This window comes from Geothrix campi (assembly GCF_024609265.1).
GTDB lineage: Bacteria > Acidobacteriota > Holophagae > Holophagales > Holophagaceae > Geothrix > Geothrix campi.
In genome coordinates this window covers 392,468-449,171 of sequence record NZ_JANHMP010000003.1, presented here as the reverse complement: position 1 = coordinate 449,171, position 56,704 = coordinate 392,468, and the positions used below count along the sequence as shown (strand labels likewise).

At 68.2% G+C, this 56,704-nt stretch carries 46 protein-coding genes (1 of these 46 only partly in view); 29 read left to right on the top strand and 17 right to left on the bottom strand.

What is annotated here, in order from left to right:
* The 3 genes in view from accD to NOV65_RS13845 are tightly spaced (at most 58 nt apart) and all read left to right on the top strand, a layout consistent with a single transcriptional unit that may run on beyond the window.
* Positions 1 to 541: the 3' portion of an acetyl-CoA carboxylase, carboxyltransferase subunit beta gene (gene accD, locus NOV65_RS13855; protein ID WP_257307088.1), read on the top strand. It extends 314 nt beyond the left edge of the window; 541 of the gene's 855 nt are visible here — the last part of the coding sequence; the start codon falls outside the window, past its left edge; its stop codon occupies positions 539 to 541.
* Positions 541 to 1,770 (top strand): bifunctional folylpolyglutamate synthase/dihydrofolate synthase, encoded by a 1,230-nt coding sequence (locus NOV65_RS13850; RefSeq protein WP_257307086.1) that lies wholly within the window; start codon positions 541 to 543, stop codon positions 1,768 to 1,770. The genes accD and NOV65_RS13850 overlap by 1 nt, the downstream gene beginning before the upstream one ends.
* Before the next feature lie 58 nt (positions 1,771 to 1,828).
* Positions 1,829 to 2,731 (top strand): cation diffusion facilitator family transporter, encoded by a 903-nt coding sequence (locus tag NOV65_RS13845; protein WP_257307084.1) that lies wholly within the window; start codon positions 1,829 to 1,831, stop codon positions 2,729 to 2,731.
* Here the strand turns inward: NOV65_RS13845 and NOV65_RS13840 are convergent, their stop codons facing one another.
* From NOV65_RS13840 to NOV65_RS13830, 3 genes are read right to left on the bottom strand one after another with little or no spacing between them, the layout of a single operon-like run.
* On the bottom strand, positions 2,732 to 3,349 hold the full coding sequence (locus NOV65_RS13840) for a flavin reductase family protein (RefSeq protein ID WP_257307082.1): 618 nt from the start codon (positions 3,347 to 3,349) through the stop codon (positions 2,732 to 2,734). It abuts the gene before it with no gap.
* A gap of 2 nt (positions 3,350 to 3,351) precedes the next feature.
* Positions 3,352 to 3,786 carry a secondary thiamine-phosphate synthase enzyme YjbQ gene (locus NOV65_RS13835; protein WP_257307080.1) on the bottom strand — a complete coding sequence of 145 codons (435 nt, stop codon included), beginning with the start codon at positions 3,784 to 3,786 and terminating at the stop codon, positions 3,352 to 3,354.
* A 59-nt stretch (positions 3,787 to 3,845) separates the two neighbouring features.
* Positions 3,846 to 5,693: a PKD domain-containing protein gene (locus NOV65_RS13830; protein ID WP_257307078.1), complete on the bottom strand. Its 1,848-nt coding sequence runs from the start codon at positions 5,691 to 5,693 to the stop codon at positions 3,846 to 3,848.
* 142 nt (positions 5,694 to 5,835) lie between these two features.
* Between NOV65_RS13830 and NOV65_RS13825 the strand changes: the two genes are divergently transcribed.
* Positions 5,836 to 6,873, top strand: coding sequence for a hypothetical protein (locus tag NOV65_RS13825; RefSeq protein ID WP_257307076.1), 1,038 nt, complete (start codon positions 5,836 to 5,838; stop codon positions 6,871 to 6,873).
* A gap of 6 nt (positions 6,874 to 6,879) precedes the next feature.
* On the opposite strand, the gene NOV65_RS13820 is transcribed toward NOV65_RS13825, so the two are convergent.
* Positions 6,880 to 8,073, bottom strand: coding sequence for a S1C family serine protease (locus NOV65_RS13820; protein ID WP_257307075.1), 1,194 nt, complete (start codon positions 8,071 to 8,073; stop codon positions 6,880 to 6,882).
* Positions 8,074 to 8,201: 128 nt separating this feature from the next.
* Here NOV65_RS13820 and NOV65_RS13815 point away from each other — a divergent pair, with 128 nt between their 5' ends.
* The 3 genes from NOV65_RS13815 to NOV65_RS15515 all read left to right on the top strand — a co-directional run bounded on the left by NOV65_RS13815 (position 8,202) and on the right by NOV65_RS15515 (position 14,161).
* On the top strand, positions 8,202 to 9,719 hold the full coding sequence (locus NOV65_RS13815) for a tetratricopeptide repeat protein (protein WP_257307072.1): 1,518 nt from the start codon (positions 8,202 to 8,204) through the stop codon (positions 9,717 to 9,719).
* Between the two features lie 93 nt (positions 9,720 to 9,812).
* Positions 9,813 to 13,238 (top strand): methylmalonyl-CoA mutase family protein, encoded by a 3,426-nt coding sequence (locus NOV65_RS13810; RefSeq protein ID WP_257307070.1) that lies wholly within the window; start codon positions 9,813 to 9,815, stop codon positions 13,236 to 13,238.
* A gap of 74 nt (positions 13,239 to 13,312) precedes the next feature.
* A complete protein-coding gene (locus NOV65_RS15515) occupies positions 13,313 to 14,161 on the top strand; it encodes a transglycosylase SLT domain-containing protein (RefSeq protein WP_306672140.1) in 849 nt (282 codons plus the stop codon).
* A 6-nt stretch (positions 14,162 to 14,167) separates the two neighbouring features.
* On the opposite strand, the gene NOV65_RS13795 is transcribed toward NOV65_RS15515, so the two are convergent.
* Entirely contained in the window at positions 14,168 to 14,542 is a 375-nt protein-coding gene (locus tag NOV65_RS13795; RefSeq protein WP_257307068.1) for an Hpt domain-containing protein, read from the bottom strand.
* An 85-nt stretch (positions 14,543 to 14,627) separates the two neighbouring features.
* Between NOV65_RS13795 and NOV65_RS13790 the strand changes: the two genes are divergently transcribed.
* The 6 genes from NOV65_RS13790 (at position 14,628) to NOV65_RS13765 (ending at position 19,946) form a co-directional block, all read left to right on the top strand.
* Positions 14,628 to 15,101, top strand: coding sequence for a hypothetical protein (locus NOV65_RS13790; RefSeq protein WP_257307066.1), 474 nt, complete (start codon positions 14,628 to 14,630; stop codon positions 15,099 to 15,101).
* A 147-nt stretch (positions 15,102 to 15,248) separates the two neighbouring features.
* Positions 15,249 to 15,758: a Spy/CpxP family protein refolding chaperone gene (locus NOV65_RS13785; RefSeq protein ID WP_257307064.1), complete on the top strand. Its 510-nt coding sequence runs from the start codon at positions 15,249 to 15,251 to the stop codon at positions 15,756 to 15,758.
* A 21-nt stretch (positions 15,759 to 15,779) separates the two neighbouring features.
* A complete protein-coding gene (locus NOV65_RS13780; protein ID WP_257307062.1) occupies positions 15,780 to 16,892 on the top strand; it encodes a sensor histidine kinase in 1,113 nt (370 codons plus the stop codon).
* On the top strand, positions 16,889 to 17,620 hold the full coding sequence (locus NOV65_RS13775; RefSeq protein WP_257307060.1) for a LytR/AlgR family response regulator transcription factor: 732 nt from the start codon (positions 16,889 to 16,891) through the stop codon (positions 17,618 to 17,620). Before NOV65_RS13780 ends, NOV65_RS13775 begins: the two co-directional genes overlap by 4 nt.
* Before the next feature lie 147 nt (positions 17,621 to 17,767).
* Positions 17,768 to 18,751 carry a PstS family phosphate ABC transporter substrate-binding protein gene (locus NOV65_RS13770; protein WP_257307058.1) on the top strand — a complete coding sequence of 328 codons (984 nt, stop codon included), beginning with the start codon at positions 17,768 to 17,770 and terminating at the stop codon, positions 18,749 to 18,751.
* Between the two features lie 214 nt (positions 18,752 to 18,965).
* The gene (locus tag NOV65_RS13765) at positions 18,966 to 19,946 is read left to right on the top strand and encodes a PstS family phosphate ABC transporter substrate-binding protein (protein WP_257307056.1); all 981 of its coding nucleotides are present in this window, start codon (positions 18,966 to 18,968) and stop codon (positions 19,944 to 19,946) included.
* Between the two features lie 66 nt (positions 19,947 to 20,012).
* On the opposite strand, the gene NOV65_RS13760 is transcribed toward NOV65_RS13765, so the two are convergent.
* Genes NOV65_RS13760 through NOV65_RS13750 form a run of 3 tightly spaced genes read right to left on the bottom strand, consistent with a single transcriptional unit; the run spans position 20,013 to position 24,517 of the window.
* Positions 20,013 to 20,387 carry a RidA family protein gene (locus NOV65_RS13760; RefSeq protein ID WP_257307054.1) on the bottom strand — a complete coding sequence of 125 codons (375 nt, stop codon included), beginning with the start codon at positions 20,385 to 20,387 and terminating at the stop codon, positions 20,013 to 20,015.
* Between the two features lie 18 nt (positions 20,388 to 20,405).
* Positions 20,406 to 21,380: an SWIM zinc finger family protein gene (locus NOV65_RS13755; RefSeq protein WP_257307052.1), complete on the bottom strand. Its 975-nt coding sequence runs from the start codon at positions 21,378 to 21,380 to the stop codon at positions 20,406 to 20,408.
* Entirely contained in the window at positions 21,377 to 24,517 is a 3,141-nt protein-coding gene (locus NOV65_RS13750; protein ID WP_257307050.1) for a DEAD/DEAH box helicase, read from the bottom strand. The genes NOV65_RS13755 and NOV65_RS13750 overlap by 4 nt, the downstream gene beginning before the upstream one ends.
* An 86-nt stretch (positions 24,518 to 24,603) precedes the next feature.
* On the opposite strand from NOV65_RS13750, the gene rpiB reads away from it, so the two are divergent.
* The 5 genes from rpiB to gcvPB all read left to right on the top strand — a co-directional run bounded on the left by rpiB (position 24,604) and on the right by gcvPB (position 31,602).
* Complete coding sequence (rpiB, locus tag NOV65_RS13745) at positions 24,604 to 25,035, top strand: ribose 5-phosphate isomerase B (protein WP_257307048.1); 432 nt, start codon at positions 24,604 to 24,606, stop codon at positions 25,033 to 25,035.
* A complete protein-coding gene (gene rph / locus NOV65_RS13740) occupies positions 25,035 to 25,763 on the top strand; it encodes a ribonuclease PH (RefSeq protein WP_257307047.1) in 729 nt (242 codons plus the stop codon). The genes rpiB and rph overlap by 1 nt, the downstream gene beginning before the upstream one ends.
* Complete coding sequence (locus tag NOV65_RS15510) at positions 25,760 to 28,528, top strand: patatin-like phospholipase family protein (protein WP_306672139.1); 2,769 nt, start codon at positions 25,760 to 25,762, stop codon at positions 28,526 to 28,528. Before rph ends, NOV65_RS15510 begins: the two co-directional genes overlap by 4 nt.
* Before the next feature lie 181 nt (positions 28,529 to 28,709).
* Positions 28,710 to 30,062, top strand: a complete 1,353-nt coding sequence (gene gcvPA, locus NOV65_RS13725) for an aminomethyl-transferring glycine dehydrogenase subunit GcvPA (RefSeq protein WP_257307045.1) — start codon at positions 28,710 to 28,712, stop codon at positions 30,060 to 30,062.
* Between the two features lie 10 nt (positions 30,063 to 30,072).
* A complete protein-coding gene (gene gcvPB, locus NOV65_RS13720) occupies positions 30,073 to 31,602 on the top strand; it encodes an aminomethyl-transferring glycine dehydrogenase subunit GcvPB (RefSeq protein ID WP_257307043.1) in 1,530 nt (509 codons plus the stop codon).
* Between the two features lie 74 nt (positions 31,603 to 31,676).
* On the opposite strand, the gene NOV65_RS13715 is transcribed toward gcvPB, so the two are convergent.
* The 3 genes from NOV65_RS13715 to modA are packed head-to-tail and all read right to left on the bottom strand — an operon-like array spanning position 31,677 to position 34,269.
* Positions 31,677 to 32,804: an ABC transporter ATP-binding protein gene (locus NOV65_RS13715; RefSeq protein ID WP_257307042.1), complete on the bottom strand. Its 1,128-nt coding sequence runs from the start codon at positions 32,802 to 32,804 to the stop codon at positions 31,677 to 31,679.
* Positions 32,789 to 33,463, bottom strand: coding sequence for a molybdate ABC transporter permease subunit (gene modB / locus NOV65_RS13710; protein ID WP_425250862.1), 675 nt, complete (start codon positions 33,461 to 33,463; stop codon positions 32,789 to 32,791). The genes NOV65_RS13715 and modB overlap by 16 nt, the downstream gene beginning before the upstream one ends.
* Before the next feature lie 11 nt (positions 33,464 to 33,474).
* The gene (modA, locus tag NOV65_RS13705; RefSeq protein ID WP_257307038.1) at positions 33,475 to 34,269 is read right to left on the bottom strand and encodes a molybdate ABC transporter substrate-binding protein; all 795 of its coding nucleotides are present in this window, start codon (positions 34,267 to 34,269) and stop codon (positions 33,475 to 33,477) included.
* 175 nt (positions 34,270 to 34,444) lie between these two features.
* On the opposite strand from modA, the gene NOV65_RS13700 reads away from it, so the two are divergent.
* The 6 genes from NOV65_RS13700 to queC are packed head-to-tail and all read left to right on the top strand — an operon-like array spanning position 34,445 to position 42,266.
* On the top strand, positions 34,445 to 37,042 hold the full coding sequence (locus NOV65_RS13700) for an ATP-binding protein (RefSeq protein WP_257307037.1): 2,598 nt from the start codon (positions 34,445 to 34,447) through the stop codon (positions 37,040 to 37,042).
* A 14-nt stretch (positions 37,043 to 37,056) separates the two neighbouring features.
* Positions 37,057 to 38,190 carry a hybrid sensor histidine kinase/response regulator gene (locus tag NOV65_RS13695; RefSeq protein WP_257307036.1) on the top strand — a complete coding sequence of 378 codons (1,134 nt, stop codon included), beginning with the start codon at positions 37,057 to 37,059 and terminating at the stop codon, positions 38,188 to 38,190.
* Positions 38,191 to 38,239: 49 nt separating this feature from the next.
* Positions 38,240 to 40,015 carry a M2 family metallopeptidase gene (locus NOV65_RS13690; protein ID WP_257307035.1) on the top strand — a complete coding sequence of 592 codons (1,776 nt, stop codon included), beginning with the start codon at positions 38,240 to 38,242 and terminating at the stop codon, positions 40,013 to 40,015.
* Between the two features lie 4 nt (positions 40,016 to 40,019).
* Positions 40,020 to 40,856, top strand: coding sequence for an Hsp33 family molecular chaperone HslO (locus tag NOV65_RS13685; RefSeq protein ID WP_257307034.1), 837 nt, complete (start codon positions 40,020 to 40,022; stop codon positions 40,854 to 40,856).
* On the top strand, positions 40,856 to 41,575 hold the full coding sequence (locus NOV65_RS13680) for a lysophospholipid acyltransferase family protein (protein WP_257307033.1): 720 nt from the start codon (positions 40,856 to 40,858) through the stop codon (positions 41,573 to 41,575). Before NOV65_RS13685 ends, NOV65_RS13680 begins: the two co-directional genes overlap by 1 nt.
* Positions 41,568 to 42,266 carry a 7-cyano-7-deazaguanine synthase QueC gene (gene queC / locus NOV65_RS13675; protein WP_257307031.1) on the top strand — a complete coding sequence of 233 codons (699 nt, stop codon included), beginning with the start codon at positions 41,568 to 41,570 and terminating at the stop codon, positions 42,264 to 42,266. Before NOV65_RS13680 ends, queC begins: the two co-directional genes overlap by 8 nt.
* Before the next feature lie 7 nt (positions 42,267 to 42,273).
* Here the strand turns inward: queC and NOV65_RS13670 are convergent, their stop codons facing one another.
* The gene (locus NOV65_RS13670; protein ID WP_257307029.1) at positions 42,274 to 44,025 is read right to left on the bottom strand and encodes a carbamoyltransferase family protein; all 1,752 of its coding nucleotides are present in this window, start codon (positions 44,023 to 44,025) and stop codon (positions 42,274 to 42,276) included.
* Positions 44,026 to 44,127: 102 nt separating this feature from the next.
* Here NOV65_RS13670 and NOV65_RS13665 point away from each other — a divergent pair, with 102 nt between their 5' ends.
* From NOV65_RS13665 to NOV65_RS13650, 4 genes are all read left to right on the top strand, one after another.
* Positions 44,128 to 45,633, top strand: coding sequence for a B12-binding domain-containing radical SAM protein (locus tag NOV65_RS13665; protein WP_257307027.1), 1,506 nt, complete (start codon positions 44,128 to 44,130; stop codon positions 45,631 to 45,633).
* Between the two features lie 108 nt (positions 45,634 to 45,741).
* Positions 45,742 to 46,101 carry a preQ(1) synthase gene (queF, locus tag NOV65_RS13660; RefSeq protein ID WP_425250861.1) on the top strand — a complete coding sequence of 120 codons (360 nt, stop codon included), beginning with the start codon at positions 45,742 to 45,744 and terminating at the stop codon, positions 46,099 to 46,101.
* 73 nt (positions 46,102 to 46,174) lie between these two features.
* The gene (folK, locus tag NOV65_RS13655) at positions 46,175 to 46,645 is read left to right on the top strand and encodes a 2-amino-4-hydroxy-6-hydroxymethyldihydropteridine diphosphokinase (RefSeq protein WP_257307022.1); all 471 of its coding nucleotides are present in this window, start codon (positions 46,175 to 46,177) and stop codon (positions 46,643 to 46,645) included.
* Positions 46,646 to 46,785: 140 nt separating this feature from the next.
* Entirely contained in the window at positions 46,786 to 47,481 is a 696-nt protein-coding gene (locus NOV65_RS13650; protein WP_257307020.1) for a DUF4339 domain-containing protein, read from the top strand.
* Between the two features lie 75 nt (positions 47,482 to 47,556).
* Here NOV65_RS13650 and NOV65_RS13645 read toward each other — a convergent pair whose 3' ends face one another.
* The 4 genes from NOV65_RS13645 to gmk all read right to left on the bottom strand — a co-directional run bounded on the left by NOV65_RS13645 (position 47,557) and on the right by gmk (position 53,026).
* Positions 47,557 to 49,581, bottom strand: a complete 2,025-nt coding sequence (locus tag NOV65_RS13645) for a dipeptidyl-peptidase 5 (RefSeq protein ID WP_257307018.1) — start codon at positions 49,579 to 49,581, stop codon at positions 47,557 to 47,559.
* A 14-nt stretch (positions 49,582 to 49,595) separates the two neighbouring features.
* Positions 49,596 to 50,753 carry an acyl-CoA dehydrogenase family protein gene (locus tag NOV65_RS13640; RefSeq protein ID WP_257307016.1) on the bottom strand — a complete coding sequence of 386 codons (1,158 nt, stop codon included), beginning with the start codon at positions 50,751 to 50,753 and terminating at the stop codon, positions 49,596 to 49,598.
* 12 nt (positions 50,754 to 50,765) lie between these two features.
* Positions 50,766 to 52,346 carry a S41 family peptidase gene (locus tag NOV65_RS13635; RefSeq protein ID WP_257307015.1) on the bottom strand — a complete coding sequence of 527 codons (1,581 nt, stop codon included), beginning with the start codon at positions 52,344 to 52,346 and terminating at the stop codon, positions 50,766 to 50,768.
* A gap of 65 nt (positions 52,347 to 52,411) precedes the next feature.
* A complete protein-coding gene (gene gmk / locus NOV65_RS13630; RefSeq protein WP_257307014.1) occupies positions 52,412 to 53,026 on the bottom strand; it encodes a guanylate kinase in 615 nt (204 codons plus the stop codon).
* An 81-nt stretch (positions 53,027 to 53,107) separates the two neighbouring features.
* Here gmk and NOV65_RS13625 point away from each other — a divergent pair, with 81 nt between their 5' ends.
* Entirely contained in the window at positions 53,108 to 53,641 is a 534-nt protein-coding gene (locus NOV65_RS13625; RefSeq protein WP_257307013.1) for a DUF1579 domain-containing protein, read from the top strand.
* 19 nt (positions 53,642 to 53,660) lie between these two features.
* Here NOV65_RS13625 and NOV65_RS13620 read toward each other — a convergent pair whose 3' ends face one another.
* Positions 53,661 to 56,675, bottom strand: a complete 3,015-nt coding sequence (locus tag NOV65_RS13620) for a PEP/pyruvate-binding domain-containing protein (RefSeq protein ID WP_257307012.1) — start codon at positions 56,673 to 56,675, stop codon at positions 53,661 to 53,663.
* Positions 56,676 to 56,704 lie beyond the last annotated feature (29 nt).

The following is a 56,704-nucleotide window of genomic DNA, read 5'->3' as shown; positions in this document are numbered from 1 at the left end:
CGAGGATGCCGTCGTGGTGGTAGAGGGCACCCTGTCGGGCCAGCCGGTGGTGACGGCCATCATGAACTTCGACTTCCTGGCCGCCAGCATGGGTAGCGTGGTGGGCGAGAAGCTTCGCCTTGGGGCCGAGCGCGCCCTGGAGAAGCACTGCGCCTTCCTCATCGTCAGCTGCAGCGGCGGCGCCCGCATGCAGGAGGGCACCCTCTCTCTGATGCAGATGGCCAAGGTCAGCGCCGCCCTCGCCAAGTTGGACAAGGCGGGGCTGCCGTACCTGAGCATCCTGACCGACCCCACGACGGGTGGCGTGAGCGCCAGCTACGCCATGCTGGGCGATCTGAACATCGCCGAGCCCAAGGCCCTCATCGGCTTCGCCGGTCCCCGCGTCATCGAACAGACCATCAAACAGAGTCTGCCCGAGGGTTTCCAGCGCTCGGAGTTCCTGCAGACCCACGGCATGGTGGACAAGGTCGTCACCCGCGACCACCTGAAGGACTTCATCGCCGCCTGCCTGGTCTGGATGATGCCCTCGCCCAGGGACTGATGCGCGAGGGGCTTGAACTCGTCTTCATTCCGCGCCTCCAGGCGCGCGGCCACCTCGGGATCAAGTGCGGCCTGGAGAACATCCATGCGCTGCTCGAAGGCCTGGGGCGCCCCGACGCGAACTTCCCCGTCATCCTCATCGCGGGCACCAACGGCAAGGGCAGCACCGGGGCCTTCCTAGCCCACATGCTGAAGGCCGCGGGCTTCGTGGTGGGGTGGACCACCTCGCCGCACCTGGTGGACGTCACCGAGCGGATCTGGGTGGACGGCGAACCCATCGGCGAGGGAGCCCTGGAGCTGCTGCTGGGAGAGGCCTTCGATTCCGAGGCCCGGACCGGAGTGAACGCCACCTACTTCGAACTGATGATCACGGCGGCCCTCTCCGCTTTCCGCATGACCGGCGTCGAGGTGGCCCTCGTTGAGGTCGGCCTGGGCGGGCGCTGGGACGCCACCAACGCCACGGATCCGATCCTCACCGTGCTCACCAGCGTGGGCCTGGATCACCAGCAGTACCTGGGTGACACCCGCGAAGCCATCGCCCGGGAGAAGCTCTGCACGGCCCGGAGCGGCCGCCCCCTCGTGCTGGGACCCACCCTGGATCCCGAATGGGTCCGCCCGCTGTTGTCGAACGAGCCGGTGCTTTGCCCTGCGCCGCACCTGGGACCAGCCGACATCCGTTGGGACCATTCCCGCGTGCAGGGGCGGCGCGTGGGTCTGGCGGGGCTCCATCAGCTGGACAACCTGGCCACGGCCTTTGAAACCATCCGCCAGCTTCGGGGGCTCGGCTTCCCCATTCCCGAAGAACCCCTCTGGGAAGGCGTGGCCCACACCCGCTGGCCCGGTCGGCTCTGGGCTCCGCCCGGCCTCCAGGGTTTGTGGATGGATGGCGCCCACAATCCCGACGGCGCCCGCGCCCTGGCCGATCACGCCCTGGCCTGCGGCGTCCGCCCCCATCTGTATTTCGGCGCCATGGGCGACAAGGATCTGGCTGGCGTCGCCCGGGAACTGAAGCGCATGCGCCCCCTGTCGGTGACCTTCATCCAGGGGGATGCCCCCCGCTACGCCAAGGCTCCGGACCTCTGGGAGGCCTGGGGCATCGAGGCCCCCCTGCTGACTCTGCGGGAGGCGGCCGCCCATCTGAAGGCGCCCGCCGAGGCCCCCCGGCTCGTGACCGGTTCCCTCTACCTGCTGGGCGACCTGCTGCGGGAACTGGACATCCGGGTGACCTGATCAGCTCGGTTCTGCCCAGCCCTGCCCGGTCAGCGGAGGGAGCCGTTAACCTGGACCCATGTCCACCGGTTCCACCCGCGCCATTGCCCTTGCCCTTGCCGCGAACGGCGGCATCGCCGTCTCCAAGTTCGGGGTGTTCCTCCTGACGGGAAGCTCCAGCCTCCTGACGGAAGCCATCCATTCGACCGCCGACTGCGCGAACCAGGTGCTGCTCTTCCTTGGCATGCGCCAGGGCGCCAAGCCCGCAGGACCCAAACATCCCCTGGGCCACGGGCAGGCCGCCTTTGTGGCCAGCTTCCTCGTGGCCTTGCTGCTCTTCACCGTGGGCGGCCTCTACTCGCTGGTGGAGGGTCTCCACAAGATCCGTCATCCCGAACAGCCCCATCATCTGGGTTGGGCCGTGGCGCTGCTCCTCTTCGCCATCGCCCTGGAGGGCTGGTCCCTGCGCGGCGCCCTCCGCGCGGCCGAATCCGAGCGACGCGGCCGGTCCCTGCTGCGCTACCTGCGCCAGTCGAGCAGCACGGAGCTGGTGGTGGTGGTGGCCGAGGACATCGCGGCGCTTCTTGGCCTGGTGTTCGCCCTTCTGGCGGTGCTGCTCACCTTGTGGACCGGGAACCCGGTGTGGGATGGCATCGGCAGCGTGGCCATCGGTCTCCTGCTCATTGGCGTGGCGGCCTTTGTGGGCACGGAGGTGACGAGCCTGCTGCTGAACGAGGCCCCGCCCCTGGCCATGCGTGCCGCCATCCGCGCCGCCGTGGAGGAGGACCCCGCCGTGGATCAGGTGCTGAACCTGGTGGCCGTCATCGTCGGCAGCGATCGGCTCATGGTGGCCCTGCAGGTGAAGTTTCGGGACCAGCCCAGCGGGGCGGCCCTGGTGGCGGCCATCAACACCCTGGAACGGGATCTCCACCAGCGCTTCCCCCAGATCCAGCACCTCTTCGTGGAGCCGGACGAGGCCTGATCAGGGCAGCTCCGAAGGACCGAGTCTGAAGGTCTCCCCCAGGGCGCCATAGTTGGGCCCCACCACGGAGGCCAGCCGCACGACGGGCCTCCACTGGCTGGCGTCCGCGCAGTCATACTCGGCATTCCAGATGCGCTCCGCGGCGTGGGCCACCACCACGTCCAGCAGGACCAGGGTGGTGACAGGCCCCAGGTCCAGTTCCCGGTTCAGCCGGCACTCCAGGGCGACCGGGGCCTCCCTCAGGCGGGGCGGGGCCACCTGGAGGGATGGCTCCGTGGCCAGCCCCAGGCGCGCCACCTCGCTGATGTCGGGTTCCACCTCGGCCCCGCTGGCGTGGAGGGGTCCCAGCAGGGGCAGGTCCGCCAGGTGGACCACCGCCTGGCCGTTTGCCTTCAGGTTGCGCTGGGTGTCCTTCATGGAGCCATCCCGGCGGCGGCCCACGGTGAAAGCCAGCATGGGCGGCCCGAAGATGCCCATGAAGCTGCTGAAGGGAGCCAGGTTCACCCGGCCCGCCTCATCCACCGTCGTGATCCAGGCGATGGGGCGAGGGATCACCAGGCTGGAGAGGATGCGGTAGGCATCACGCCTGGGGAGGGAGGCGAGGTCGCGGCTGATCATGGTCACTCCCCGAGGATCTTGATAAGGATGCGCTTGTCCCGGCGGCCGTCGAATTCGCCGTAGAAGATCTGCTCCCAGGTGCCGAAGTCCAGCTGGCCCCCGGTGATGGCCACGACCACCTCGCGGCCCATGATCTGGCGTTTGTGGTGGGCGTCGCCATTGTCCTCCCCCGTCCGGTTGTGGAGGTAGCCTCCCGTGGCAGGGTCGCTGCCCGCGTTGAAGGGGGCCAGCTTCTCCAGCCAGCGGAGGTAGTCCTGCTTGAGGCCGGACTCCTCGTCGTTGATGAAGACGCTGGAGGTGATGTGCATGGAGTTCACCAGGCAGAGCCCCTCCCGGATGCCGCTGTCCCGGACTGCCGCGGCCACCTCGGCCGTGATGTTCACGAAGCCGCTGCGGCCGGGGAGGTGGAGCGTGAGGACCTGGCGATGGCTCTTCATGGGCGAAGCATAACGAAAAACCCCGGGCCGGGGCCCAGGGTTCTCGGAGTCGGGAAGGGTCAGTAGCCGGCGATCTGGAAATCGTCGAAGTTCACGCGGTTGGCGCTGCCGTCCGTCTTGCGGAGTTCGAAGCGGATGGCCCCGGCCACGTTCACCGTGAAGGTGGCGGTGGCGAGGGTGGTGGAGGAGGTGGTCACAGTGCTTCCGGCCTGGGTCCAAATGGAGCCGCTGTTGGTGGAATACCAGAGGCCCCAGGTGGAATTGCCATCGGTCCCGTACTTGGCGTGCTTGACCGAGACAGTTTTGGCGCCGGTGGCAAAGTTGAACGCCATCGTCACCTTGCCGCTGTTGCGGGTGCGGACGCTCTGGGTGCCGACCTTGGGATCCGAGGTAGTGTTGCCGAGCAGCGCGTCATTCAGCGTCCAGGTGCCGGTGGCGAGAGCCACGGTGCCGGTGGCGTAGGCGGTCTTGGTGCCGGTGTCGAAGGTCTCCTTCAGGCTGCTGCCGGCGCTGGCGGCGAAGGCGGCGGCGATGGTGTGGCTGGCCGTCACGTTGCTGAAGGTGTACGAGCTGAGGGCCCCCTGGTTCACGCCATCCACCGTAACGCTGCTGATGACGTAGCCGGTGGCGGGGGTGATGGTGAAGGTCTGGCTGCCGCCATTCGCCACCGAGACGGCCCCGGCCGGGCTGATGATGCCACCGGTACCGGCGCTGGCGGTGAGGGTGAAGGAGGCCGGGCTCACGGTGACGGTGCGGGAGGCCGAAGCCGACTTACCCTGGTTGCTGGTGGCGGTGAAGGTGGCCGTATAGGTGCCGGCGGTGGTGTAGGTGTGGCTCACGGGCCCCAGCACCGCGGCGGTGGAGCCGTCGCCGAAGGACCAGCTGTAGGTGAGGGCGCTGCCGTCGGAAATGCTGGCGCTGCCTTGGAAACTCACGGATCCGCCAGCAAGGATCGTGGGGTTGGAGGCCGGGGAGACGATGCTCACCGAGGGCGTGGGGGCGCTGGTGGTGCCCGCCAGGTAGCTCGTAGCGTTCAGGAAGAAGGCGCGGTTGCTGTTGATGCTGTAGCTGGTGTGGAGGGACTTGCCGGAAGTGGTGGTCGTGCCGTCATCCGAAGGGGAGCTGTCGCTGATGGCCACCACCCGGCCGGAGCCCACGGTGCAGGTCACGATGAAGGAGCCCGTGTCGCCGCTGATCTGGGTGTGCAGGATCTCCTGCACGTTGGGGTTCTGGGTCGTGTAGAAGTTCAGGTACGAGTAGGAATGGAAGTCCATCAGGCCCAGGCCGCCGTAGGCGCCGTGGATGATGGCCTGGGCCGCGGGAGAGGTGCTGGTGGTGAAGGCAGTACTGGTGGTGTTCGCCAGGGCGTCGCCGGGGCCATGACCGGGGACGAACGTGAAGCCGAAGGGGTTGCCGCCGTTCACGGCCACCAGATCGTTGAACACGGTGTAGGCATCCGTACCTCCGGTGCCGCTGTAGCGGATGGCGCCGGGGTGGTTGCACACCATGAACAGGCCGCCGCCGTTCTGGACGAAGGTGAGGATGGCCTGCTTCTCGGTGGCCGTGAACTTGAGATAGGGCTCGGGGATGATGTAGACCGCGTAGTTCGCGAGGTCCTGGGCGTTGGTGGCATCCCCGTAGGTGACGCGGCCGGTGGGGGGAAGGGTCTGGACGGTGTAGCCGGCCTTGTAGAGGTCGAAGGCCCAGGCGCTGATGCCACCGTTCCAGTCGGCCTCGGAGGCGGGGGCTGTGGGGCTGGGGTTGGGCTCGCTGGCCGAGCAGATCACCCACTCGGCAGAGGTGCCGGCTTCCTCGTGCCGTGTATGGTCGAACAGGACCTTCTTGGGAGTCTGGGCCCCCAGGGCCACGGCCAGGAGCAGGGCAAAGAGAACGCGGAATGCGCGCATGGTCACCTCGGGAAAAGGGTTCTCCCCATTCCACCCAGACCGGGCATGACCGCGAGGTGAATTCGCTGCACTTAACAACAATTAACATCCCGGTGCCCGGCCGCCCTCACGGCACACTGGAAGGACCCCTCCAGGATCCGACATGCTGCTCCTACCCGCCCTCCTTCTCCTGATGCAGGTGCCACCCACCCCGGCTCCGGCCAAACCGGACCCGGTGCCTCCGGCCCGCATCGAGCTCACCACGCCGTTCCCGGTGCACCTGGGCAGCGTGGGCCCCCGCGAGATCCGGGAGGCGGTCTACGGCATCAAGAGCCTCCACGAGCGGCCCTTCCATCTGCGGGTGCTCGACCTATCGTTGGGCCTCAGCCTGGACGAGGGGCAACTGGCCGCGCCCCTGCAACCGGGCGAAGTCCGCATGGTGAAGGTGAAGGTGGATCCGGCAGGCCTGGTGGGGGCCATCAAGGGGGCCGTCCGGCTGGGCACCGACGATCCCGGCCAGCCCAACTACATCCTGCGCTACGACATGATGGTGCGGCCCGAGGTGACGGTGGATGCCGAGCGCAAATCCTTCGGGGACGTGGCGCCCCACGAGAGTCCGGAGCTGAGCTTCCGATTCCGGCGTGAGGGTGGTGATCCCTTGAAGCTGGCGCTCGCCTCGGAGATCCCTCCCTATCTCGACGCAGAACTGGTTCCGGGAGAGAGCGGATCGGACTTGCGCCTGACCCTGCGGCCCCGGCGCCTGAAGCCGGGTGTCACCGCGGGCCTGGAGGTGCTGAAGGTGGCCACCAACGCGCCGAAGCAGCCCCTGTTCACCCTCTACCTGGATTGGCGCATCAGCCTGCCCGTGGTGCCCGAGCCTTCGCGCGTGGTGTTCACGGAGCCGAAGAACACCCTGCTGGCCCTGGAGCTCCGCGCCCGGGACGGGAAGCCCTTCCGCATCCTGAAGACGGAGGTCCAAGGGCGCGGTTTCCAGGTGCTCGATGCCCCCGGGCCCGAGGCCGCGCGTCAGGTCCTGCGGATCCGGCGCATGGGGACCGGGCCGGAAGCCCTCCTGCTGGTCCACTGCTCGAACCTGGAGGAACCGCTCAGGGTTCCGCTCCACTACCTGGATCCCAAGGCCCGTCCCGCCAAGCCGGTGGCCCCGGCTCCGGTGCCGGAGGAACCGCACCATCACCATTAGGCTGGTTCAGATGCTCGTGGGTTCCTTCTTCTTCGGAACCCTGAGATTCAGCTTCACCTTGATGATCCGCCCGTCGCGGAGGACGTCGAAGATCACTTCGTCGCCCGGGGACTCGAGCTCCAGCATGGCCATGAACTGGCCTTCGTTCTCGATCTGCCTCCCCTGGTAGCCCAGGAGGATGTCGCCCATGGTCTTGACGCGGCCTGAGGCATCCACCTCGAGGGCGCGGAGGCCGGCCCGGCCGGCGGGCGAATCCGGATCCACCACCTTCACGACCAAGCCGCGCGTGATGCCGAAGATCTGCTGGGCCTCGTAGCTGCCCATGGTCTCGAAGCCCATGCGGGGCGGTTCCAGCCTCCCCCTGGCAATGAGCAGGGGTACCACCCGGTTCAGCGTGTCCACCGGGATGGCGAAGCCGATGCCCACGGACGCGCCCGTGGCCGCGGCGATGGCCGTGTTCATGCCCACCAGTCGCCCGGCGCTGTCGAGCAGGGGCCCGCCGGAATTGCCCGGGTTCACGGCGGCATCCGTCTGGATGGCGTTCAGGATCCGCGTGCTGTAGCCCGTGCCGATTTCGCGACCCAGGGCCGAGACGACGCCCTTCGTGAGGGTGTGATCCAGCCCGAAGGGATTGCCGATGGCGGTCACCTCCTGGCCCACCTGGAGATCGTGGCTGCGCCCGATGGGGATGGGGCGCATGGCGCTGAGTGGCGCGAAGACCTGGAGCACCGAGATGTCATAGGCGAAGCTGGTGCCGATCACCCGGCCCTTGTAGGCCTTGCCATCCGCGAGGGTGACCTCCACCTCGTCCACGTCGCCGATCCGGGTTCCCTTGTCCTCCACGGTGATGACATGGTGGTTGGTGACCACGTGGCCCCACTCGTCCCAGACGAAGCCCGTTCCCGTGCCGGTGGGGACCTTGGTGATGTCGAGGGTCCGGAGGTCCTGGACGGGAGCGATGGCGGAGACGTAGACCACGCTTGGCTTGGCCTCCTTGAACCGCCGGATGGTGTTCCGTTCCTCGAGGCTGAGGGGCGGGCGTTGCGCCACGGCCCGGGGGGCGGCATGAGCCCGGAACCGCTGGATGGTGGCCTCTTCGCTGGGGGGCTGAAGGGGGGGACGAGCCGGAGACTGGGCCAGGATGGGCAGGGCCAAGAGCATGGCGAGACCCTGGGTGAAGCGTCGGGGGCTGGGGATCATGGCGGCTCCTCGGAGATTATGCGGCCTCATCGGTGTGGCGGAGCATCCGAGGTATCGGGCCGGAATGATTGGAAGGTCACCTTCGCCCTTTGGAGGTCCGGGAAAAACCCGTAACCTAAAGCGAACTTATGCGCGAAGCCGACCCCCGTACCCGCCGCCTGGCCCTGGTCCTGGGCTTGTTGTTCCTCCTCATCCTGGGGGTCGGGGGTGGTGTCGCCTGGCTGCTGGCCGCCCGGGGGCTGCGCAGTCCCCTGCGCGTGCTGCTGATCACCCGGGCCCCGGGAGGCGCTTCCGGACTCGATTCCGCCGCCTGCCGGGCCATCGGGGCCCTGGTCCAGGACCACCTGGAATCCTTCGGGCAGGTGGCCGTCACCAATGTCACGGAGGTGCCCGGGAATCTGGAGGTCCTCCGCTCCCAACCCCGGGCCCTGCTGGTGCTGTTGGAGCCTTCCCGTCAGGGGGAGGCGCTGAGCCTCTCCTATCGCTATGCCTGGGGGGACCACCTGACCAAGGGCGCTCCCCCCATCTGGATCCGATGCCAGGGGGAAGCCCTGAAGCCGGCGGAAGCCTTCGAGGCCTTCCTCGACGGGTTTCCCAAACGCATCCGCAGGTCGGAAACCTCGGCGTTGATTCCCCGGCAGGCGGCCTGTTTCTGGGATCTGGTCAGGGCGAGCGCCTGGCGCCTCCAGAACGAGCACCTGGAGGAGGCCATGGGGCTGGTGGAGCGATCCGCGGAGGTGGAGCCCACCTGTGCCAGTACGTGGATTCTCCTCGGCAACCTGCGCTACCGGCGCATGTTGAACAGTCCGGCCGCCTTCCGGCAGGAGCAGGCCGAGACCGAGGCCCTGATCCAGCGCGGGCTGGGCCTGGCCCCCTACCATCCCAGGGGGGTCTTCCTCTTGTCCTTGCTCAAGGCGGACGGTGGCAATCAGGCGGAAGCCCTGACCCTGCTGATGCAGGCCAGGCGCCGGCAGCCCCACAACCCGACGCTGCTGACGGGCATCGCCTATGCGGCCCGGGGGGCCGGGCTGCTGCCCCTGTCCCGGCGGGCCATGGACCTGCGCGACCAGCTGGCCTTCGCCAACCTCCAGCCCCAGGCTGTGGATATCACCTGCCTGTACACCGGCGAGGTCCAGCGCTTCGAGGCCAGCCTCCAGGAACAGCCGGGGCACCTGCGCAGCACCTCCGGCGTGCTGCCCTTCTACCGGGGCTATCTGGCCCTGGTGCGAGGGGACCAGGCCTTGGCCCAGCGAGAGTTCAAGGCCGCCGCGGCCCTGGCCAACGGCTATCCGAACATCCTCCGCCTGAGCCAGATCTACGACCTGATCCTGGAAGGGCAGAAGGACGAGGCCTGGAAGAAGTTGCGGGAATATGACCAGGAACGCATTGGCATGCGCGAGCCCGACGGCGAGTTCACGCTTCGACTGGCGGAGGCCTACGCCCTGATCGGCGACCGGGCCAGTGCCATGGACATGGCGGGGCGCGCCTTCGCCCGCGGGTTCGGCTGCACCGCCTGGTACGAGCGCAGCCCCATGCTGGAACCCCTTCGCGGCTTGCCCAAGTGGAAGGCCCTCATGCAGCACCTGCGCGAGCGGCAGAACCTCATGGAGGACCGCTTCCCCATCGGCCTGCTGGAGGACAACTGACGCGGCCGGAGGACAATTGACCCGAGAGTGAACAGTGGCTTCGGATGAAAGCGGACCCCCGGTAGACTGAGGGTTCGCCCGAATGGGGGTTCCATGTCCACACTTACCGCGTCCGATACCGCCGCCCTTGCCGCCGAAGGCTATGCGCCGAAGCACAAGGTCCGCTTCGTCACCGCCGCCAGCCTGTTCGATGGCCACGACGCAGCCATCAACATCATGCGGCGCATCCTCCAGGCCACGGGCTGCGAGGTGATCCACCTGGGCCACAACCGCTCGGTGCAGGACATCGTGGAGACCGCCATCCAGGAGGACGCCCAGGGCATCGCCCTCTCCAGCTACCAGGGCGGCCACGTCGAGTTCTTCAAGTACATGGTGGACCTGCTACGGGAGCGGGGCGCCGACCATATCCAGGTCTTCGGCGGCGGCGGCGGCGTCATTTCGCCCGACGAGATCCGCGAGCTCGAAGGCTATGGCGTGGCCCGCATCTACAGCCCTGAGGACGGCCGCCACATGGGTCTCCAGGGCATGATCGACGACATGGTGCGCCGGTGTGACGTCGATCCCCGCACCACCCCCGAGTACCATCGCCTGGCCCGTCGCATCACGAAGATCGAGCTTGGCGACCTGACGGGGCAGCCCACCACGACCCCCGCGCAGGTCACCGTGCCCGTCCTCGGCATCACCGGCACCGGCGGCGCTGGCAAGTCCTCCCTCATCGACGAGCTGCTGCGGCGCTTCCTGGTGGATTTCCCGGACAAGCGCGTGGCCGTGCTCAGCGTGGATCCCACCAAGCGCAAGACCGGCGGCGCCCTGCTGGGCGACCGCATCCGGATGAACGCCCTCTACCACCCCGAGCTGCGGGACCGCGTGTTCATGCGCAGCCTCGCCACGCGCGCCGCGGCCCACCGCGCCACCAGCGAGGCCCTGGTGGCCAGCATCGCCGCCGCCAAGGCGGAGGGCTATGACCTGGTGATCGTGGAGACCGCGGGCATCGGGCAGAGCGACAGCGAGATCGCGGATCTGGTGGACCTCTCCATGTACGTGATGACGCCGGAGTACGGGGCCGCCAGCCAGCTTGAGAAGATCGACATGCTGGACTTCGCGGACCTCGTCGTGCTGAACAAGGCTGACAAGCGCGGGGCCGAAGATGCCCTGCGCGATGTGCGCAAGCAGTACCAGCGCGCCCACAAGCGGTTCAGCGAGGCGGCCGACGACATGCCGGTCTACGCCACTTGCGCCAGCCAGTTCAACGACCCCGCCACCAACTGGCTCTTCGTGAACCTGGTGAAGGCACTGGCCACCAAGACAGGCCTGGACTGGGCGCCGAAGCTCGAGGCGGAGGCCGGGAACCCCCGCCGCGCCGCCATCATCCCGCCGGAGCGGGTGCGCTACCTGGCGGAGATCGCCGACACCGTGCAGGGCTACAAGGCCTGGGCCCGGCGCCAGGCGGAGACCGCCGAGCTGGCCCATGCCCTCTGGACGAGCCTCCTGGCGCTGGGCGACAAGGTGCCTCCCGCCGGTGCCTTCTATGATTCGGCGCACCTCACCGAAGCCGGCGAAGGCGATCAGGGCGTCGCCATCCTCCTGCTCCGGCAGCGCTATCAGGAGCATCTGGGCGAGCTGCACGCCGAAAGCCGCCGCCTGATCCACGACTGGACCGAGCTGAAGCGCAGCTACACGGAACCCGAGAACATCTACGTGGTGCGCGGCAAAGAGATCCGCACGGCCAACTACACCGTATCCCTCAGCGGGTCCCTGGTGCCCAAGGTCGCGCTACCGCCCTACTCGGGCTGGGGTGAGCTGCTCCGCTGGCAGCTGCTGGAGAACCTGCCGGGTCGCTTCCCCTTCACGGCCGGCGTCTTCGAATACAAGCGCGTGGGCGAGGATCCCACGCGCATGTTCGCGGGCGAGGGCACACCGGAGCGCACCAACAAGCGCTTCCACTACGTGAGCAAGGGCCAGCCGGCCGTCCGCCTCAGCACCGCCTTCGACAGCGTGACCCTCTACGGCGAGGACCCTCACGTCCGCCCGGACATCTATGGCAAGGTCGGGAACAGCGGCGTCTCGGTCTGCACGGTGGATGACGCCAAGAAGCTCTATTCGGGTTTCGATCTGCTCTGTCCCACCACCAGCGTGAGCATGACCATCAACGGGCCCGCCCCCACCATGCTGGCCTTCTTCCTCAACGCGGCCATCGACCAGCGGGCGGAACTCTGGCTGAAGGAGCATGGTCAACTGGAGGCCGCCCAGGCGAAGATCGACGCGAAATACGCAGCGAAGGGGTTGACCCGCCCGCATTATGGCGAAGTGCTCCCCGACGGCAACAATGGCTTGGGTTTGGCGCTCCTGGGCGCCACCGCCGACGAGGTGCTGCCCCCGGAGGTCTACGCTAAGCTGCGGACCGAGGCCCTCCAGACCGTGCGCGGCACGGTGCAGGCGGACATTCTCAAAGAGGACCAGGCCCAGAACACCTGCATCTTCAGCACGGAGTTCAGCCTCAAGGTCATGGGCGACATCCAGCAGACCTTCATCGAGGAGAAGGTCCGCAACTTCTACTCCGTGAGCATCAGCGGCTACCACATCGCCGAGGCCGGGGCGAACCCCATCACCCAGCTGGCCTTCACCCTGGCCAACGGGTTCACGTTCGTCGAGTACTACTTGTCCCGCGGCATGCACATCGACGACTTCGCGCCGAACCTGAGCTTCTTCTTCAGCAATGGGCTGGATCCCGAGTACAGCGTCATCGGCCGTGTGGCCCGCCGCATCTGGTCCGTGGCCATGAAGGAGAAGTACGGCGCCAACGACCGTAGCCAGAAGCTGAAGTACCACATCCAGACCTCGGGCCGCTCCCTGCACGCCCAGGAGATCGACTTCAACGACATCCGCACGACGCTGCAGGCGCTCTACGCCATCTACGACAACTGCAACAGCCTGCACACCAACGCCTACGACGAGGCCATCACCACCCCCACCGAAGAGAGCGTGCGCCGCGCCATCGCCATCCAGCTCATCATCAATCGGGAGCTGGGCGAGGCGAAGAACGAGAACCCGCTCCAGGGGGCCTTCCTCATCGAGCAGATGACGGAGCTGGTGGAGGAGGCCGTGCTGGCGGAGTTCCGGCGGCTCGCCGACCGCGGCGGTGTGCTGGGCGCCATGGAGACCATGTACCAGCGGGGCAAGATCCAGGAAGAGTCCATGCACTACGAGCACCTCAAGCACAATGGGGAGCTGCCCATCGTGGGGGTGAACACCTTCCTGAATCCCAAACCCGCCGAGCTGGGCACGCCCGAGCTGATCCGCAGCACCGAGGCGGAGAAACAGCAGCAGATCCAGAACCTCGCGGCCTTCCATGCCCGCAACGCCGACCAGGCTCCCGAAGCCCTGGCCCGCCTCAAGAGCCTCGCCCGTCAGGGTGGCAATCTCTTCGGCGCCCTCCTGGATGCGGCCAAGGTCTGCAGCCTCGGCCAGATCAGCCAGGCCCTCTACGAAGTCGGCGGACAGTACCGGAGAAATATGTAAACCAGGCAGCCTGGCAAGGCGCTTGCGTCAGGCTTGAAGCATGGAAATCTCCGTGCACGTATCATGGAAGCTCGATGCGTCGCCTGGTCCTGCTCCTCCCCCTGGTCTCCCTGGCTCTCGCCGCCGGGGTGCCGAAGGCTTCGAGAGGCGGGGGGAAACCCGGCGTCACCTATCTCTACACCTACTACGACCGGCAGGGCCGCCTGGTGATCAACAACCTCCCGCCCAGCTACATGAAGGGCCAGGGGCTGATCCTCAAGCATGTGGGCGTGGGCAAGGTGCGCCTCGCGGTGACCCCTGCCGAGATGGCCCGGGCCCTGAAAAGCCCCGAGCTCATCGCGCTGGTGGACGAGATCGCCCAGGCCGAGGGCGTGGACATGCACCTGGCGCGAGCCATCATCCAGGCGGAAAGCGCCTTCAACTACCGGGCCCGCTCCAAGGCGGGGGCCCTGGGCCTCATGCAGCTCATGCCCTCCACGGCGGAGCGCTTCGGCGTGCTGGATCCCTTCGACCCCCGGCAGAACATCAGTGGGGGCGTGAAGTACCTGAAGTGGCTCCACGGCTACTACGAAGGCGACCTGAACAAGGTGGTGGCGGCCTACAACGCCGGCGAGGGCGCGGTGAACCGCTACAAGGGCGTGCCGCCCTACCGGGAGACCTTGGCCTACGTGCCGAAAGTCCTCGACCTCTACAACCGCAAAGCGGTCCAGCCCGATCCGAAATTGGCGGGCAGCATGGCCCTGCTGAAGAAGGGCCGGGGCGGCTTCCAGGTGGAGGAGCAGAAGACCGTGCCGGAACCCACCGCCCAGCAGCGGGCGGCCACGCGCATCTACCAGTGGACCGACGCCAACGGTCGGGTCCAGATCAGCGACCAGCCACCGCCCAAGGGCACCAGCGGCGTGAAGCCTTTCGGGGCGCCCTGAGGGAGATCACCCGCGTCGGGATTCGCCCTCGCGTACGTAGGCCTCCAGGGCCGCGAGGCTCTCCTGGAAGAGCGTTTCCAGGTTGGTTCGCAGCTCCGGGCCGGCTTCTACGGAACCGCCGCGCCCCAGGGCCTCCAGCTCCGCAGCCTTGGCGCGCAGGGCCTTGGCGCCCAGGGCTCCGGCACCGCCCTTGAGGGCGTGCGCCGCCCGGGAAAATTCCTCGGCATCCTGACGGGCTGCGGCGGCGAGGATGTCCCCGATGCGCCCCTGGGTGTCCTCCCGGAAGATGCCGATCATCTCGAGCACCAGCCCATGATTGCCGTCATCCAGTTCCACCAGGTTCTGGAGGGTCGTCAGGTCGAGCAGGTCCGAAGGGGCCACGGGAACTCCTGCCTCCCATGCTGAACCACGGGCGCCCGTCCGTCCAATGGCAGGCGCCACCCCCAGGCGGTAGTAGGCTGGGGTCATGACCGAAGCCGTTCCCATGTCCTCGGCGGAAACCGCCCTTTCCCTGTTGTTCCGCAAGCTGCATCCCCACCTGGAGGACACAGCGCACGCCCTGGCCAAGGGGGCTACCCGGCGCGACCTGGAGCGCCTCCACCTGAAGTTGCTGGCCGCACGCCTCAAGACCGTGACCCTCCTCGAGACAGAGGCGCAGGGACTGCCGGAGGATGCGCCGCTGACTGAGATCCTCGAGACCCTGGCGGCCAACCTCACCCCGGTGGGGGAGAGTTTCCGCCAAAGCCTGATCCTCACCCAGCTCTGCCTGGAGGAGGCTCCGGCCGAGCTGCTGCCCCACCTGCCCCCGGGCTGCGTGGCCGGATCGGCCTGGGGATCTCGCATGACGGACTTCCTGGCCCGCCTGGAGGATCCCGCCTTCCAGGCCCACCACCGCTGGGAGGCCATCGAGGAGGACATCGGGGAGACCGAGGAGGAATAGCACGACCTTCCACCCCTCGATTCAACCGCCCGGATCTGCCATTGAGGGCCCGGAATCTGCTGTTCGAAGGCGCCACCCAACCGGAGCGACCCAAAGCGCATCTCCTGGTGTGGACGGATGATCCGCCCCCGACACCCGGAGTCGCCCATGAACGCCCACCCCCTTCGTTTCGCCGCCCTCGCTGGGGCCCTGCTGGCCCTGGGCGCCTCTCTCTCGGCCCAGGACCCTGACCCTGCGCCAGGTTTCCGTCATGGCCATGGCCGTGGCGCGGGCCGGAGCCTCATGGGCTTGAACCTCACCGAAGCCCAGCAGACCCAGGTGAAGGCCATCCACGAACGCCATCAGGCGGCCTTCAAGGCCAAGGGGGAGGCCGCGGGGGCTGCCCACAAGGCCTTGCGCGAGGCCATGGCCAATCTTGCCACCGACACCAAGACCCTCCAGGCCCTGCATGAAAAGGCTTCGGTGGCCCAGTTCGACCTGCTGCTCGAGCATCGGGCAGCGCAGCAGGAAATCCTGCCCATCCTCACGGCCGAGCAGAAGGCCCAGTTCGAGAAGCGGGGCATGGGCCCCGGCTTCGGACCGGGCCGGGGCCCGCGGGAAGGCTGGGGGCCCGGCGCCGGTCGCGGCATGAACCCGGACGGGCCGCCGGCGAAATAGTCCCGGCTATCCTGGCATTCCATGCGCGCTTCAGCGGTCCTCCAGGCCACCTGGCAGCGGACGCGGCGCCCCCGCACCTGGGGCGCCGCGCTGTTGTTCGGGTTGGTGTGGAATGGCACCCGGGGCCTGATGGGCCTGCCTTGGCCGAGTCTCGCCGAGACGCTGGCGCCCTTGCTCTGGGTGGCCCTCTTCCTCGTCCTCGCGCCTCTGCCCTGGCAGTGGACAGGGGATGAGCGCCCCACGGCGGGGACCCTGCGCGGGGCGGCCCAGGCCCTGCCCTGGATGGCCGCCCTGACCCTCGGCGTCCTTCTGCTTCTGGGTTCGGCCGGCGGACCGCTGACTCCAGGCCGGGGCCCCGGGCCGGGCGCGACCATGATGGAGCGCGGGGGCCCCCACCGGGGCCTGGGGCCCCGCCGGGAGGAGCCGGGGCGCATTCCCATCCACCCCCGGTTCTGGGTCCTTGGCGTGGCGCACCTCTGTTTCGGGTTGCTGCTGGGCTGGGTCCTGGCGGACCGCGAGCGCGCCGAGTTCCAGGAAGCGGCCTACCGCCGGGTCGCGGACGAGGCCCAGGCCCGTGTTCTCCAGGGCCAGATGAATCCCCACGTGCTCTTCAACGCCATCAGCGGCCTGACAGAGCTGGTGCGTGAGGATCCGGCGGCCGCGGAGACCGCCCTGGTGAACCTGTCTGATTTATTGCGCACGCTGCTGGATCATGGCTCGCGCCTGCGGGCCCCTCTTGGCGACGAACGCCGGCTGGTGGAGCGGCATCTGGCCCTGGAGCGGCTGCGCCTGGGCCACCGCCTGCGCGAAACCTGGGACTGGCCCGAGGCCCTGGATGAGGTGGAGGTTCCACCCCTGATGATCCAGCCCCTGGTGGAGAACGCCTTGAAGCACGGCGTGGCCATGGCCCTGGGGGGCGGGGCCCTGGCGGTGAAGGTGGCCCGGGAGGACGGTCGGATCTGCGTGCGGGTCGCCAACACGGGGCCAGCACCGACGGCGGGGGAAGGGCAGGGCCTGGGTTTGCGGAACCTGCGCGAGCGGTTGCGCCTCCTCGGGGCCCCGGCGGATGCGCTGCGGCTCCAACGGGAAGGCGACTGGACCGTGGCCGAGCTGAGGCTGGAGGTGAAGGCATGAGCAGGCCTCCGCTGCGCGTGCTGGTGGCCGAGGACGAGCCCTTCAACTTGCGTCGGCTGACGCGACTGCTGCGGGAGGCGGGTTGCGAAGTGGTGGCGGCATTGGAGGATGGACCTTCCGTGCTGGCCTGGCTGGCCCGTGGCGAAGGTGTGGACGCCCTGTTCCTGGACATCCAGATGCCCGGCCTCACCGGGCTGGATGTGAACGCTGATCTGCCGCGGCCCATCCCCGTGGTGTTCGTGACGGCCTATGCGGAGCATGCCGTGCGGGCCTTCGAACAGGCCGCCACCGACTACCTGCTCAAGCCGGTGACGGCCGAGCGGCTGGCGGCCACCCTCCAGCGCCTGCGTGCCACGGTGGGGAATGGCGCTGGGCACGAGGCCACGCTCCGGCCCACCGGGCCCTTCCGGTTCCCCGTGAGGGCAGGCGCGGGGTTGGTGCTGGTGGATCTCGCGAAGACCACGCACTTCCTGTTCGAGGATGGCGTCGTGTGGGCCTTCGTGGGCGAGCGGCTGCGCACCGCGTGGAAGACTCTGGCGGAGGCGGAACTGGCCCTGGGGCCCAGGGTGGTCCGCGGCCATCGCCACCTGTTGATCCGGCCCGAGGCCGTGCTCGGCGTCCGGGCGGGGGATTCGGGCCGCCTCCTCGTCCGCCTGGCCGGAGGGGTGGAATTGGAGGTCAGCCGGGGGGCCGCACCCGCCCTCAAGGCCAGGCTGGGATTGACCTGACAGTTTCCAGGAAGGATTTTGCCAGAGCGTAAAGGATGCGGTGGTAGATTAACCCTGTCTGCAGGATCCGAAGGGCGCCCCATCCAGTCCCTGACTGGGCAGCGATGCGCCCCAGTGAATCTCATGTTTCACATACCAGGGGTCATCATGCGCCATCTCGTGTTTTCGCTCGCCGTCTGCACCGCCCTGCTCAGCCAGGGCGTGGTCCAGTACGCCCCCAAGGTGGATCCGAGCTTCCCAGCCTACGCCCCCACGGCCCAGGTGGATGGGGTGCTGGAAAGCATCGGGGCCGATTCGCTCGCTGATGTGTGGGAGGAGTGGCGGGTCGGGTTCAAGCGCGTCCAACCCAAGGTCCAGCTGAAGGTGGCGCATGTTCCGGTGCCGCGCGCCTTGAAGGCTTTCATCGAAGATGGTGCGCCCCTTCTCCACCTGCCCCGGGAAATGAAGGTGGAGGAAGCCCAGGCCTTCCAGAAGAAGTTCGGCTACCAGCCCATCAAGCTGGTGGTGTGCTACGACGCCTTCATCGTGTTCGTGAACGCGGCGAATCCCATCAAGGACCTGGGCATGGACCAGCTGGACGCGGCCTACTCCACCACCAAGCTCGCGGGTTACCGGTCGGATTCCACGGTGGACACCTGGGGAGACCTGGGGGTTCGCAACGGGGACTACAACCGGCGGCCCATCAACGCCTACATGCGCGCCGAAGGGCTCGCCTCCCGGGTCACCATCCAGGAGATGGTGCTTCTCAAGGGGAAGTACAAGCCCACCGTGCTGGAGTGCCCCGACTGGTCCGGCATTTCGGAGGCGGTCATGACCGATGCCTCCGGCCTGGGCATCGGCACCCTCGCGAGCTGGCTGAGCCGGAACAAGACCCTCGCCTTGACGCCGCTCCACGCCAAGGAAGCCGTGGCACCCACCCAGGAGAACGTGATCTCCGGCCGGTACCCCCTTTCCCGCACCTACTACCTGTATGTGAACCGCGCGCCTGGCAAGGACCTGCCCCCCGCGGTGGCCGAATTCCTGCAGTTCGCCCTGTCCCGGGAGGGCCAGGCTGCGGTGGCCCAGGCCATGTTGTATCCCCTGCCCACGGAGATCGCCCAGATGAACCGGAAGCGGCTCCGGGCCAACTAGGCAGGCCCCCGGAATTACGCTCGGATCTCCAGGACGCAGACTGGGACGAGATGAGATTGAAAAAAAGCAATAAATTGAGTTATACAATCGAATGGATTGGTAAAAATTATAGTAATTTAATCAAAAGATACTAGACTTGGGGAGTGTTCTGCTTTGGGACGAGTACCCGGCCGACGGTGCCCGGGGCTCGTCCTCCTTGTCCCCAGGAGTCTCCATGCGCTCGTTCTTCCTCGCCCTCACGGCCAGCACCCTGCTGTTCAGCCAGGGGGTCGTCCAGCATGTCCCCAAGCTGGATCCCAACCTGCCTTCTTACGCGCCGGTTCAGGACGTCAACGCGGTGATCGAAAGCATCGGCGCCGATTCCCTGACGGATGTCTGGGAGGAGTGGAAGACCGGGTTCAAGGCCCTGCAGCCCCAGGCCCAGTTCAAGGTCACCCAGGGCCTATCCACCACCGCCGTGAAGGCGTTGATGGACAACGCGGTGCCCATGATCCACCTCGCCCGCGAGCTCACCCTGGAGGAACACCAGGCCTTCGAGAAGAAATTCGGCTACACCCCCACCAGGCTGGTGGTCTGCTACGACGCCTTCATCGTCTTCGTCAATGCCGGCAATCCCATCAAGGACATCGGGATGGATCAGCTCGACGCGGCCTTCTCCACCACCCACAACGCCGGTTACAAGAAGGATGCGCCCGTGGACACCTGGGGGGACCTGGGCGTCCGGGGTGATTATTCCAAGCGCCCCATCCATCCCTACATGCGCGCCGAGGGCACGGCCGCGCGGTCCGGGATCCGCGACCTGGTGCTCCTGAAGGGCAAGTACAAGACCACCGTCCATGACGAGGTGGATTGGCCGGGCATCGCCGAAGCCGTGATGACCGATGCCAACGGCATCGGCATCGCCACGCTGTCCAACTGGCTGGCCCGCAACAAGACCCTGGCTGTGACGCCGCTGCAGGCCAAGGATCCGGTCCCGCCGACCCAGGAGAATGTGGTCTCGGGCAAGTACCCCCTGGCCCGGACCTACTACTTCTATGTGAACCGCGCTCCCGGCAAGTCCCTGGCTCCGGCGGTCGCGGAGTTCCTGCAGTACGTCCTCTCCCGCCAGGGCCAGACGGCTGTCGCCCAGGCTTCGCTCTACCCGCTGCCCGCCGACATCGCCCAGCTGTACCGGAAGCGCCTGCGCAGCAACTGAGGCCGGGCGAACGCCAAAAAAGGCGCGGAATCTCCGCGCCTTTTTCGTGGTGGGAACCGAGCTGAACTAGACTTCGGCGATGAGCTCGATCTCGACTTTCGCGCCGCGGGGGAGGGCCGCCACCTGCACGGTGCTACGGGCGGGCTTGGCGCTGCCGAGGGCTTTTTCGTAGATGGCGTTGAAGGCGGCGAAGTCGGCCATGTCCGTGAGGAACACCGTGGTCTTCACCACGCGGTCCCAGCCGGTGTTGGCGGCGAGGAGAACGGCGTGGAGGTTCTTCATGACCTGATCGGTCTGCGCCTCGATGGGACCGGTGACCATCTCCATGGTCTCGGGGACCAGGGGGATCTGTCCCGCGGTGAAGAGATGGCCGCCGGAGATCTGGGCCTGGCTGTAGGGGCCGATGGCGGCGGGGGCGTTCGGGGTGGCGATGGTACGCATGGAAACTCCTGAGACCGGTTATTGTCCGCTCTTTTTCCCCCAGCGCCGCTTCTTGTGGCGCCAGTTGCGGCCGGGCCGGGCCGGGGGCGGCAGGGGGGTGTCGAAGGGGGAGGCGGGTTGCTCGAACTCGGCCTCGGATTCACCGTCATCCAGCCGGCGCGGGCCTTCTTCGATCTGCTGCAGCACCCACTGGGCGGTCCGATGCATGAGGGCCGCCAGGCAGAGGCTGGTCTCGATGCGGGCGTGGGGCAGGGGCCCCAGCTGGGTGAACACGGACGGATCCGGTGGGATCACGCGGGGGATGCTGATCTCGGGAAGGGGCATGGGCAGGGCGTCATAGGCCTCCTCCGGCAGGTGGCGCCAGGGTTCGGGCTGGGCCTGCTCGCGCTTGAGGAGGTCTGCCACCGTGGTCTGCTTCTTGGGGGGACGCCCGCGCTTCTTGGGGGCGGCCACGGCGGCGGCCTCCAGGGCGGACTGGAGGGCCTGCATCACCTCGTCGCGGGTCTTGCCGCGCAGATCGAAGAGCAGCCACGGATCACGGTCCAGGGCCTCGGCCATCACATAGCAGACCGCCGCCACGTGCTTGCAGGGGTTGGCCCAGTCGGGGCAATCACAGTGGGTCTGCAGCTCCTTGGGGACGCGCGGGTAGAGGCTGGCACCGGCCTCGCGGAAGGTCTCGTCCAGACCCTGGGGCATCTCGCCGGCCAGCAGCGAGGCCACGAAGCGGCTCTCCTGGGCGATGCGGGCCAGGGCCTTCTCCCACTGCGCCGCGGTGAGGGCGGGCAGGCCCAGGGTCACGTTGTAGGTCTTGCGGCCGTGGACGCGGGCCTGGATCTCGCCGGGCTGCACGCCGAAGTGGGAGACGTGGCCATCTTCCGCGTACTTCTTGCCGCGCGGCAGGCGGTTCTCGTAGTCGTCCCCCAGTTTTTCGAGGCCGTTGATCCAGAGGCGGCCCCACCAGGTGGCGCCGAAGCGGTCGGTGTGGCTGATCATGGCGCCACCTCCTTGGCCTTCCGGCGGCCCGTTGAAGGGCCGGCTTTCGGCGCCGGGGGTTCCTCGCCGTTGCCCTCATCGGGATCCATCAGCTCGGCGTCGGGGTCCAGGGCCACCAGGCGGCGGAGGGCATCGTCATCCAGCTCCGTGAGCCAGCCCTCGCCCGTGCCCACCACGCGGTCCGCGAGGTCGCGCTTGGATTCCAGCAGGGCGTCGATCTTCTCCTCCAGGGTGCCGATGGTGACGAGCTTGTGGACCTGTACATTCTTCGTCTGGCCGATGCGGTAGGTGCGGTCCGTGGCCTGGTCCTCCACGGCGGGGTTCCACCAGCGGTCGAAGTGGAAGACGTGGGTGGCGGCCGTGAGGTTGAGGCCCACACCGCCGGCCTTGAGGCTGAGGAGCAGCACCGGCGACGAGTCCGGGTCCTCCTGGAAGGCCCGCACCAGCTCGTCGCGGCCCTCCCGCGTGGTGCCGCCATGGAGGAAGGGCGGCTCGAAGCCCAGGGCATCGTGGAGGTGGACCTGCAGGCGGTCGCCCATCTCCTTGAACTGGGTGAAGACGAGGGCCCGCTCGCCGGCCTCGACGACTTCCTCCAGCATCTCCGTGAGGCGGTCCAGCTTGCCGCTCCGGCCCCGATAGGGCCCCTGGGCCTTCAGGAACTGGCTGGGGTGGTTGCAGATCTGCTTGAGGTGCGTGAGCAGGGCCAGGATGCGGCCCCGGCGTTCGATGCCCGTGGCGGCATCCAGCTCTTCGTCCATCTTCTCCACGCGGTACTGGTAGAGCTCGGCCTGCTCGCGGCTCAGTGTGGTGAAGACCTTCATTTCCTGCTTCTCGGGCAGGTCCTGGATGATGGCGCGGTCGCTCTTGAGGCGGCGGAGGATGAAGGGGCCGATGCGCTGGCGCAGTTCGGCCGCGGCGTCCGGATCCCGGTACTTCTCGATGGGCGTGGCGAAGTGCTCCTTGAACTGGGATTCGCTGCCGAGATACCCGGGGAGCCCTGCGCTCATGATGGCCCAGAGTTCCGTGAGCCGGTTCTCGATGGGGGTGCCCGTGAGGGCCAGGCGGAAGTTCCCCCGCAGCTTCCGCACGGCCTTGGCCTGGGCGGAGCCGGCGTTCTTGATGGCCTGGGCCTCATCCACCACCACCCCGCCCCAGGCGTGGGTCGCGAAGGTATCCTCCTCGCGGCGCACCACGCCGTAGGTGGTGAGCACGAGGGTGTGGGGTTTGAAGGTGGCGGGCAGGCGGTCCCGGTTGTTGCCGTGGTGCACGAAGACCGGCAGGCTGGGCGCGAACTTGGCCAGCTCGCGCTCCCAGTTGCCCAGCAGCGAGGTGGGGCAGACGAGCAGGGTGGCGGGGCCGTGCTGGGGGCTCTGCTCCTGGCGGTGCAGCAGCAGGGCCAGCACCTGGATGGTCTTGCCGAGGCCCATGTCGTCAGCCAGGATGCCGCCCAGCCCGAGGCGGGACAGGCCCTCCAGCCAGGCCAGGCCGCGCAGCTGGTAGGGGCGCAGCTGGCCATGGAAGGTGACGGGCTGGGTGATGGGCTTGTCGGGCAGGATCTTCAGATCATCGAGGGCGGCCCCGAAGTCGCCGGCCACCTCGACTTCGATGGCTTCGCTCACGCCCGGGATGCGCGCCGTGCCCGTGAGGGCGGCGGCCAGGGCCTCGCCCTTGGTCATGCTCTCGAAGCCCGCGCCGCGGCTGGCCTGGAGAACCGTGGAGATCTGCTTGAGGGTCTCGGGATCCAGCGCCACCCACTTGCCCTTCCAGGCCACCAGCGGGTGCTTGAGGCTCGCCATCTGGGCGAAGTCCTCCACGCTCAGGGCATCGTCGCCCAGCATGAGGGACCAGTCGGCGCTCACGCTCCCCTCCAGGCCCGCCTGGGCCTGGGTGGCGGACTCCTCGATGCTGCGGGCGCCCAGGCGCACCTTGGCCCGCAGGCGCTTGGCGCCGCCGAAGTCCGCCAGGGCCTCGGGGATGTGGACGAGGAAGCCAGCTTCTTTCAACTGGGCCGCACCCCGGGTCAGGAAGCCCCAGGCCTCCGTCGGGCGCAACACCAGATCCTCGGGGCGTTGTCCCGAAAGGGCCCGCTCCAGGGCCGGGAAGAAGGGCACGGCGCGAGCCAGCCCGCGCAGCAGGACCTGGCGCGCTTGCAGAACCTCCGGTTCCGTGGAGGGCTCCCACAGCTTGGTGACGCCGATATCCGCCCCGGCCTCAGTCTCCAGGCCCACCTTGAGGATCCAGCCTTCCTCCGCCAGCCGGTCCGCCTCCTGGACCTCCTGGCTGTGGGTCGGCACGAGCGGCGCCTCCAGGCGCAGGCTGGGCCGCACCCACTGGGGCCGGGCGCCCTCGCTCCACTGGACCAGCTGTTCGCCCAGGGTGCGTTCGGTGATGCCGATGGTGGGGAACTCGGGCAGCTGGTGGGCCAGGGCCACCATGAGGCGCTCGTCCCAGGGCAGGCGGTCGCGCTTGTGCCCCCGCAGGCGATGGATGAGGCCCAGGCGGGGATCGTCGCCCGCGCGCAGCCCGCCGGCCACGAACCGCATGATGAAGTCGGCCCCGTCTTCCAGGAAGGCGGTCAGCACCGCATCCACGGAGGGCGGCATGGCCAGGTCGTCCTCGATGTCGAAGGCGTCCAGCTCACCGAGGGCCACGGTCTTGGTGAAGGCCCAGGTGTCGTTCTCGGGGAAGGCCAGGGCCGCGGGGGGCATGGCTTCCGCGAGCTGACGCAGGGCGGTGCGGTCCGAGGGGCTGGTGAGGCTCACGCCCCAGCGGGCCTTCCAGGGGTTGCCCTTGGTGTCCAGCTGGGGCAGCAGGGCGCCACGGACCACGAGGGACTGGAGCAGGCGCAGGGCTGTGGCCCAGTAGCGGAGGGTGGGGCCGGCATTCCCCGGCCGCAGGGCCAGGAAGGAGAGCCACGGGTAGGCCCTCTGCCAACGGAGGGGCACCGCGTGCATCTCCACCAGGGAGGCATCGGGCAGGAAGATCTGGGCCTTGGCGGGGGTCAGACGCTCCCGGCCCTGCAGGTCGCCCGGCAAAGTGCGGAGCGCCCGGGCCCACTCGGCGGGTTCCACCGCCTCGGGCATGCAGAGCAGGAAACCCCGATCCTGGGGACGGTACTGGAGGAAGGGATTCAGCATGGAGTGGCGCTAGGCTTGGGGCGGAGGATAGATATCAGGAGGCGCATGCGCCGCCCGATGTAGGCTGGGAGCCAGGGAGCGGGACGATGAAACTCGGCTTTGCAAGCGATCATGCGGGATTCGACCTGAAGGAACGGCTCAAGGCCTGGGCGATGAGTCAGGGACATGAGGTGGTGGATTTCGGCACGGATGGATCGGCCTCGGTGGACTACCCGGATTTCGCACATCGGGCGGCGGAGGGCCGGAACCGGTGGGAGCGCCTGGTGCTGGTCTGCGGATCCGGCATCGGCATCAGCATCGCGGCCAACCGCCATGCTGGCATCCGCTGCGCGCTGGTGACCTCCCCTGAGCACGCGGCACTGGCACGGCAGCACAATGACGCAAACGCCATCGCTTTCGGCCAGCGGCTGACGGATCCGCTCAAGGCGGAATACTACCTGAAATTGTTCCTGGAAACACCTTTTGAAGGTGGGCGCCACCAAAGACGCGTGGACAAGATCGAATGGAAGGGCTGCTGATGCGCCGCGGTGACGAGTCCCGAAGCCTGGAATTTGAAACCGGCGTCCAGCTCCACGCGGCCGGATCCTGCCTGGTGAAGCTGGGACGCACCCATGTGCTCTGCTCGGCCAGCCTGGAGGACAAAGTGCCCGGCTGGATGAAGGGCCGGGGCACCGGCTGGCTCACCGCCGAGTACGGCATGCTGCCCGCGGCGACAAACACCCGGTCCGACCGGGAAGCCGCCCGCGGCAAGCAGCAGGGGCGCACGGTGGAGATCCAGCGGCTCATTGGCCGCAGCCTCCGCCAGGCGGTCGATCTGGCCGCCCTGGGGGAGCGCACCCTCACGGTGGACTGCGATGTGCTGAACGCCGATGGCGGCACCCGCTGCGCGGCCATCACCGGGGCCTGGGTGGCCGTGGCGTTGGCGCTGAAAAGCAGGGGCCTGGAGGCGGCCCTGGTCCGTCAGGTGGCAGCCGTGAGCGCGGGCATCGTGGAATCTGGCGAAGGCCGCCAGGGCCTGGTCCTGGATCTGGAATACGAGGAGGACCACCTCGCGGCCGTGGACTGCAACCTCGTGGCGGCCAGGCCGACGACGGGGAAGGGGGCCGGCGGGGACTTGCTGCTGGTGGAGCTCCAGGGCACCGGCGAGGGCCGCCCCTTCAGTCGAACGGAGGCGGAGGGCCTCGTGGACCTGGGCCTGGCCGGTTGCGCGGCCCTCATGGAGGCACAGCGGGCGGTCCTCGGATGAGACCGGGGTGGCTGGCCCCAGGGCGGAGCCTGCTGCTGCTCGGGCTTCCGGTCCTGCTGGCCGGCCAGAGCGCACCCCCGGCATCGTCCCAGCCGGCCGCGCCCGCGGTAGCTCGGCGCATCGAGGTCACGGTCCAGCCACCGGACATGGTGTTCCGCTTCGTCCCCCGGGTGGTGATCCCGGGCATGCCGCGGGTGGGCCTGGCCCTCAGCGGCGGCGGGGCTCGGGGCCTGGCCCACATCGGCGTGCTTCAGCGCCTGGAGGAGGTGGGCTTCCCCCTGGACAGCATCACCGGCACCAGTGCGGGGGCGCTGGTGGGGGCCCTCTACGCCAGCGGCTTCTCGGGCCGCGAGATCGAGGACCTCTTCCGCCGCCTGGACCTGACCCGCGCCTTCCTGGAACCGCTGCTCCGCAATCCCGGCGAGACCCTGGTGGAGCAGGAGGACCGCGAGTCCACCTTCATGTCCATCGAGCGGGAGGACGGGCAGACCACCCTGGCCCAGGGCCTGCGGAGCGGCCTTGAGGTGCAGCGCACCCTGCAGGTCCTCCTGGCCCGGGGCGCCTATTTCTCGGGCGGCGACTTCGACCGGCTGCAGCGGCCCCTGCGGGTTCTGGCCACCAACCTGGAGACGGGGCAGGGTCGGGTCTTCGGGAAGGGTGATCTGGTGGAGGCCGTGCGCGCCTCCATGGCCGTCCCTGGCGGGTTCCGGCCCGTGGTGATCGACCAGCAGCAGTATGTGGACGGCGCCCTGGTGGAGAACCTGCCCGTCTTCACCGCGAAGGAGGCCTTCCACCCGGACGTGGTCATCGCGGTGGACATCAGCAATCCGTTGGTGCGCCGGCAGGCCACGAACATCTTCTCCGTGGCCTCCCGCAGCCTGGATCTGGTCGTGGAACGCCGCCAATGGGAGAGCCGGGCGGCGGCGGACTTCCTCATCCGGCCCGATATCCGCGACGCCCCCTTCCTGGAATACGGGAGCCTGGCGCCCAAGCTGGTGCTCCAGGGCCGCGAGGCCTTCGATGCACGGCTGGAGGAACTGGGCATCTTCCTGCGCGGAAAGACGGGGGGACAGGAAACCCTGGAGGCGGACCGGGTGGTCTTCGAAAACCCCATGCCCCTCGGGGAGGCCCTGGAAGGCACGCTGGCCGCGACCCTGACCCGGCTACGGGGCGGGTTCCACCTCCTGGATGTCCAGATCCTCCTCCAGCAGATCCTTGTCCATGGGCTCGCGCGGGAGGCCTGGGCCACTGTGGACGCCGACCGGACGTTGACCATCCACATGCGGCCCTATCCGGTCATGACGGGGCTGGACGTGGAGGCCCCCGAGGCCTGGCTGCCCCTCGTCAACAAGACCTTGGCCGACGGCATGCCGCTCGGCTCCGCCTACAACCCCCAGGTCTTCGGCAGCCTGATGTCGCAGCTGGTCTACCGCCTGCTCATGGAGGGCAGCCCCCTGGTGGATGCCCGCGGCTCCGGCTTCGAGGAGGCCACCGGCCACCTGCGGGTCGTCCTCCGGGAGCCCCGGGTCTCCCAGGTGGAAGTGTGGTCGGTGCCCGGGCCGGCGGTGGATGATGCCCACCTGCGGCGGATCCTGGGCCATCTGGAGGGGCGCCCCTTCCGGCCCAGGGACCTCCAGCAGCGCATCGCCTTGGCGGAACACCGCCTCCACCTCGCGGAACTGCACTACCTCACCCGGCCCGATGGTCAGGGCGGCACCATCCTCACGTTCATCCCGGTGCCCCAGCAGCAGGACCGGCTGGACTTGTCCCTGGGCTACGAAAGCACGCTGGGCGGCCAGCTGGGGCTGACGTACCACGCTCTGAATCTGGGCTTCAAGGGCTCCGAGCTGGAGTTCAGCGCGGCCCGCAACCGGTTGCAGCAGCAGGCGACCGTGGCCCTGCGGGTGCCCTTCAGCTTCTCGCCGGGGGCCGGCATGGAACTCAGCGGGAACTACTGGCAGCAGCGTCTGGAGACAGCCCTCGCCTGGCCCGCCCCCCCATTCCCGCTCGGCGGGGTGGAGGCCCGCATCAGCGCCTCGGATCTGGTCCTGCGGACCTACCTCCGCTTCAGCAACCTGGGGACGGGCAAGCTGAGCCTCGACCTGGCGCGCAGGAACGTGGCCTTCAAGGAGGGCGGGCTGCGCCAGACCCAGTCCCAGGACGCGGCCTTCCTTTCCGCCGAGTGGGACAATTTCGACCGCCACACGCTCCCCCGAGAGGGACTTCTCCTGAGGGCCCGGGGGGGCGTGGGCGAGGTGGAGAGTGGCCTCCTCCCCGGTGGCAGCTTCCAGCAGACTTCCTTCCGCGCCCGGGGCCTGCACGCCTTCAGCGAGTTCCTGGGGGCCGACCTGGATCTGGAATGGGGCCAGGGCCGCCACCTGCCCCTGGACCGCTGGTGGGTTCTGGGCGGGTCCTCGTTCGTCATCGGGTCCCGGGCCGCCAGCCACCTGGCACCCAACTTCGGCGCGATGCGGTTCGGTGTGCCCTTCAGGGTCTACGGCGGCCTGGGGATCACGCTGGAGGTGGTGCCCCGCTTCGACCTGGCCTGGATGTCCGAGCAGCCGGAGGCCCTCTTCCACGCCGATACCGACCTCCGCGCGCAGGGGACGGGACTCCTGCTGCGCACCACCCTCTTGTCCAAGTTCTATCTGGAGCTTTCGTACGGGTTCCTCAAGCTGAGGAGCCCCCAGGGGACCAGCCCGGCCTCCGGCAGCTTCGACGTCCTCATCGGAACCCAGCCCTTCGACCTCTGGAAGCGGCGGTAATCCTCTCCGGGGGTTCCCCCCGGACCCCCGCGCAGTGGTCGGGCCGAGCCCTCCCACCGCGCCGCCCGGATCAAGTGGTCTGTGCCTGGGTGGTCTGTGATCACCTGCACAGGAGGCCTCGGCATCCCGGGCTGATACGCTGAAGAGCTGCGATTCCATCCGCTTCCTTGCCGAGGCCGCCATGCGCTATCTGCCTTCCTCCCCTGCCGAAGATCGGGCCCTCCTGGACACGATCGGCGTTGCCCGCGCCGAGGATCTCCTCACGGGCATCCCCGAGTCCCTGCGCCTGAAGGGAGGGCTGGATCTGCCCGCCCAGGGCTCCGAACAGGAAGTGACCTGGCAGATGCTGGACCTGGCCAACAAGAACACGCGGTTCTGCGCTCAGTTCCTCGGCGCCGGCGCCTACGACCACTTCGTGCCCGCGGCCATCGACGCCATGGTGGGCCGCCAGGAGTGGTTCACGGCCTACACGCCCTACCAGCCCGAGATCAGCCAGGGCACCCTCCAGCACCTCTTCGAGTACCAGACGCTCATCTGCGACCTCACCGGCCTGGATGTGACCAACGCCAGCCTCTACGACGGCGGCACAGCCTGCGTCGAGACCGCCCTCATGGCCGTGCGTGTCCAGAAGAAGCGCCACACCGTGCTGGTGAGCCGCGGCCTGCATCCCCTCTACCGCCAGGTGCTGAAGACCAATTTCGCCCCCCATGACGACCTGAAGCTGGTGGAAGTGGACCTGAAGGATGGCGTCACCGACCTGGCCGACCTGCAGGCCAAGCTGAGTGGCGACGTGGCCGCCGTGATGGTGGGCTATCCCAACTTCCTGGGCGCCGTGGAGGACCTTTCCGCCCTGGCGGGTCCCGTCCATGCGGCCGGTGCCCTGCTGGTGAGCGTCACCCAGGAGGCTCTGGCCTTCGGCTGGCTGGAGGCGCCCGGCAAGGCCGGCGCCGACATGGCCTGCGGCGAGGCCATGTCCTTCGGCAACAAGCCCAACTTCGGCGGGCCCTACCTGGGTTTCCTGGCGGTGAAGGACGCCCACAAGCGCGAGATCCCCGGCCGCGTGGTGGGCCAGACCAAGGACCTGGATGGCCGCACCGGCTACGTGCTGACGCTCACCGCCCGCGAGCAGCACATCCGCCGCGACAAGGCCACCAGCAACATCTGTTCGAACCAGGGCCTCGTGACCCTGCGCGCCAACATCTTCCTGCAGCTGGCGGGTCCCGAAGGACTCAAGGGCCTGGCGGAGCAGAACGTCGCCAAGGCCCAGTACCTGCGTCAGCGCCTGCTGGAGCTGCCGGACATGGAACCCGTGCTCGAGGTGCCCTTCTTCAACGAGTTCGTCCTGCGCTACACCGGCGACTACGCCGCGCTCCAGGAGGCCTGCCTGAAGGAGAGTCTGCTGCCGGGCCTGGATCTGGGCCGCTTCTATCCCGAATACCAGGGCTGCATCCTCTGGTGTGCCACCGAACTCCACACCCGCCAGATGATCGAGAGCCTCGTCGAGATCCTGGCCCGCGTCCCGGCTACGGTTTAAGGAGAGCGACATGTTCCTTCGTCAGCGCGAATCCCTCTCCTTCGACCGCTCCGTCCCCGGCAAGCGGGGCATGGATCTGCCCAAGCTCGACGTGCCCGCCGCCAAGGACACCCGCCCCGCCCATCTCAAGCGCAGCGGCTTCGACGCCCTGCCCGAGCTGAGCGAGGTGGAGGTCATCCGTCACTTCACCCGGCTTTCCAAGTGGAACTACGGCGTGGACGATGGCATCTACCCCCTGGGTTCCTGCACCATGAAGCACAACCCCCGGCTGAACGAGAAGGTCGCCGGCCTGCCCGGCTTCACGGACAGCCACCCCATGGCCCCCGACGCCCTCGTTCAAGGCAACCTGGAGACACTCTTCACCCTGCAGGAGTGGCTGAAGGAGATCACGGGCCTGCCCGGCATCACGCTGCAGCCCAGTGCCGGCGCGGCCGGGGAGCTCACGGGCGTCATGCTCATCCGCGCCTACCACGTGGCCCAGGGCGCCAAGCGCCGCGTCATTCTCATCCCCGACAGCGGCCACGGCACCAACCCCGCCACGGCCGCCATGGCGGGCTACGAGGTGGTGGAGCTGCCCTCCCGTCCCGACGGCACCATCAGCTTCGAGGACGTGACCGACCCCCTGAACGGCAAGGTCCGCAAAGGCCTGAAGACCCTGGTGGCGGAACTCGGCACCGAGATCGCCGGGGCCATGATCACCAACCCGAACACGGTGGGCGTCTTCGAGTTCCGCTTCAAGGAGATCAGCGACCTGCTGCACAGCGTGGGCGCCCTGGTCTACATGGACGGCGCCAACATGAATGCCCTCGTGGGCGTGGCGCGGCCAGGCGACTTCGGCGTGGACGTCATGCACCTGAACCTGCACAAGACCTTCTCCACGCCCCACGGCGGGGGCGGTCCCGGCGCGGGTCCGGTCTGCTGCACCGAGAAGCTCCTGCCCTTCCTGCCCGTGCCCGTCGTCGTGCGCGACACCGTGAAGGTGGGCGAAGGCGAAGTGCCCAGGCACACCTACCGCTGGGACTGGGATCGGCCCCAGAGCATCGGCAAGGTGCATACCTTCTACGGCAACTTCGGGATCCTGGTGCGGGCGCTGACCTACTGCCTGAGCCACGGCTCCGACGGCCTGAAGGAAGCCACGCTGCGCGCCATCGTGAACGCCAACTACATCCGCGCCCGGCTCAAGGGCGCCTACGCCCTTCACATCGACTCGCCGAGCCTGCACGAGGTGGTCTTCAGCGACACGCTGCAGGCCAAGCACGATGTCCACACGCTCGATATCGCCAAGCGCCTCATCGACCACGGCTATCATCCACCCACGATCTACTTCCCCCTGATCGTCCCCGGCGCGCTCATGATCGAACCCACCGAGAGCGAGGACAAGGGCGAGCTGGATGCCTTCTGCGACACGATGCTCGCCATCGCGAAGGAGGTCGAGGAGAACCCCGAGGCCCTGCACCAGGCGCCGACCCTGGCCCCCCTGCGCCGCATGGACGAGACCACCGCCGCCCGCAAGCCCGTCTTGCGGTGGACGAAGGCCTAGCCTTTTCCACCACGAGAAACGCGGGCCGCATGGCCCGCGTTTCTCGTAGGCCTCCGCCTGCGGCGGAGCCCAAATCAATCGTGCGGAATCAGGTGGATCGCCGCGGCCTTGAGGATGGCGCAGACCTGATCCCCTTCGGTCAGGCGGAGATCCGTGCAGGCCTGGCGGGTGACGAGGCTCTCCAGGGGGAAGCCCGCGTCGAGAGCGATCCGCACGAGGGAGCCCTCGGGGTGCAGGGTCGTGATCCGCGCCGGCAGGCGGTTGCGGGCGGTGGAGCCGAAACCCGGGCCGCACCCGCGCTCCACGGCCACGTCCTCGCCCCGGATGCAGACGAAGGCCAGGCGCCCGAGGTTGCCGGGATCGGCGCCGAGGAGCCGAGCGGGTCCCACGGCGAGCGTGGCCATGCCCTCGGACACCGATTCCACCTGGCCCAGCACGACGGTTTCCACGCCCAGGATGCGCGCCACGGCAGGATCCGTGGGCCGGTCGAAGACCTGCTGGATGCCGCCGCTCTGGCAGACCCGGCCCTGATCCATCACGACCAGGCGATCCCCCAGCTGAAGCGCCTCCGCGCGGTCATGGGTGACGAGGATGGTGGGGATGTCCAGCGCGCGGAGCAGCTCGCGGAGCTCCTTGCGAAGGCGCAGCTGGGAGGGCCGGTCCAGGGCGGACAGGGGCTCGTCCAGCAGCAGCAGCCTGGGTTTCCGCGCCAGGGCGCGGCCCAGGGCCACGCGCTGCTGCTGTCCGCCCGACAGCTCACCGGGATGCCGGTCTCCGAGGCCACCCAGGTCGAGGAGGGCCAGCAACTCCGCCACGCGCGCAGCCCGCTGCCGGGCATCCAGGGCGGCCAGGCCGTAGCTCAGGTTCGCGGCGACGCTGAGGTGGGGGAAGAGGCTGTAGGCCTGGGGCAGGAAGCCGAGATCACGGACCTGGGGGGGCAGGTGGATGTGACGCCCGGCGTCCGACCAGACGGTTCCGTCGACCTGGATGGAACCGCGATCCGCCCGTTCCAGTCCGGCCAGCAGGCGCAGGGCCGTGGTCTTTCCGGACCCGGAGGGGCCGAAGAGCACGGTCACGGAGAAGCCCGGCCGCGGGACCTCGAAGCGCGCCTCGATGGTGGCGCCACCCGGGAACCGGCGCTCGGCCGCCGCCTGCAGGTAGGGGCCGGAGTCGGGGGCGGCGGCGATCAGATGAGCGTCCACGGTTTCCTTTGCCGACGCCGCAGCGCATACGTGAAGGCCAGTACGAGGAACGATACGCCCAGCAGCAGGGCGGCGGTGCGGCCCGCCGGCCCGTAGTCCATGGCCTGCACCTGGTCGTAGATGGCGATGCTCACGGTGCGGGTGCGGCCCGGCAGGTTGCCGCCCACCATGAGCACCACCCCGAATTCGCCCAGGGTGTGGGCGAAGCTGAGCACCAGCCCCGTGAGGATGCCCGCCCAGGAGAGCGGCGCGATCACCCGGAGAAAGGTGCCGGGGCGGGACACGCCCAGACACCAGGAGGCCTCGATGAGGCCGCGGTCCACCGAGGCGAAGGCGGCGGCCAGGGGCTGGATCATGAAGGGCAGGCTGTAGAGCACCGAGGCGATGAGCAGACCCTCGAAGGAGAAGGGCAGGGTGCTCCCGAAGAGGCCCTCCCAGGCCCGTCCGAGGGGGCTGCGGGGGCCCATGGCGAGGAGGAGATAGAACCCCAGCACCGTGGGCGGCAGCACCAGGGGCATGGCCACCACGGCCTCCACCAGGAACTTCCACCGCCGGCGGGAGAAGGCCAGCCAGTAGGCCAGGGGCAGCCCGAGGATCAGCAGCACCAGGGTGGTGAGCGAGGCCAGCCAGAGGCTCAGCCGGATGGCCTGCCAATCCATCAGCGGGGCCATCAGCGGTCCTCCGCGGTGAAGCCGTAGCGGCGGAGGATCGCCACCCCTTCGGGCGATCGCAGGAAGGCCCGGAAGGCCAGCGCCGCGGCCCGGTTGCGGGCGTGGTTCAGGATTACGCCGCCCTGATCAAGGGGCGGATAGGACGCCTGGGGCACTTCATAGGTCCGGCCTGTGGCAGCCAGGGCCGGGGCCTGGGCCAGAGACAGGGCGAGGATGCCGATGTCGGCGGCACCGGTCTGCACAAACTGGGCGGCCTGCCCGATGTTCTCGCCGAAGACCAGGCGCGGCTGCACGGCCTCCAGCAGGCCGAGCTTCGCCAGGGCGGCCTCGGCGGCCCGCCCATAGGGGGCATGGCGGGGATTCGCGATGGCCACTTTGCGGGCGGCGGGATGCAGGAGGGCCTGCATCCCGAGCTGTTCCACGGGGATGGGAGAGCCCTTCGGCACCCACAGCACCAGGCGCCCGCGGCTGTAGATGAATTCGGTGTGGCCATCCGCCAGCCCGGCGTCCACCAGCTTCTTCGGGTAGTCGAGGTCGGCGGAGAGGAAGAGGTCGAAGGGGGCCTTGTTCGTGAGCTGGGTGTAGAAGTTGCCGGAGGACCCATACGTGATGGCCACCTCCAGCCCGGGCTGCGTCTTCGTGAAGGCGGCCTTCACCTCGGTCAGGGCGAACTGCAGATCCGCGGCGGCGGCGATGGAGAGAGAGGGAGGCGTGGTGGCGCGCCCCGCGACCCCGAGCCCCAGGACCCACAGGGCCACCAGAGCGGCTCGCAGATGGTGTCGGAGATCGGGCATGGCAGCTCCGTGCGGGGTGCGGGCGGCAGAGCGCCTGCCCGATTCTAAGCCTTGAGAGATTGCGGCGGGTGGGCCGGCCCGTCATCATTCCACGGGAATGCCGCCACTCCACTGACTGGACCGACGGGACATCCATCCTCAAGGTTCCGGTTTCCAGGCCCCGAAGGGATGTCGCATGCCCGCGTTCCTCAGCCGGTTCCGCATCGCTGCCAAGCTCTGGCTGGGGTACAGCGCCGTGGCCGCGATCCTGGCGGGACTGGCCCTGATCCAGCTCGGCATCCTCCACCAGGAGGAAGCCCAGGCCCTGCGGATCTTCGAAAACCGCCTGGTGCCCGTGCGCCAGTTGAAGATCGTGTCGGACGCCTACGGCATCCGCATCCTCTTCGCGGCCCGCCAGGTGCGGGGCGGCACCCTGGAACCGGCGGAGGGGCTCGCGAGGGTGCGCTCCGCCCGGCGGGAGGCGGGTCGCCAGTGGGCGGCGTTCAAGGCCTCGGCCCCGGCCCAGACGGATGCCGAGGTGTTGGCCCGCATGGATGGCCTCACGGGCTATGTGGCGAAGGACCTAGACCGCCTGGAGCAGCTCCTGTCCGAGGGGCGGCTGCCGGAGCTCGGACGGTTCGTGGACGACGATCTGCTGCCGGAGATCCTGCCGCTCACGAACCTCCTCGCGGGTCTGGTGCAGGCCCAGGAGGATGCCGCCCAGCAGACCATGGAGGGGATGGCGGCGCGGGCCCGGCGGACCCGGGCTTGGTCTTTCGCCATAATCCTGGTGGGCCTGGCCACCGCCCTGGCCCTGGGCTACCTGATCACCCGGGATCTCTCCAACAGCATCCGGGGGATGGTGGATCAGGTGCGCCGGGCTGCAGGGGGCGATCTGGAGGCCCGGGTGGTGACCCGGGGGCGGGACGAACTCGCGGACATGGGGCGCGAGCTGAACCGCATGATCGCGCGGCTGCGGGACACCATCCATGCCCTGGCCGAGCGCGAAGCCAGCGAACGGGCGGTGCTGGAGAACGCCCAGGTGGCCATCATCGTCCGGGACAACGAGGGGGTGGTGCGCCGCTTCAACCCCTACGCCGAAGCCCTGCTCGGCTACCGCGCCGAGGAGATCGTCGGCGGACGTGTGGCGACCTGGCTCGATCGGCAGGAGCTGGAGACCTGCGCCCAGGGGTTGGCTCAGCGCACGGGGCGTTCCGTGCCTTCGGAGATCGACATCATCCGCCTGCTGACGGAGGCCGGGCCCGACCAGCGGGAGTGGACCTTCCTGGCCCGCGACGGGCGGCGCATCCCCATGCTGGTGGCCCTTTCCCGGGTGACGGGGGGGGAGGGAGAACAGGTGGGCTACCTGAGCGTCGCGTCCGACCTGTCGGAGCGAAAGGCCCTGGAGGCGGACCTGCGGGCCAGCGAGGCGCGGGCCCAGCTGGCCAACCGGGCCAAGAGCGCCTTCCTCTCCAACATGAGCCATGAGCTGCGCACACCGCTGAATGCCATCCTGGGCTACGCCCAGCTGATGAGCCGCCGGACCGGGCGCAGTACGGAGGATCGCGACCAGCTCGGGCGCATCCTGGGTGCCGGCGAGCATCTGCTGTCCCTCATCAATGACGTGCTGTCCCTCAGCAAGATCGAATCTGGCGGGTTGGAACTGCGCGTGGCCTCGTTCCACACCGCGACGCTGCTGGAGGGGGTGCTGGACATGCAGCGGATCCGGGCTGGGGCCAAAGGCCTGGAGCTGAGGCTGGAGGCGGATCCGGCCCTCCCGGAGCACCTCGAGGGCGATGCCGCCAAGCTCCGGCAGATCCTGGTGAACCTGCTCGGCAACGCCGTGAAGTTCACCCAACAGGGCTCTGTGGTCCTCCGGGCCGGTTACGCCTCGGGCCGGGCCACCTTCGCCGTGGAGGATACGGGTCCGGGGATCTCCGAGGAGGATCAGCGCCAGCTCTTCCAGGCCTTCTTCCAGGCCGCCAGCCAGCCCCTGGCCGCGGAAGGCACCGGCCTGGGCCTCCACATCAGCCGTTCCCTGGTGCACCTCATGGGCGGGGAATTGCACCTCGAGAGCCGGCTTGGCGAAGGCAGCCGGTTCAGCTTCAGCCTGCCCATGGCCGAGGGGGAGCCTCCGTTGGAGCTGGAGGGCGGTGGGCAGGTCATCAGCCTGGAACCGGGGCAGCGGCCCGTGAAGATGCTCGTGGTGGACGATCGACCCGAAAACCGGGACCTCCTCGCCCAGCTGCTTGTGTCCGTAGGGTTCCAGGCCGTCACCGCCGCCGATGGCGTCGAGGCCCTGGAGCTCTGGGAACGCCAGCGCCCGGACCTGATCTGGATGGACCTGCGCATGCCCCGCATGAGTGGTTTCGAGGCACTCCAGATCCTGCGGGGGAAGGAGCTGGAGCAGAACCTGCCCCATACCTTCGTGGTGGCGATCTCGGCGAGCGTCATCGACCTGGATCGCGAAACCCTCCGCAAATCGGGTTTCGACGACTTCCTCGGCAAGCCGTTTCGTGAATCGCAGCTCTTCGAGGTGGCGGGCCGCCTGCTGGGCCTGCGCTTCCTGACCAGGGCACCCGAGGCCGCGCCCCCCTCTTCCGGCGACCTGGCCAGTCTGAAGCTTCAGCCCGAGGGCTGGCAGGCCGATCTGAAGAATGCGGTCCTGATCGGCGATACCGAGGCGGCCCAAGCCCTGGTCGATCAACTGGGCGCCCACCCCATCGCCGAAGGGCTCCGGCAGCTGCTTCGGAACTACAAACTTCAGGAACTGCTCAACGCGCTGGACAGATGAATTCGGAGATCGACATGCTGGTGCCCCAGGGCGACATCCTCATCGTGGACGACAACGCGGCCAACCTCGACCTGCTGGGGGCGGTGCTGCGGGAGCGGGACTACCGGGTGAGGGCCGTGCCCTCCGGCGCCATGGCCCTGGAGGCGGCCCGCCGCCACCCGCCCGAACTGGTGATGCTCGATGTGAACATGCCGGGCATGGACGGCTATGAGACCTGCGAGGCCTTCAAGAAGGAACCCGCGCTGGCCCGCATCCCCATCATTTTCATCAGCGCCCTGGATGATCCGCTGGACAAGGTGAAGGCCTTCCGCGTGGGCGGCCGTGACTACGTGACCAAGCCCTTCAGCGCCGAGGAAGTGCTGGTCAGGGTCGAGCATCAGGTGAACCTGGGCCGGCTCCAGCGGGAGTTGGAGATCCAGAACCAGAACCTGCTGGACGCCAACCTCAAGCTCAAGGAAGTCAACACCCTCAAGACCAACTTCACCACCATGCTGATTCACGATCTCCGGTCGCCGCTCACCGTCCTCGGGCTCGTCCTCGAAAAAATCCGGGGTGGGGGCGTGGTTCGCGACGACACGCTGGGGAAGGCCGAAGACTCCTGCACGCGGATCAAGAACCTGCTCGATGAGATGCTGGAGATCTACCGCAGCGACACCGGGCGGATCCCCATGGAGTTCAGTGAGATCCACCCGGCACCCTGGCTGACGGCCCTGCTGGGGCAGTACCACCTGCGGGCGGCCTCGGCCGGCGTGGAGTTCCAGGTGGCGATCCCCGAGAACCTGCCCGTCTTCCAGGGCGACCAGCTAAAACTGGACCGGGCCCTGGTGAACCTGGTGGACAACGCCTTCAAGTTCACCCCCCGGGGCGGGGCCGTGCGGGTGGAGGCCGGGGTGGAGTTCGGCTCCGGCGTGGAGGCCGGCATGCGCTTCCTCCGGCTCTCGGTGATCGATACGGGGCGGGGCATCCAGGCTGGGGACCTCCCGTTCATCTTCGACCCCTTCCGGCAGACCGAGCGCAGCGATGCCAGCCAGGGCGTAGGCCTGGGGCTGGCCATCGTCCAGCGCCTGGTGGCCGCCCATCGCGGGCAGATCCGCGCCCAGAGCCAGGTGGGCTTCGGGTCGAACTTCAGCATCCTCCTCCCCTGCTGACGGCCGGCCGCCCCGTAGGCACAATAGAGGGTTCCCCGGAGCCCCCCCCATGCGCTTCCTCCCCGCCCTCATGCTCGGCATCCCCCTCATGGCCCAGGCCATCTCCCCCCTGCAGGAACGGGCGGATCGCTTTCTCAAGCTGGTGAACGCCGGCTACCAGTCCCTGTACTACGTGAGCCAGGAGGCCACCTGGGCCGCCTCCACCGACGTGAAGCCCGAGCACGACGCCGGGGCCGAGTGGGCAGGGAAGGCCTTCGCAGCCTTCAACGGCAATCCCATGGTCATCACCGAGGCCAAGGAGCTGCTGAAGCACCGCGGCGACCTGAATGACCAGACCGTGCGCCAGCTGGAGCGCGTGCTGCTCATGCCTTACGGTGCCGAGGGACCCATGACCAAGCCCAAGCTCGTGGCCGAGCGCATCGAGGCGGAGACCCGTCAGGTCTCGCTCATGAACGGCTACCAGTTCAAGGTCGGCGGCCGGCCCGTCAGCGCCAACGACATCGACAACAAGCTCGCCTCCAGCCGCGACCTGGCCGAGCGTCGGATGTGGTGGGAGGCCAGCAAGGAGATTGGCATCCCACTGAAGGACGGCCTGGTGCGCCTGCGTGACCTCCGCAATGGCGTGGCCCGGGAGCTGGGCTACCCCGACTACTTCGCCCTCCAGGTGGCCCGCTACGGCCTGACCACGGACGAGATGCTGGCCTTCAACCGGAAGTTCCTGGCCGAGCTGAAGCCCCTCTACCTGCAGCTCCACACCTGGGTGAAGTACGAGATGGCGAAGAAGTACGGCCAGCCCGTGCCCAAGGCCATCCCCGCCCACTGGATCAACAACCGCTGGAGCCAGAACTGGACCGGCTTCGTCAGCGCCGTGGACTTCGATCCCTACTTCAAGGGCTGGCAGCCCGAGCGCATCGTGAAGACGGCTGAGGCCTTCTACACGGGGCTGGGCTTCGATCCGTTGCCCGCGAGCTTCTGGGCCAAGTCCGACCTCTACCCCGTGAAGGCCGGCGACCCCCGCAAGAAGAACGCCCACGCCTCCTGCTGGCACCTGGACCTGGACAAGGACATCCGCTCCCTCATGAGCGTGGAACCCAACGCCGAGTGGTTCGAGACGGTGCATCACGAGCTGGGCCACGGCTACTACTTCATGAGCTACACCCGCCCCGACGTGCCGCCCCTCCTGCGGGACGGCGCCAACCCCAGCTTCCATGAGGGTGTGGGCGAGCTCATCGCCATGGCCACGCGGCAGATCCCCTATCTCAAGTCTGCGGGCGTGCTGCCGGCCGACTACAAGGCCGACCAGATGCAGGTGCTGCTGAACGATGCCTTGGAAGTGGCCATCCCCTTCATGTACTGGGCCTGCGGCACCATGCCCGAGTGGGAGGCGGAGTTCTACGGCAAGAACATGCCCGCGGACCAGCTCAACGCCCGTTGGTGGAAGGATGTCCGCGACCTCCAGGGCGTGGAACCGCCCAGCCCCCGCGGCGAGCAGTTCTGCGACGCCGCCACCAAGACCCACATCAACGACAATCCCGCCTACTACTACAGCTACGGCTGGGCCACGGTCTTCAAGTTCCAGATGCACGACCACATCGCCCGGCAGATCCTCCACCAGGATCCCCGCAGCTGCAATTACGCGGGGAACAAGGAGGTGGGCGCCTTCCTGAAGAAGATCCTGGCGAAGGGGGCCACGGAGGACTGGCGGAAGGTGCTGAAGGAGGCCACCGGCGAGGACCTCTCCACCCGCGCCATGATGGAGTACTTCAAGCCTCTGATGGCCTGGCTGGAGCAGCAGAACAAGGGCCGCCAGATCGGGTGGGATTGAATCGATGAATGAAGCTGTTCCCCAGGCCCGGGTGGTCAAGTCCCTCACCAGGGACCGCCACATCCGATTGTCCTCGCTGGATGCCAGCCCCTTGTGGGATGGCGTCCGGCGGGGGCACCCGCACCTTGAGCCCGCGGCGTGCGCCTGCCTCACGGAGCTGCTGACGGCCACGGCCCTGCTCCAAGGCCGGACCCTCTTCGCGGAGCGCCTGCAGCTGCTGGTCAAGGGTTCGGGCCGGGCCAAGGCCGTGGTGACCGACAGCTGGCCGGACGGCACCATCCGGGGCGTGCTGGATCCGGGGCCGGACATCGCCGCGGAGTGGATCCAGGGCCCAGGTGTGTTCCAGGTGATGCGTTCGAATGCCTCGGGTCAGCCCTACGTGGGCCATCTGCCCATGGTAGAGGGCGGCATCCAGGTGCAGGTGGAGCACTACCTCCAGCAGTCGGAGCAGATCCAGGCCAGCCTCACGCTCTGGTGCGACCCGGGCACCGGCGAGGCCGGGGGGCTGCTGGTGGAACCGCTGCCGGACTGCCCTCCCGACCGCCTGGCGCGGCTCGTCCAGGCCATCGAAGGCCTCGAAGTGGTGCCCCTCTGGGAACGCACGCCGGATTTCCTGGCCACCTGGGTCTCCCAGGGCCAGGGCGCGGACGATCTGGTGGCCACGGAAATCTTCTACCGCTGCCGCTGCACGCGCGAAGCCCTGCTCGAGACCCTGCGCCGGTTCCCGGAGGAGCAGAAGGCGCATCTCTTCGAGGAGCCGGGCCCTGTGGAAGTCCGCTGCGACTACTGCGGGACCATGTACCCCATCACGCCTGAGGATCTGCTGCCGGGAGGCGCCTGATGGGCGCCCGGCTCGACATCGCGGAACGGGGCCGGCCCCTGGGTTCGCCCCTGTCCGTGTGGTTGCACTTCCGTGTCATCCCCTTCCTGGTGGCGGGCCTCAGCAAACTGTGGTCCTACACCCTGCGGGTGCGCCGGGAGGGCTTCGAGCCAGTGGAGGGGCTCGTGGCCCGGGATGCGCGGATCATTCTCGCCTTCTGGCACCGCCGCCTCTTCATGATGCCTCTGTCCTATCCCTTCCATCGCCGGACTGGGGGCGGCGAGGACCGGGGCGTGGCCATCCTCTCCAGCGACAGCAAGGATGGCGAGCGCAGCGCAGCCACCTGGCGCTGGTTCGGCATCCACGCCGTGCGGGGCACCGCCAGCGAGGACGGCGCCAAGGCCCTGGTGCGCATGATCCAGGCCGTGAAGCAGGGCTGGGATTTCGGCATCACGCCCGACGGCCCCCGCGGGCCCCTCATGGAGCTGAAGCCCGGCACCCTCGCCCTGGCCCGCAAGACCGGCGCCTGGATCGTCCCCGTGAGCCTCGCCTTCGACCACAGCTTCGAGCTGAAGACCTGGGACCGCATGGTGATCCCCTATCCCTTCGCCACCTGCGTGATCAAGTACGGGATTCCGTACCAGGTTCCGCCCAAGGCGGACGATGCCGCTGAAGCCGTGCGGCTTCAGCGCGAGATGGATGAATTGGAAGCGTGGGCGGAAGGGATCCGGCATGGCTGAACTGGCCGTCGTCTCCCTCTCCGGCGGCATGGACTCCTGCGTGACCGCCGCCATCGCGAAGGCCGAGGGCTACGAGCTGGCCCTGTTGCATGCGGACTACGGCCAGCGCACCCAGGCTCGCGAGCGACAGGCCTTCCAGGACATCTCGGACTTCTACGGTGTGCCCGCTTCCAGGCGGCTCATCATCGGCTTCGACACCTTGAAGGCCATCGGCGGCTCCGCGCTCACGGATGCCTCCATCGCCCTGCCCGAGGGCGAGCTGGACCGCCCGGGCGTGCCCGTGAGCTACGTGCCCTTCCGCAACGCACATCTGCTAGCCACCTGCGTGAGCTGGGCGGAGGTGCTGGGCGCCACGGCCATCTTCGTGGGCTTCGTGGAGGAGGACAGCAGCGGTTATCCCGACTGCCGCGAGGTCTTCCTGCGCAGCTTCGAGCAGACCGCCAACCTCGGCACCAAACCCGAGACGCGCCTCGCCTTCCACGCGCCCCTCATCCACCTTCGCAAGGCCGACATCGTGCGGAAGGGCCGCGACCTGGGCGCCCCCCTGCACCTGAGCTGGTCCTGCTACCAGGGCGAAACTGAGGCCTGCGGCCACTGCGACTCGTGCCACCTGCGCCTCCGCGGCTTCCAGGAGGCGGGCCTCGTCGATCCGATCCCCTACACGTTCGTCCCTGAGGGGCTGCGGCTCTGAGAACTCGCTAGGTGCGCTTGACCACCAGCGTGTCCTCCAGGACCAGGGCATCAAGCCCGGTGCCCAGGAAGCAGCGGATGGCGTCCTCGGGCGAGCAGACGATGGGCTCCCCCCGCACGTTGAAGGAGGTGTTCAGCAGGATCGGGACGCCGGTGCGCCGGCCCTGGCGCGTGAGGAGCTCCCAGTAGCGGGGATTGGCCTCGCGCCGCACGACTTGGACCCGCGAGGTACCGTTCACGTGGACCACCGCGGGGATCTCCGGCGCACGGTCGGCCCGGGCCTTCACGGCCACGGTCATGTGCTCGTACTGATCCAGGCCCCGCAGGTGGAAGAAGGCATCCGCGCCCTCGGCGGTGACGGAGGGGGCGAAGGGGCGGAACTCCTCGCGCTTCTTCACGGCGCGGTTCACGCGGTCCTTCATGTCCGCCCGCCGGGGATCGGCGAGGATCGAGCGGTTACCCAGGGCCCGCGGCCCGAACTCCATGCGGCCCTGGAACCAGCCCACGACCTGCCCCGCGCCGATCAGGTCGAGGGTGCGATCCAGGAGGTCTTCCGGACGTTCCCAGGCGAGGGCTGAGGCGTGGGCTTGGAGGGCCGTCTCGATATCAGCCGCCGTGAAGGCCGGTCCCAGGTAGGGGGTGGCCATCCGTTCCGGAAGCTTGCCCCCACGGCGTCGACGTTCGGCCACCAGGGCGGCGCCGAGGGCCGCCCCGGGGTCGCCCGCGGCCGGCTGCACGAAGAGGCGGTCGAACAACCCGCTGCGATCCAGCATGCCGTTCAGGCTGCAATTCAAGGCCACACCCCCGGCGAGGCAGAGGTGGCGCGTGTGGTGGGCGGCCTCGACGGGCTCGATGAGCCGGAGCACGGCCCGCTCCAGGGCCTTCTGCAGGCCCGCCGCCAGGGCCATGTGCCGCGCCTCGATGGGCTCCTCCAGCTGACGCGCCGCGCCCAGCTGCCGGCTCCAGCGCACGGTGCGGCTGGCGGGATCCTTGAGCAGGGCCGGGATGGTGAAGCGCGCGTTCCCCTCCCACTGGAGCTGTCCCTCGAAGAAGGGCAGGTAGGTGTCGTCGCCTTCGCCATAGGCGGCGAGGCCCATGACCTTGTACTCATCCTCGATGGGCTCGAAGCCAAGGAAGTGCGTGCCGAAGGCGTAGAGCAGGCCCAGCGAGCTGATGGTGGGCAGGGAGAGGAGCAGCCGGAGATCGGGGCCCTCGCCCAGGTAGAGACTGAGGGAGGCGGACTCGCCGTTGCCGTCCATGACGAGCACCAGGCTCCGCTCGAAGCCGGAGAGGTAGTAGGCGCTGGCGGCGTGGGCCAGGTGGTGATCCACGGCCTCCAGGCCCGGAAAGGCCTCCTTGAACGCGCCGGCGGCCTCGCGGGTCCGCTGGAATTCGGCGCGGATGGCCCGCTCAAGGCGGGGATCGACAGCGCCCGTGGCCTGGAGATGCCGGTGCAGGTGGTCGTCGTTCAGATCGAGGTAATGGGCTGCGGGGAGGGACGCCGGGGAAAGACCCACGACCTCGGCGCAGGCCTGGGACGCGCGTCGGGGGAGGCCCATGGTGTGTTTGAAGCGGCTCAGGCGCTCCTCCTCCACCGCAAAGACCGCCTGGCCTTCGTGGACCAGCACCGCCGCCGCGTCATGGCCGATGTCGCCGACGGGCAGGGGCACATCCGGGTGCAGCCGGGCATTCTCCCGGATGTGCCGGAAGGCGTGGAGGTCATAGCCTGGGAGGCCGCTGAGGCCGAGCTGGAAAGGCATGGATACCAGGAGAAAGGGCGGTCGCCATGCCAATGGTATCGTTTGGCGAGGCAGCGCCACCGTGATCCCGGACACGGAAGGGTGCTGCGACCATGACCGTACATGCGTGTCACCCTCGTCCATCCCTCGGGATTCAACTTCGTTCCCGGCCAGCCGGATTTCTCGGTGCTGGCGAACCGCCTCGCGCCCGTGGGCATCCTGTCGCTGGCGGCCTGGCTGGAGCGGCATGGCCATCCCACGGCGGTGCATGACTGCCTCGGACCGCAAGCCCCGACCCGCCTGGAGGACCAGGTGGTACGGATCCTGGCCACGCAGCCCGATCTCGTGGGTTTCTCGGCCACCACCTCGGGGTTCATGGACGCCGTGGACCTGGCGGCACTGCTGAAGGCCGCGCGGCCCGACCTGCCCATCGTGGTGGGGAATGCCCACGCGTCGAGCCTGGGCGCGCCACTGCTTGAGAGCTTCCCCGAGCTCGACTACCTCTGCCTGGGGGAAGGCGAGGGGCCGCTGCTGGACCTGGCGGAGGGGAAACCCCCGGCCGAGATCCCGAACCTGGTCTGGCGCGACGGGGACCGCATCGTCACCAACCCCCGACGCCCCCGCATCCTGGATCTGGATGAGTTGCCCTTCCCGGCCTACGAAAAGCTGGCGGGCTTCCCCAAGGGCTACCACCTGCCCCTCTTCAGCTACGTGAAGCGGTACGGGGCCACGATGATCACGTCGCGGGGGTGCCCCTACACCTGCTCCTTCTGCGACCGCACGGTGTTCGAGCACCAGTACCGCTTCCACAGCCCGGCCTACATCCACGCCCACATGAAGCACCTGCGGGACCGCTTCGGCGTCCGCCACATCAACTTCTACGACGACCTCTTTACGGCCCACCAGGGCCGCATTACCGAGCTGTGCCAGCGCCTCCTCGACGAGCCCCTGGGCATGGACTTCAACTGCATCATCCGCACGGGCCACACCTCGGTGGAGCTGCTGCAGCTCCTGAAACGCGCGGGCTGCATCATGGTGAGCCTGGGGGTGGAAAGCGCGGATCCGGGCATGATGGCGCGCCACAAGGCGGGCGTCACCCTCGAATCGGTGCGCGACACCGTGGAGAAGGTCCACGCCGCCGGCCTGCGGGCCAAGGGGCTGTTCATCTTCGGCCTGCCCGGGGAGACGCCGGAGACCTTTCAGCGCACCAGCGATTTCATCCTCTCGCTGGACCTGGATGACATGAACCTCACCAAGTTCAGCCCCCTCCATGGCGCGCCGCTCTGGGCCGAATGTGTCGCCGGCGCGGAAGGCGATTTCATCGAGGACTGGCGGCTGCTCAACTGCGTCAACCCGGTCTTCCGCCCCGCAGGGTTCGTCTCCCGGGCCCAGATGGAGGAGCTCTACAACGGGCACATCAAGCGCTTCTACAGCAGCGAAGGCTACCGCCACCGCTTCGGGCGGCGCTTGTGGGAGCACCGGTGGAGCCTGTGGCACCTGCTCCGTCACCTGCCCCAGACCCTTGCCGCCAAGCGCTATTTCGGCTCGAAGGGGGATGCCGGAGCCGGCACCTACAGCCGCCACCCCCGGCAGCCTGTGGGCCTGAAGCCCATGCCCCTGGGCCGGTGAGGGTAATCTGGAGGGCCGCGCGCCCTCCTTTCCTCCGGATGACCCATGGCCACCAAGAAGCACACCAAGCCCACGAAGCCCACGCTCCCCGACCAGCTGCCGACCTACGTGGTGACGCGCCCCACAGGGAAGCTCGACACCTTTGCGAGTCCCCGGCCGGGGCGACCCTTCACCATCACCTTTGAGACGGAGGAGTTCACCTGCCTCTGCCCGCTCACGGGCCAGCCGGACTTCGCCAAGCTGCGCATCCTCTACCAGCCCGACCAGCTCTGCGTGGAGTCGAAGTCGCTCAAGCTCTACCTCTGGAGTTTCCGCGACCAGGGCGCCTTCCACGAAGCTGTCACCAACCAGATCCTCGACGACCTGGTGAAGGCGACCAAGCCCCAGTGGATGCGCATCGAGGGCGACTTCCTCATCCGCGGCGGCATCCGCACGCTGGTGGTGGCGGAGCACGGGAAGAAACAATGAAACTGCGAAAGACGCGAAAGGACGCCAATAACAGATCTCATTTCGCGCCTTTTCGCGTGGTTTCGCGGTTCCCATGAAGGCCGTCATCGCCCTCGGTTCGAACCTCGGCGACCGCCGGGCGCATCTGGAGGCGGGCCTAGTGGCCTTGCGGACGCTGGGGGCTGTGGTCCCCTCGCCGCTGGTGATGGAGACGCCGGACGAATCGGGTCGCGGGCCCGCCTACCTCAACACGGTGGCCATTCTGGTGACGGAGGAATCGGACCCGCGCCGCCTCCTGGAGGCCCTGTTGCGCCTGGAGTTGGCCAACGGTCGGGATCGGAACGCCGGACGGAACGCGCCCCGCACGCTGGACCTGGACCTCATCACCACGGACGGCCCGCCGGGGAGCTGGATCTGGGCGGCGCCGGAAGACCTGCGCGCCCTGGGCCCTGAGCTCACCCTGGAGCTGCCCCATCCCCGCGCCTTCAACCGGCCCTTCGTCCTTGAACCCTGGCGCGCCCTGTCTGACCTCGGGTCCTGCGGCGGCGTCATCCCCCGGGGCTGAGCGGGCTCTCCTCGGGAGGTCGCCAGGGCCCGTCTCTGTGGGATCATTCCGGGAAGCCCCGTCCTCAGTCCCGCGCCCGGCCCGTCGGAATGGCCCGGAACCGCTGAATCCAACCCCGGGGCGCCCCGGAAAGGAACGGCATGGCGACCCAGTGGAAGTACATCCAGCAGGGACAGGCAATGGGCCCGGTCTCCGAGGACCAGGTGAAGGCCCTGCTGGCCTCTGGGTCCCTGGGCTGGGATGACCTGGTGTGGCGCGAGGGGATGCCGGATTGGACCACCGCCCGCATGGCCCCGGACCTGGCGCAGGGGCCGGCGCCCATTGGTCTGGACCTTCCTCCCGTGCCGGCTGCGCCCCAGAACCCGTTTTCGCCTCCGCGGGCGGCCCTGCTCGAGGCGCAGTGGGGCGGAGCCCCGGTGGACGGGGTATCGGCCGACGTGGTGGAAGTCCTGCGTCAGACCAAGCCCTGGGCACGGCTGCTGGGGGTGCTGGGCTTCATCGGGATCGGGTTCATGCTCCTCGCCTCCGTGGCCATGCTGGCCGTGGGCTCCTTCGCCCGCGGTGGGATGCCGGCGGGCCTCGGCGTGGGCATGATGCTCGCCTATCTGGCGATGGCGGGCCTCCAGTTTCCGGCGGCCCTCTTCCTCAACCGCTATGCCAGCCGCATCGGGGACCTGGTGGCGAACCCGTCCCAGGGGGACCTGCAGGAGGCGCTGGCCGCCCAGAAGTCCTTCTGGCGGTATGTCGGCATCCTGACCCTTCTCTTTATGTGCCTCTACATCGCGGGCATCGCCATCGCCATCGCCGTCGCCACTGTCTTCCGGGCCGGGCACTAGCCAGCCCGCAGGGAAGGTGCCGCCGTTCACGAAGAAGGCCCCCGGTCGGGGGGCCTTCTTCGTGAACGGGCGGGGCTATTTCGTCCAGCGCTCGCACCAGCCGAGGACGGTCTCGTACCAGAGCTTGCTGTTCTGGGGCTTGAGGACGAAGTGGAACTCGTCAGGGAAGTAGAGCAGCTCGCTGGGGACGCCGCGGAGCTGGAGGGTATTGAAGAGCTGGAAGGCCTCGCCCACGGGGACGCGGTAGTCCAGCTCGCCGTGGACGACGAGCATGGGCTTCTTGAAGTTGGCGGCGGCGCTGCTGGGACTCTGGGACTGCCAGCGGGCCCTGGTCTCGGCGTTCTCCCAGGGCCAGCCCATGAACTCCCAGCGGGGGAACCACAGCTCCTCGCTGCCCACCTGCATGCTCTCGGTGTTGAAGATGCCCGCGTGGGTCACGAAGGCGGCGAAGCGGTCGGGCTCATGACCGGCCAGCCAATTGGTGGCGTAGCCGCCGTAGCTGCCGCCGGCCGCCACCACCCGCTTGGGGTCGGCGTTGGGGAACTGCTTGAGGACGGCGTCCAGGGTGTTCATGAGGTCGGTCATGACGGCGCCGTTCCAGTCGCCGCTGATGGCATCCGTGTAGGCCTGGCCGAAGCCCGTGGACCCGCGGGGGTTGGGCAGCACGGTGATGAAACCGCGGCCGGCCCAGGCCTGCGCGTTCCAGCGGGGATGCCAGCTGTCCGCCCAGGCGCCCTGGGGCCCGCCGTGGATGACGAAGGCCACGGGATAGGTCTTCTTGGGGTCGAAGCCCACGGGCTTCACCACGAACGCGTGAGCCTTCGTGGCCTTGCCGTTCAGGGGCAGGGTATCCACCCAGAGATCCTCGCCGGGGTTCAGGCCCAGTTCCCTGGCCAGGGCCTCGTTGTGGTGGGTGGCGCGGGCCACTTTGCCGGTCTTCAGCTCCAGGGTGTAGAGATCCTGGGGCGTGGTGAGGCTGGTGGACACCAGCACGGCGTGGTCTTTGGCCACGGCGGAGCCGCTCGGGGGCAACGCGAAGCCCTCGATGTGCAGGCCCGTGCTGAGGCGCTGGAGGGCCCTGCCGTCCCAGCGGAAGAGGTCCGCATGGCCCTGCTGGTCGCTGACGCCCACGAGATCCTGGCCCTGCCACTGGAAGTCGCCGAAGCTCTGGTCAAAGGCTTGGGTGGTGCGCACGATCTGGCCGGTGGCGCGGTCCATGACCCACAGCTCGAACTTGTCGGATTCGAAGCCGGGGCGGCGCTGGGCGCGCCAGGCCACGAACTTGCCGTCCGGCGAGTAGCGGGGCGTGGTGTCCATGGCCGGGTTGTCGGAGAGCTGCTTCGGGGGTCCCCCGGCGAGGGCCACCTCGTAGACCTCGCCATTGGTGCTGGTGGCCCGGGTCTGCTCGGGGTGGGTCTCGAAGGCCAGGGCCTTGCTGTCCGGGGCCCAGGCAAAGCCGTCCCCGGCCGCGACATCAGCGAAGTTGGGCACGTCCACCGTGAGGCCGGCCGTGAGATCCCGCGGGGCGGCGCTGCCGTCGGCGGGCACCACGAAGAGATGGCTCACCTGGTGGTCGTCCTTCCACTCGTTCCAGTGGCGGTACATGAGGTGGGTGATGACGCGGGCCTTGACCTTGTTCTCCTCCTGGCGCTTCAGGTAGGCGGCGTTCTCAGCCTCGTTCCCCGAAGGCACGGTGGTGGAGAGGAAGGCCAGCCACTTGCCATCCGGGCTCCAGACCTGGCCTTCGGCGCCGCCGCTCAGCTTCGTGAGCTGGTGCTTCTCCTTGGTGCCCAGGTCCACGATCCAGACCTGGCCACCGGACTGGTAGGCCAGCCGTTTGCCGTCGGGGCTGAAGCGGGGCCGGCTCTGGCTGCCGCTGCCGAGGTCCAGCTCCTTCGCCTCGCCCCCGGCGGGCTTGTACCAGACATGGGTCGTGGACTTGTTGGCCTGGAAGTCCACGGTGCCCACCTGGTAGGCCAGAGCGCCCGCGGTGGAAAGCTGGGGATCGGTGACGCGTTTGACCTTGAACAGGTCGTCCACCTGCATGGGGCGCGAAGCGAGCAGGGCCACGGAAGCCGTGAAGAGAAGGGCGATACGCATGGGGACTCCGGGAATCAGTATTCGGACAGCAGGTAGCGCGCGATCACGGTGCGCTGGATCTCGCTGGTGCCTTCGCCGATGGTGCAGAGCTTCACGTCCCGGTAGTACTTCTCCACCGGGTAGTCCTTGATGTAGCCGTAGCCGCCGAGGATCTGCACGGCCTGGTCCGCCACGCGGCAGGCCACCTCGGAGCTGTAGAGCTTGGCCATGCTGGCGGCCTTGGCGTAGGGCAGGCCCTGGTCCTTCAGGCCCGCGGCACGGTAGATGAGCAGGCGGGCGGCCTCGATCTCCATGCCCATGTCCGCCAGCTTGAACTGGATGCCCTGATGGTCGGCCAGGGGCCGGCCGAAGGTGTGGCGGATCTTGCTGTAGCGGAGGGCCTCCTCGAAGGCGCCCTGGGCCATGCCGAGACCCAGCGCGCCGATGCTGATGCGCCCGCCGTCGAGGGTCTTCATGGCCTGCTTGAAGCCCACACCATCCTCACCCAGGAGGTTGGCCTCGGGCACCTTCACATCCTCCAGGATCAGCTCGGAGGTGTCGCTGGCCCGGAGGCCCAGCTTGTTTTCCTGCTTGCCGGCCCGGAAGCCGTTCATGCCCTTCTCGAGGACGAAGGCGCTGATGCCGTCGGCGCTGCTGCGGCCAGGCTCGGCCGGCCGGGTGCGGGCCATCACCACGAAGATGTCGCCCACGGTGCCATGCGTGATGAAGGTCTTCGTGCCATTCAGGATGTAGTGCGAGCCCTCCTTCTTCGCGGAGGTGCGCAGGGAGCCCGCGTCGCTGCCCGAGCCGGGCTCTGTGAGTCCCCAGGCGCCGATAGCCTTGCCGCTGGCCAGGGGCTTCAGGTAGGCCTGCTTCTGCCGCTCGTCGCCCATGGTGTAGATGTGGTTGCTGCACAGGCTGTTGTGGGCGGCCACGGTGATGCCCACGGAGCCGTCCACCCGGGACAGCTCCTCCACCACCACGGCGTATTCCAGGTAGCCCATGCCGGCGCCGCCGTACTCCTCGGGGAAGATGACGCCCATCATGCCCATCTCGCCCAGCTGCTTCACCACGGCCATGGGGAAGGTCTTGGCCTCGTCCCAGGCCATGACGTGGGGCCGGATCTCCTTTTCCGCGAACTTGCGGACCTCCAGGCGCAGGGCTTCAACATGCTCGGGGAGCGTGACATCCATGGGGACCTCGCTTCAGCGCAGGGCGGCGGCTGTGGTTGTGGAGGCGCGATTGAGAAGCTGCTTCTTGCGGAGCAGGGTCTCGGCCTCGGGCATCACCTCCAGGGCTTTGAGAATCACAGGATCCCTTTCGCACAGGAGCTTGAAGCCGGCCTCCACGCCAAAGGCGACGTTCTGCATCTCGATGGAGAGCTGCTCCTCCATGGCCTCCAGATGGTCCGCCCACTCCTTGTCGCTGATGGGCAGTTTCTGTTCCGCGGCCCAGGTGCGGAACCGGGCCATCACCGCCTCGTCGGCGCGCTGGCCGGGCCGGACTCCGAAGCGTTCCTTCTCCTGCACGGCGTAGCGGAAGAAGGCCGACTGCCGGAACCGGAGGTTGATCATGAATTCATCGAGGCGGATCAGGGGCAGGGGATAGTCGGGGTTGATGCCGCCCCCGCCATAGACCGTGCGGCCCAGGTCGGTCTTGAAGGCCGGGCCCTGGGGTTTGGAATCCTTCTCGTCCTCGGGGTTGTAGTAGTCGTCCAGGCCGTGGGTGTAGTCACGCTGGATGCTGCGGCCCGAGGGCGTGTAGTAGCGGGCCGTGGTCAGCGCCAGCCCCCGGGAGCGGTTGATGGGCAGGACGCTCTGGACGAGTCCCTTGCCCCAGCTGGTCTGGCCCACGACGAGGCCGCGGTCATGGTCCTGCACGGCGCCGGTGACGATCTCGCTGGCGCTGGCGGACCCGCGGTTGATGAGGACCACAAGCGGGAAGGGATCGAGTTGCGCCCCCTTGCTGGTGCGCGTCTGGTTCTCGTCGCGCCCGTCCCGGCCCTTCTGGCTGACGATGAGCTGATCGGGGCCCAGCAGCTGGCGGCAGATCCCGATGGCCGCATCCAGGACGCCGCCGCCGTTGCTGCGGAGGTCGAGGATGAGCTGCTTCATGCCCTGCTTCTTGAGCGAGGCCACGGCCTTCTCGAATTCATCGGCGGTGGTTTCGCCGAAATCCTTGATGAGGATGAGCCCGGTGGTGGGGCCCAGCATGAAGCTGTAGTAGACGCTGTTGGTGGGGACCTCGGCCCGGGGGATGGAGAAGCGCAGCAGATCCGCGATGCCCGCTCGCTGGATGGCGAGTTCCACCAGGGTGCCCTTCTCGCCCCGGAGCTTCTGGAGGGCGGCGTTGGAACTCATCCCTTCGGTGCTCGTGCCGTCGATCTCCTTGATGATGTCGCCCGAGCGCACGCCGAGGCGCTCGGCGGGGCCGCCCTTCATGGGGCTGATGATGGCGATGCCCTGGTCGTGCTGCTGGATGATGGCGCCGATGCCGAAGAAGGAGCCCTTCTGCTCCTCGCGCAGCAGGCGGAACTCGCTCTCGTCCATGTAGTTCGAGTGGGGGTCCAGGGTGTGGAGCATGCCCTGGATGGTGGCGTGGGTGATCTGGCGGGGGGCCGGAGGTTCCGGGCTCTGCTTCTGCACCAGATCCATGACCTCGGTCAGGGTCTCGAGGCTACGCTGACGCGCGCCTTCCGCGCCGGAGCGGGCCAGCAGGGGCCCCGCCACGGCCACGGTGGCGGCCATCACCATCCACATCCAATTGCGCTTGAGATAACGGGCCATGAGGCTCCCGGGGAGAATAGCTCCAGGATACGCCCGGGCCGTTCCGGGGGCGATGCACCGTTTTCTCAGAACCCTTCGAGGATCCTCTGGGCCACGGGGGCCATGCGTTCCCGGCTGGCCCGGGTGGCGTGGATGATGCTCTCGAACTGCTGGTAGGCGAGTTCAAGGTCGTCATTCAACACCAGGTAGTCGTAGGCGTGGTACAGCTCCAGCTCGTGGCGCGCATGCTTCATGCGGATGCGGATCTGCTCGTCCGAGTCCTTGCCGCGGCTGCGCAGGCGCTGTTCCAGGGAGGCGGCGGAGGGCGGCAGGATGAAGATCATGCGGGCATCGGGGATGGCCCGCCGCAGGTTCAGGGCCCCCGTGGTCTCGATGTCGAGCAGCACGTCGAGTCCCGTGGTCAGCACGCCGTGCAGCCACTCCCGGCCCGTGCCGTAGCGCTGGCCGTAGATCTGCACCCATTCCACGAAGCCGCCCTCGCGTACCATGGCGTCGAAGCGGGCGTCGTCGATGAAGAAGTAGTCGCGCCCGTCCACCTCGCCGGGCCGGGGCTTCCGGGTCGTGAAGGAGATGGAGAAGATCAGGTCCGGCACGCTCTGCACCAGTCGCTGGGTCAGGGTGGACTTGCCCGCTCCCGACGGGGCGGAGACGACGAACACGTTGCCGGGATGGTGGATCAAGGGCCCCTCCTCCCCCCACTTTAGCGGAAGCCGGGCTGGCGCCGGGTTCCGGGCGGGGTAGCATGGGCCTCTGGAGGTCCCATGCGCGCCTTGCTCCTCTCCCTCGGATGTGTCCTGGCCCTGTCCGCCCAGGAAAGCCCCCTTCCCAAGCCCACGGCCCACCACCTGGCCATGAAAGACCAGGCGGGCACCTGGATCGCCGTGGCGAAGATGTTCATGGATCCGTCCAAGCCGCCCGTGGTGTCCAAGGGGACGGAGACCAACACCCTGGTGGCCGGCGGCCTCTGGCTGAAATCGGAGATGCGTGCCGAGATGATGGGCATGACCTTCGAGGGCCACGGCCTCTTCGGCTACGACACCCACCAGAACGCCCACGTGGGCAGCTGGGTCGACAACTCCGGCACCTGGATGGCCGTCAGCAAGGGGACCTGCGCCAAGGACTGCCGGGAGATGACCCTCTTCTTCGAGGGCTACGACGAGGCCGGGAAGCCCGCCACCTTCAAGGAGGTCCACACCCAGGTCGACCGGGACCACCGGACCGCGGTCATGTTCATGAAGGGCAAGGACGGCGCCTTCGTGAAGCTCATGGAGATGGAGTACACCCGGGCGAAATAGGCGCCGCCACCGCCCCTTTCTACTGGAATTCCTCCGGCTCTTCGGGCGCGGGCTTTGGGGCGCGTTTGAAGATGGCCGAGGCGCTGCGCCGTCCATCCATGACGATGTGGATGGGCTCCTCCAGGCGGGTGTGCACCAGGCAGCCGGAGCGCCAGGCCTCGGGTTGCCGGCGCAGCCAGTCCCAGTCGAGGAGGCTGGAACCGCGCGGGTAGGGCACGGTGAAGTACCCGATGTTCAGGGATGTCACGTTGTGGAAGAAGTGGGAGCCCAGCGAGGCGTCCGCCTGGAAGTTCTCCATGGCGTACTCCACGATCACCTGGGCGCAGGAGATCATGGACCACACGATGGGGATGCCCAGGTGGCGGTCGTTGCTGCCCCAGCGCCCCGGCCCCAGCAGGACGTACTTCCCCCCTTCGGCGCGGAAGCGGTCGTTGAGCTTCTCGATCTCTGCCGCCAATGCGGGGGTCTCGAATTTGTCGAAGCCCTCTGGATCCACCCAGACGACGTCCCGCAGGCCTTCGACAATCCCGTTGCCCACGCACCGCTCGGAAAAGAGGAAGACCTCGGCCGGGTTGAGGTCCTCGGGCGAGAGGTTCACATCGCCGGTCTCCATGAGCTGGTGCTTGATCTGCAGGAGGGTGAACGTGGGCTTGCCGTTCTGTGGGTCGGGATCGAGGTTCACGGCGAATTCCAGCTCCACCGGCGTTTCCATGGCCTGGCGGATCAGCTCCAACAGGCGCTGGAGGATGCCCGCCAGGGGGAACTGGTCGTACTTGAGGATGTTGCGGAAGTTCACGATGCGCGGGCCCGCGTGGTCGAGGCCGTCCTGGATGCGATCGTCGTTCCAGTCCCAGACGGAGGCGCAGTGGTCCAGGGCGCCGTCCTTCTCGGCCTCCTGGATGTCCAGGTTGAGCAGCGTGGTGTCCTCGCCGCCGTAGAGGTCCACGGAGGTACGGCTCATGTCCAGGGCGTAGAAGTGCTTCTGCGTGGTGCGCAGCTGCTCCTTGGGGGGGATCATGTCCATCTCGGGGTAGGGGGGCGCGAAGCGGTAGGCCTTTTCCCCCTCCACCACGTACTTGCCCAACCCCACGGCGATGTTGGCGATGCCGTCCTGCGGCAGCGTATAGGCCACGGGATAGTAGTTGAAGGACTGCGCCACGCCGGAGATGTGGGGGTAGAAACGCTGGCCGAACCGCCGGCCGGAGACCTCCTGGATGAGGATGGCCATCTGCTCTTCCTCGATCTTGTAGTCGATGGCCTGGAAGTAGGCGCGGGAGGCCTTCGAGTACACCGAGGCGTAGACCAGCTTGATGGCCTCCATGAGCTGGACCTCGCGCACGGCGGGATCGGGGTCGTTGTTGGGCAGGAAGAAGGTGCTGTAGAGCCCGGCGAAGGGGTGGGAGAGGCTGTCCTCCAGCAGGCCGGAAGAGCGCACGGCCAGGGGCACCTTGGCGTGCTTGGTGAGGAAGAGGCGCAGCTTGGCGCTCAGCTCCGGCGACAGCGAGCCCATGAGGAAGCGCCGCTTGATGGCGTCGTCGTCGGCGTCACTCTGGACCATCTGCCTCAGGCCGTTCCGGTGGATGAAACCGGCGAACTCCTCGGTGCCGATGATGGCGGAACGCGGGATGCGGATGTTCGCGTCGGGGACCAGGTTCTCCAGGTCCAGGCGGGAGAGCAGGGAGTGGGTGAAGGCCACGCCGCGCGCCTTGCCGCCCATGGAGCCGGGGGCCAGGCGGAGGATGTTGGGTTCGTCCCGGGGCGTGGAATCCGTGAGAGGGATCACCTTCCCCAGGGTCTTGATGCGTTGCACGTAGTCGCCCACGTCGATGAGGAAGGTGCGCATCTCCTCGGGGTCGCGGTAGTCCGAGATGCGGAACCGCGCCAGGCCCTTGGCGACCTGGACCTCGCCGCGGGCCATGATCCAGGACGAGAAGTGGTTGCGCATGGCGTGGTAGACCAGCGATTCGGCGGGCACGGTCCGCAGCTTCTCCCGCAGGTCCTCCATGTCCGTGGCTCGGGCGATCTCCTCGCCCTGGGGGTCGCGGAAGATGAAGTCGCCGAAGCCCAGGCGTTCATAGAAGAAGGCGGAGAGTTCGGCGCCGAGCGTGTACGAGTTCTTGTTGAGGAAACCGCTGCCCAGGGCCGTGGCCCAGGATTCCTTGAGGGGATCCGAGGACTGGAGCAGGGTCGGCAAGTCGGGGATGCGCTCCTTGAGCGCCCGGATCAGCTTGATGCCGGCCTCGCGGTCCAGAGCGCCGTCCTTGGGGAACTTGCGGTCGGAGATGACGCAGAGCAGGTAGTCCTGGAACTGGTCGCAGAAGGCCATGGCCTCTTCGTACGAGGTGGCCAGGATCACCTTCGGGCGGACGCGCATGGACAGGGTCCGCGTCATGCGGTCCATGTTCTGTTCCTTGGCCAGGCGGGTGGTCTGCTTGAGGATCTCGCTGTAGAGGATGGGCAGGTACCGCGAGTAGTAGCGGATGCTGTCCTCCACCAGGAGGATCACGCGGGTGAGGCCCACCTTGGTGTCGTTGAGGACGTTGGCGCGGTCCTCCATGAACTTCACCATGGCCATGAAGATCTCGGGGTTCCCGTTCCACACGAAGATCTGGTCGAAGTGGCGCTGCAGCTCCTGTCGCCGCCGGTCCATGACGCCCACTTCCACGTTGTCGTTGAGCAGCAGGTAGATGGGGATGCGCGGCGCGGCCTGCCGCAGGGCCCGCGACAGCTCCACGTGGCCGCCCTGACCCAGGCGGCTCATGACGATGATGATGTCGAAATGCCGGCTGGCGCAGCGCTCCAGCGCCTCCTCCACGGTGGACACGTTGGTCACCCGCGGCGGGTTGCTCATGTTGAGCTGGTAGTAGCCGTCGAAGAGGATCTCCGTCAGCAGGCCGTCCTGTTCCAGCGTGAAGGCATCGAAGGCCGGGGCCACCAGGAGGATCTCCCGGGTGCGCAGGGGCATGAGCTCGTGGAAGATCTCCTTGTCCGTCGCGTACTTGTGGAAGATCTGGTTGAAGTCGCGACTGATCATTCAGAGCTCCTAACAAAATCCCACGCCAC

Coding starts and splice junctions, on each gene's coding strand:
- NOV65_RS15515 (WP_306672140.1), top strand. CDS start 13,313: ATGCGTCGCCTGGTCCTGCTCCTCCCCCTGGTCTCCCTGGCTCTCGCC.
- NOV65_RS13645 (WP_257307018.1), bottom strand. CDS start 49,581: ATGCGTATCGCCCTTCTCTTCACGGCTTCCGTGGCCCTGCTCGCTTCG.
- NOV65_RS13755 (WP_257307052.1), bottom strand. CDS start 21,380: ATGATCAGCCACACCGACCGCTTCGGCGCCACCTGGTGGGGCCGCCTC.
- modB (WP_425250862.1), bottom strand. CDS start 33,463: ATGGATTGGCAGGCCATCCGGCTGAGCCTCTGGCTGGCCTCGCTCACC.
- NOV65_RS13670 (WP_257307029.1), bottom strand. CDS start 44,025: ATGCCTTTCCAGCTCGGCCTCAGCGGCCTCCCAGGCTATGACCTCCAC.
- rpiB (WP_257307048.1), top strand. CDS start 24,604: ATGAAACTCGGCTTTGCAAGCGATCATGCGGGATTCGACCTGAAGGAA.
- NOV65_RS13650 (WP_257307020.1), top strand. CDS start 46,786: ATGGCGACCCAGTGGAAGTACATCCAGCAGGGACAGGCAATGGGCCCG.
- NOV65_RS13620 (WP_257307012.1), bottom strand. CDS start 56,675: ATGATCAGTCGCGACTTCAACCAGATCTTCCACAAGTACGCGACGGAC.
- NOV65_RS13760 (WP_257307054.1), bottom strand. CDS start 20,387: ATGCGTACCATCGCCACCCCGAACGCCCCCGCCGCCATCGGCCCCTAC.
- NOV65_RS13790 (WP_257307066.1), top strand. CDS start 14,628: ATGACCGAAGCCGTTCCCATGTCCTCGGCGGAAACCGCCCTTTCCCTG.
- NOV65_RS13830 (WP_257307078.1), bottom strand. CDS start 5,693: ATGCGCGCATTCCGCGTTCTCTTTGCCCTGCTCCTGGCCGTGGCCCTG.
- rph (WP_257307047.1), top strand. CDS start 25,035: ATGCGCCGCGGTGACGAGTCCCGAAGCCTGGAATTTGAAACCGGCGTC.
- NOV65_RS13835 (WP_257307080.1), bottom strand. CDS start 3,786: ATGAAGAGCCATCGCCAGGTCCTCACGCTCCACCTCCCCGGCCGCAGC.
- NOV65_RS13815 (WP_257307072.1), top strand. CDS start 8,202: ATGCGCGAAGCCGACCCCCGTACCCGCCGCCTGGCCCTGGTCCTGGGC.
- NOV65_RS13810 (WP_257307070.1), top strand. CDS start 9,813: ATGTCCACACTTACCGCGTCCGATACCGCCGCCCTTGCCGCCGAAGGC.
- queC (WP_257307031.1), top strand. CDS start 41,568: ATGGCTGAACTGGCCGTCGTCTCCCTCTCCGGCGGCATGGACTCCTGC.
- NOV65_RS13825 (WP_257307076.1), top strand. CDS start 5,836: ATGCTGCTCCTACCCGCCCTCCTTCTCCTGATGCAGGTGCCACCCACC.
- NOV65_RS13635 (WP_257307015.1), bottom strand. CDS start 52,346: ATGGCCCGTTATCTCAAGCGCAATTGGATGTGGATGGTGATGGCCGCC.
- NOV65_RS13695 (WP_257307036.1), top strand. CDS start 37,057: ATGCTGGTGCCCCAGGGCGACATCCTCATCGTGGACGACAACGCGGCC.
- NOV65_RS13840 (WP_257307082.1), bottom strand. CDS start 3,349: ATGATCAGCCGCGACCTCGCCTCCCTCCCCAGGCGTGATGCCTACCGC.
- NOV65_RS13665 (WP_257307027.1), top strand. CDS start 44,128: ATGCGTGTCACCCTCGTCCATCCCTCGGGATTCAACTTCGTTCCCGGC.
- NOV65_RS13680 (WP_257307033.1), top strand. CDS start 40,856: ATGGGCGCCCGGCTCGACATCGCGGAACGGGGCCGGCCCCTGGGTTCG.
- NOV65_RS13820 (WP_257307075.1), bottom strand. CDS start 8,073: ATGATCCCCAGCCCCCGACGCTTCACCCAGGGTCTCGCCATGCTCTTG.
- modA (WP_257307038.1), bottom strand. CDS start 34,269: ATGCCCGATCTCCGACACCATCTGCGAGCCGCTCTGGTGGCCCTGTGG.
- NOV65_RS13625 (WP_257307013.1), top strand. CDS start 53,108: ATGCGCGCCTTGCTCCTCTCCCTCGGATGTGTCCTGGCCCTGTCCGCC.
- NOV65_RS13750 (WP_257307050.1), bottom strand. CDS start 24,517: ATGCTGAATCCCTTCCTCCAGTACCGTCCCCAGGATCGGGGTTTCCTG.
- NOV65_RS13850 (WP_257307086.1), top strand. CDS start 541: ATGCGCGAGGGGCTTGAACTCGTCTTCATTCCGCGCCTCCAGGCGCGC.
- gcvPA (WP_257307045.1), top strand. CDS start 28,710: ATGCGCTATCTGCCTTCCTCCCCTGCCGAAGATCGGGCCCTCCTGGAC.
- NOV65_RS13700 (WP_257307037.1), top strand. CDS start 34,445: ATGCCCGCGTTCCTCAGCCGGTTCCGCATCGCTGCCAAGCTCTGGCTG.
- NOV65_RS13765 (WP_257307056.1), top strand. CDS start 18,966: ATGCGCTCGTTCTTCCTCGCCCTCACGGCCAGCACCCTGCTGTTCAGC.
- NOV65_RS13690 (WP_257307035.1), top strand. CDS start 38,240: ATGCGCTTCCTCCCCGCCCTCATGCTCGGCATCCCCCTCATGGCCCAG.
- NOV65_RS13685 (WP_257307034.1), top strand. CDS start 40,020: ATGAATGAAGCTGTTCCCCAGGCCCGGGTGGTCAAGTCCCTCACCAGG.
- gcvPB (WP_257307043.1), top strand. CDS start 30,073: ATGTTCCTTCGTCAGCGCGAATCCCTCTCCTTCGACCGCTCCGTCCCC.
- NOV65_RS13770 (WP_257307058.1), top strand. CDS start 17,768: ATGCGCCATCTCGTGTTTTCGCTCGCCGTCTGCACCGCCCTGCTCAGC.
- NOV65_RS13780 (WP_257307062.1), top strand. CDS start 15,780: ATGCGCGCTTCAGCGGTCCTCCAGGCCACCTGGCAGCGGACGCGGCGC.
- NOV65_RS13785 (WP_257307064.1), top strand. CDS start 15,249: ATGAACGCCCACCCCCTTCGTTTCGCCGCCCTCGCTGGGGCCCTGCTG.
- NOV65_RS13775 (WP_257307060.1), top strand. CDS start 16,889: ATGAGCAGGCCTCCGCTGCGCGTGCTGGTGGCCGAGGACGAGCCCTTC.
- NOV65_RS13640 (WP_257307016.1), bottom strand. CDS start 50,753: ATGGATGTCACGCTCCCCGAGCATGTTGAAGCCCTGCGCCTGGAGGTC.
- NOV65_RS15510 (WP_306672139.1), top strand. CDS start 25,760: ATGAGACCGGGGTGGCTGGCCCCAGGGCGGAGCCTGCTGCTGCTCGGG.
- folK (WP_257307022.1), top strand. CDS start 46,175: ATGAAGGCCGTCATCGCCCTCGGTTCGAACCTCGGCGACCGCCGGGCG.
- NOV65_RS13845 (WP_257307084.1), top strand. CDS start 1,829: ATGTCCACCGGTTCCACCCGCGCCATTGCCCTTGCCCTTGCCGCGAAC.